Annotated in this window: 55 protein-coding genes and 1 riboswitch; of the genes, 37 read left to right on the top strand and 18 right to left on the bottom strand. The window is 61.5% G+C overall.

Translation table 11 applies throughout. The features are described 5' to 3' along the window. Positions 1-1,444: NAD+ synthase (locus QZ571_RS11265; protein ID WP_295534623.1), on the top strand; the 1,444-nt coding region annotated here is incomplete at its 5' end. A gap of 10 nt (positions 1,445-1,454) precedes the next feature. Here QZ571_RS11265 and parA read toward each other — a convergent pair. The 3 genes from parA to gltX form a co-directional block, all read right to left on the bottom strand. After that, a complete protein-coding gene (gene parA / locus QZ571_RS11260; protein WP_295534621.1) occupies positions 1,455-2,090 on the bottom strand; it encodes a ParA family partition ATPase in 636 nt (211 codons plus the stop codon). A 172-nt stretch (positions 2,091-2,262) separates the two neighbouring features. Next, positions 2,263-2,538, bottom strand: a complete 276-nt coding sequence (locus tag QZ571_RS11255) for a hypothetical protein (RefSeq protein WP_295534618.1) — start codon at positions 2,536-2,538, stop codon at positions 2,263-2,265. A gap of 123 nt (positions 2,539-2,661) precedes the next feature. After that, the gene (gltX, locus tag QZ571_RS11250; protein ID WP_295534616.1) at positions 2,662-3,990 is read right to left on the bottom strand and encodes a glutamate--tRNA ligase; all 1,329 of its coding nucleotides are present in this window, start codon (positions 3,988-3,990) and stop codon (positions 2,662-2,664) included. 99 nt (positions 3,991-4,089) lie between these two features. Between gltX and QZ571_RS11245 the strand changes: the two genes are divergently transcribed. From QZ571_RS11245 to QZ571_RS11195, 11 genes are all read left to right on the top strand, one after another. Then, positions 4,090-4,503: a metallopeptidase family protein gene (locus QZ571_RS11245; RefSeq protein WP_295534626.1), complete on the top strand. Its 414-nt coding sequence runs from the start codon at positions 4,090-4,092 to the stop codon at positions 4,501-4,503. Positions 4,504-4,605: 102 nt separating this feature from the next. Further along, positions 4,606-5,538 (top strand): MBL fold metallo-hydrolase, encoded by a 933-nt coding sequence (locus QZ571_RS11240; protein ID WP_295534613.1) that lies wholly within the window; start codon positions 4,606-4,608, stop codon positions 5,536-5,538. A gap of 173 nt (positions 5,539-5,711) precedes the next feature. Further along, complete coding sequence (locus tag QZ571_RS11235) at positions 5,712-6,659, top strand: 1-phosphofructokinase family hexose kinase (RefSeq protein ID WP_295534610.1); 948 nt, start codon at positions 5,712-5,714, stop codon at positions 6,657-6,659. A gap of 138 nt (positions 6,660-6,797) precedes the next feature. Further along, a riboswitch (glycine riboswitch) is annotated at positions 6,798-6,890 on the top strand. 158 nt (positions 6,891-7,048) lie between these two features. Further along, a complete protein-coding gene (gene gcvT / locus QZ571_RS11230) occupies positions 7,049-8,152 on the top strand; it encodes a glycine cleavage system aminomethyltransferase GcvT (RefSeq protein ID WP_295534608.1) in 1,104 nt (367 codons plus the stop codon). Between the two features lie 24 nt (positions 8,153-8,176). Continuing rightward, positions 8,177-8,536 (top strand): glycine cleavage system protein GcvH, encoded by a 360-nt coding sequence (gene gcvH, locus QZ571_RS11225; RefSeq protein ID WP_295534605.1) that lies wholly within the window; start codon positions 8,177-8,179, stop codon positions 8,534-8,536. A 5-nt stretch (positions 8,537-8,541) separates the two neighbouring features. Then, positions 8,542-11,373, top strand: a complete 2,832-nt coding sequence (gene gcvP / locus QZ571_RS11220; protein WP_295534602.1) for an aminomethyl-transferring glycine dehydrogenase — start codon at positions 8,542-8,544, stop codon at positions 11,371-11,373. Positions 11,374-11,619: 246 nt separating this feature from the next. Beyond that, positions 11,620-12,660 (top strand): TRAP transporter substrate-binding protein, encoded by a 1,041-nt coding sequence (locus QZ571_RS11215; RefSeq protein WP_295534599.1) that lies wholly within the window; start codon positions 11,620-11,622, stop codon positions 12,658-12,660. A gap of 1 nt (position 12,661) precedes the next feature. Continuing rightward, complete coding sequence (locus QZ571_RS11210) at positions 12,662-13,156, top strand: TRAP transporter small permease subunit (RefSeq protein WP_295534597.1); 495 nt, start codon at positions 12,662-12,664, stop codon at positions 13,154-13,156. Continuing rightward, positions 13,153-14,466, top strand: a complete 1,314-nt coding sequence (locus QZ571_RS11205; protein WP_295534595.1) for a TRAP transporter large permease — start codon at positions 13,153-13,155, stop codon at positions 14,464-14,466. The genes QZ571_RS11210 and QZ571_RS11205 overlap by 4 nt, the downstream gene beginning before the upstream one ends. Before the next feature lie 67 nt (positions 14,467-14,533). Further along, complete coding sequence (locus QZ571_RS11200; RefSeq protein ID WP_295534592.1) at positions 14,534-14,851, top strand: antibiotic biosynthesis monooxygenase; 318 nt, start codon at positions 14,534-14,536, stop codon at positions 14,849-14,851. A 72-nt stretch (positions 14,852-14,923) separates the two neighbouring features. Next, positions 14,924-15,196: a GlsB/YeaQ/YmgE family stress response membrane protein gene (locus QZ571_RS11195; protein WP_295534590.1), complete on the top strand. Its 273-nt coding sequence runs from the start codon at positions 14,924-14,926 to the stop codon at positions 15,194-15,196. Here QZ571_RS11195 and QZ571_RS11190 read toward each other — a convergent pair. Then, the gene (locus QZ571_RS11190) at positions 15,193-15,651 is read right to left on the bottom strand and encodes a YdcF family protein (RefSeq protein WP_295534588.1); all 459 of its coding nucleotides are present in this window, start codon (positions 15,649-15,651) and stop codon (positions 15,193-15,195) included. The genes QZ571_RS11195 and QZ571_RS11190 overlap by 4 nt on opposite strands. A gap of 78 nt (positions 15,652-15,729) precedes the next feature. Between QZ571_RS11190 and QZ571_RS11185 the strand changes: the two genes are divergently transcribed. Further along, positions 15,730-16,311: a rhodanese-like domain-containing protein gene (locus QZ571_RS11185; protein ID WP_295534585.1), complete on the top strand. Its 582-nt coding sequence runs from the start codon at positions 15,730-15,732 to the stop codon at positions 16,309-16,311. A gap of 259 nt (positions 16,312-16,570) precedes the next feature. Continuing rightward, on the top strand, positions 16,571-16,816 hold the full coding sequence (locus tag QZ571_RS11180; RefSeq protein WP_295534583.1) for a hypothetical protein: 246 nt from the start codon (positions 16,571-16,573) through the stop codon (positions 16,814-16,816). On the opposite strand, the gene uvrB is transcribed toward QZ571_RS11180, so the two are convergent. Next, on the bottom strand, positions 16,813-18,996 hold the full coding sequence (uvrB, locus tag QZ571_RS11175) for an excinuclease ABC subunit UvrB (protein ID WP_295534580.1): 2,184 nt from the start codon (positions 18,994-18,996) through the stop codon (positions 16,813-16,815). The genes QZ571_RS11180 and uvrB overlap by 4 nt on opposite strands. A gap of 351 nt (positions 18,997-19,347) precedes the next feature. Here uvrB and QZ571_RS11170 point away from each other — a divergent pair, with 351 nt between their 5' ends. From QZ571_RS11170 to QZ571_RS11160, 3 genes are all read left to right on the top strand, one after another. Next, positions 19,348-19,659, top strand: coding sequence for an ETC complex I subunit (locus tag QZ571_RS11170; protein WP_295534577.1), 312 nt, complete (start codon positions 19,348-19,350; stop codon positions 19,657-19,659). Next, a complete protein-coding gene (locus QZ571_RS11165) occupies positions 19,562-20,671 on the top strand; it encodes an MYG1 family protein (RefSeq protein ID WP_366929953.1) in 1,110 nt (369 codons plus the stop codon). The genes QZ571_RS11170 and QZ571_RS11165 overlap by 98 nt, the downstream gene beginning before the upstream one ends. A gap of 148 nt (positions 20,672-20,819) precedes the next feature. Continuing rightward, positions 20,820-22,754, top strand: coding sequence for a DEAD/DEAH box helicase (locus tag QZ571_RS11160; protein ID WP_295534573.1), 1,935 nt, complete (start codon positions 20,820-20,822; stop codon positions 22,752-22,754). Between the two features lie 43 nt (positions 22,755-22,797). Here the strand turns inward: QZ571_RS11160 and QZ571_RS11155 are convergent, their stop codons facing one another. Genes QZ571_RS11155 through QZ571_RS11145 form a run of 3 tightly spaced genes read right to left on the bottom strand, consistent with a single transcriptional unit; the run spans position 22,798 to position 25,680 of the window. After that, positions 22,798-23,742 (bottom strand): phosphoadenosine phosphosulfate reductase, encoded by a 945-nt coding sequence (locus tag QZ571_RS11155; RefSeq protein ID WP_295534571.1) that lies wholly within the window; start codon positions 23,740-23,742, stop codon positions 22,798-22,800. Beyond that, complete coding sequence (locus QZ571_RS11150; RefSeq protein WP_295534569.1) at positions 23,735-24,736, bottom strand: formylglycine-generating enzyme family protein; 1,002 nt, start codon at positions 24,734-24,736, stop codon at positions 23,735-23,737. The genes QZ571_RS11155 and QZ571_RS11150 overlap by 8 nt, the downstream gene beginning before the upstream one ends. Next, positions 24,733-25,680: an alpha/beta fold hydrolase gene (locus QZ571_RS11145; protein ID WP_295534566.1), complete on the bottom strand. Its 948-nt coding sequence runs from the start codon at positions 25,678-25,680 to the stop codon at positions 24,733-24,735. Before QZ571_RS11145 ends, QZ571_RS11150 begins: the two co-directional genes overlap by 4 nt. 161 nt (positions 25,681-25,841) lie before the next feature. Here QZ571_RS11145 and QZ571_RS11140 point away from each other — a divergent pair, with 161 nt between their 5' ends. The 4 genes from QZ571_RS11140 to QZ571_RS11125 all read left to right on the top strand — a co-directional run bounded on the left by QZ571_RS11140 (position 25,842) and on the right by QZ571_RS11125 (position 32,079). Continuing rightward, positions 25,842-28,130 (top strand): hypothetical protein, encoded by a 2,289-nt coding sequence (locus QZ571_RS11140; protein WP_295534563.1) that lies wholly within the window; start codon positions 25,842-25,844, stop codon positions 28,128-28,130. Further along, complete coding sequence (locus tag QZ571_RS11135; RefSeq protein ID WP_295534560.1) at positions 28,127-30,268, top strand: sulfatase-like hydrolase/transferase; 2,142 nt, start codon at positions 28,127-28,129, stop codon at positions 30,266-30,268. The genes QZ571_RS11140 and QZ571_RS11135 overlap by 4 nt, the downstream gene beginning before the upstream one ends. Positions 30,269-30,280: 12 nt before the next feature. Then, positions 30,281-31,027, top strand: a complete 747-nt coding sequence (locus tag QZ571_RS11130) for a hypothetical protein (protein WP_295534556.1) — start codon at positions 30,281-30,283, stop codon at positions 31,025-31,027. 200 nt (positions 31,028-31,227) lie between these two features. Next, positions 31,228-32,079, top strand: coding sequence for a hypothetical protein (locus QZ571_RS11125; RefSeq protein WP_295534553.1), 852 nt, complete (start codon positions 31,228-31,230; stop codon positions 32,077-32,079). Between the two features lie 45 nt (positions 32,080-32,124). Here QZ571_RS11125 and QZ571_RS11120 read toward each other — a convergent pair whose 3' ends face one another. From QZ571_RS11120 to QZ571_RS11090, 7 genes are all read right to left on the bottom strand, one after another. Beyond that, the gene (locus tag QZ571_RS11120; RefSeq protein ID WP_295534550.1) at positions 32,125-32,802 is read right to left on the bottom strand and encodes a type 1 glutamine amidotransferase domain-containing protein; all 678 of its coding nucleotides are present in this window, start codon (positions 32,800-32,802) and stop codon (positions 32,125-32,127) included. Positions 32,803-32,813: 11 nt separating this feature from the next. After that, a complete protein-coding gene (locus QZ571_RS11115) occupies positions 32,814-33,848 on the bottom strand; it encodes an NADP-dependent oxidoreductase (RefSeq protein WP_295534548.1) in 1,035 nt (344 codons plus the stop codon). 11 nt (positions 33,849-33,859) lie between these two features. Next, the gene (locus QZ571_RS11110) at positions 33,860-35,017 is read right to left on the bottom strand and encodes an iron-containing alcohol dehydrogenase (protein WP_295534545.1); all 1,158 of its coding nucleotides are present in this window, start codon (positions 35,015-35,017) and stop codon (positions 33,860-33,862) included. A 215-nt stretch (positions 35,018-35,232) separates the two neighbouring features. Beyond that, complete coding sequence (locus QZ571_RS11105) at positions 35,233-35,823, bottom strand: TetR/AcrR family transcriptional regulator (RefSeq protein ID WP_295534542.1); 591 nt, start codon at positions 35,821-35,823, stop codon at positions 35,233-35,235. Positions 35,824-35,950: 127 nt separating this feature from the next. Next, complete coding sequence (locus QZ571_RS11100; protein ID WP_295534539.1) at positions 35,951-36,628, bottom strand: ABC transporter ATP-binding protein; 678 nt, start codon at positions 36,626-36,628, stop codon at positions 35,951-35,953. Then, complete coding sequence (locus QZ571_RS11095) at positions 36,625-37,830, bottom strand: ABC transporter permease (protein ID WP_295534536.1); 1,206 nt, start codon at positions 37,828-37,830, stop codon at positions 36,625-36,627. Before QZ571_RS11095 ends, QZ571_RS11100 begins: the two co-directional genes overlap by 4 nt. After that, positions 37,830-38,924: an efflux RND transporter periplasmic adaptor subunit gene (locus QZ571_RS11090; RefSeq protein ID WP_295534533.1), complete on the bottom strand. Its 1,095-nt coding sequence runs from the start codon at positions 38,922-38,924 to the stop codon at positions 37,830-37,832. Before QZ571_RS11090 ends, QZ571_RS11095 begins: the two co-directional genes overlap by 1 nt. Before the next feature lie 283 nt (positions 38,925-39,207). Here QZ571_RS11090 and atpD point away from each other — a divergent pair, with 283 nt between their 5' ends. The 11 genes from atpD (at position 39,208) to QZ571_RS11035 (ending at position 46,730) form a co-directional block, all read left to right on the top strand. Next, complete coding sequence (gene atpD, locus QZ571_RS11085) at positions 39,208-40,680, top strand: F0F1 ATP synthase subunit beta (RefSeq protein WP_295534530.1); 1,473 nt, start codon at positions 39,208-39,210, stop codon at positions 40,678-40,680. Then, positions 40,677-41,087 carry a F0F1 ATP synthase subunit epsilon gene (locus tag QZ571_RS11080; RefSeq protein WP_295534525.1) on the top strand — a complete coding sequence of 137 codons (411 nt, stop codon included), beginning with the start codon at positions 40,677-40,679 and terminating at the stop codon, positions 41,085-41,087. The genes atpD and QZ571_RS11080 overlap by 4 nt, the downstream gene beginning before the upstream one ends. Beyond that, complete coding sequence (locus QZ571_RS11075; protein WP_295534522.1) at positions 41,084-41,377, top strand: AtpZ/AtpI family protein; 294 nt, start codon at positions 41,084-41,086, stop codon at positions 41,375-41,377. Before QZ571_RS11080 ends, QZ571_RS11075 begins: the two co-directional genes overlap by 4 nt. Then, a complete protein-coding gene (locus QZ571_RS11070; RefSeq protein ID WP_295534519.1) occupies positions 41,374-41,664 on the top strand; it encodes an ATP synthase subunit I in 291 nt (96 codons plus the stop codon). The genes QZ571_RS11075 and QZ571_RS11070 overlap by 4 nt, the downstream gene beginning before the upstream one ends. Continuing rightward, positions 41,661-42,368, top strand: a complete 708-nt coding sequence (locus tag QZ571_RS11065; RefSeq protein WP_295534517.1) for a F0F1 ATP synthase subunit A — start codon at positions 41,661-41,663, stop codon at positions 42,366-42,368. The genes QZ571_RS11070 and QZ571_RS11065 overlap by 4 nt, the downstream gene beginning before the upstream one ends. After that, complete coding sequence (locus tag QZ571_RS11060) at positions 42,368-42,613, top strand: F0F1 ATP synthase subunit C (RefSeq protein ID WP_295534515.1); 246 nt, start codon at positions 42,368-42,370, stop codon at positions 42,611-42,613. The genes QZ571_RS11065 and QZ571_RS11060 overlap by 1 nt, the downstream gene beginning before the upstream one ends. Before the next feature lie 4 nt (positions 42,614-42,617). After that, the gene (locus QZ571_RS11055; protein ID WP_295534512.1) at positions 42,618-43,355 is read left to right on the top strand and encodes a hypothetical protein; all 738 of its coding nucleotides are present in this window, start codon (positions 42,618-42,620) and stop codon (positions 43,353-43,355) included. After that, complete coding sequence (locus QZ571_RS11050) at positions 43,345-44,868, top strand: F0F1 ATP synthase subunit alpha (protein ID WP_295534509.1); 1,524 nt, start codon at positions 43,345-43,347, stop codon at positions 44,866-44,868. Before QZ571_RS11055 ends, QZ571_RS11050 begins: the two co-directional genes overlap by 11 nt. Then, a complete protein-coding gene (locus QZ571_RS11045; RefSeq protein ID WP_295534506.1) occupies positions 44,865-45,713 on the top strand; it encodes a FoF1 ATP synthase subunit gamma in 849 nt (282 codons plus the stop codon). The genes QZ571_RS11050 and QZ571_RS11045 overlap by 4 nt, the downstream gene beginning before the upstream one ends. 116 nt (positions 45,714-45,829) lie before the next feature. Beyond that, complete coding sequence (locus QZ571_RS11040) at positions 45,830-46,327, top strand: hypothetical protein (RefSeq protein ID WP_295534504.1); 498 nt, start codon at positions 45,830-45,832, stop codon at positions 46,325-46,327. A 55-nt stretch (positions 46,328-46,382) separates the two neighbouring features. Beyond that, positions 46,383-46,730 carry a hypothetical protein gene (locus QZ571_RS11035; RefSeq protein WP_295534501.1) on the top strand — a complete coding sequence of 116 codons (348 nt, stop codon included), beginning with the start codon at positions 46,383-46,385 and terminating at the stop codon, positions 46,728-46,730. Positions 46,731-46,820: 90 nt separating this feature from the next. Here QZ571_RS11035 and QZ571_RS11030 read toward each other — a convergent pair whose 3' ends face one another. Continuing rightward, positions 46,821-47,546, bottom strand: coding sequence for a Crp/Fnr family transcriptional regulator (locus tag QZ571_RS11030; protein WP_295534498.1), 726 nt, complete (start codon positions 47,544-47,546; stop codon positions 46,821-46,823). A gap of 155 nt (positions 47,547-47,701) precedes the next feature. Between QZ571_RS11030 and QZ571_RS11025 the strand changes: the two genes are divergently transcribed. From QZ571_RS11025 to QZ571_RS11005, 5 genes are all read left to right on the top strand, one after another. Further along, positions 47,702-47,965 (top strand): hypothetical protein, encoded by a 264-nt coding sequence (locus QZ571_RS11025; protein WP_295534495.1) that lies wholly within the window; start codon positions 47,702-47,704, stop codon positions 47,963-47,965. Positions 47,966-48,061: 96 nt separating this feature from the next. Further along, entirely contained in the window at positions 48,062-48,613 is a 552-nt protein-coding gene (locus QZ571_RS11020) for a CIA30 family protein (protein WP_295534492.1), read from the top strand. Positions 48,614-48,776: 163 nt separating this feature from the next. Continuing rightward, positions 48,777-50,069 carry a lipoprotein-releasing ABC transporter permease subunit gene (locus tag QZ571_RS11015; protein ID WP_295534489.1) on the top strand — a complete coding sequence of 431 codons (1,293 nt, stop codon included), beginning with the start codon at positions 48,777-48,779 and terminating at the stop codon, positions 50,067-50,069. Then, a complete protein-coding gene (locus QZ571_RS11010; RefSeq protein WP_295534486.1) occupies positions 50,062-50,742 on the top strand; it encodes an ABC transporter ATP-binding protein in 681 nt (226 codons plus the stop codon). The genes QZ571_RS11015 and QZ571_RS11010 overlap by 8 nt, the downstream gene beginning before the upstream one ends. Further along, a complete protein-coding gene (locus QZ571_RS11005; RefSeq protein ID WP_295534483.1) occupies positions 50,743-51,066 on the top strand; it encodes an ArsC/Spx/MgsR family protein in 324 nt (107 codons plus the stop codon). A 58-nt stretch (positions 51,067-51,124) separates the two neighbouring features. On the opposite strand, the gene QZ571_RS11000 is transcribed toward QZ571_RS11005, so the two are convergent. Together QZ571_RS11000 and thrS are read right to left on the bottom strand one after the other, a co-directional pair. Further along, positions 51,125-51,331 carry a cold-shock protein gene (locus QZ571_RS11000; RefSeq protein WP_038129589.1) on the bottom strand — a complete coding sequence of 69 codons (207 nt, stop codon included), beginning with the start codon at positions 51,329-51,331 and terminating at the stop codon, positions 51,125-51,127. 227 nt (positions 51,332-51,558) lie between these two features. Then, positions 51,559-53,508: a threonine--tRNA ligase gene (thrS, locus tag QZ571_RS10995; protein ID WP_295534477.1), complete on the bottom strand. Its 1,950-nt coding sequence runs from the start codon at positions 53,506-53,508 to the stop codon at positions 51,559-51,561. Positions 53,509-53,664: the final 156 nt, after the last annotated feature.

Below are 53,664 nucleotides of genomic sequence, written 5' to 3'. Positions count from 1 at the left end.
TGGCGCGCCGTTCTGGGACGATAGCGGTCATTACAACGCCTATTGGGTCTGGAAAGACGGAAAGCTGCTGGCGCGGATGCTCAAGCATGAGCTGCCCCATAAGGGCATTTTCGACGAATACCGGCTGTTCGATGTCGGCCCGATTTCGGGCCCCTACGCGATCAACGGGGTGCGCATCGGCTCTCCGATCTGCGAAGATGCGTGGCATCCCGACGTGGCCGAGACGCTGGCTGAAACAGGCGCCGAGATTTTGATCGTGCCCAATGGCTCGCCCTACTATCGCGGCAAGCTGGACACGCGGATGAACCACATGGTTGCGCGCGTGACCGAGACCGGGTTGCCGCTGGTGTATCTCAATGCTGTAGGCGGGCAGGACGATCAGGTCTTTGACGGGGCGAGCTTTGTGCTCAACCGTCACGGCGCGTTGGCTGCGCAATTCGCGCCCTTCGATGAAATCGTCGATCACGTCGATTTCGAACGCGGGGCGGATGGCTGGGCCTGTGTGTCGGGCCGCGATGATGCGCAACCCTCCGAGTGGGAGCAGGATTATCGCGCGATGGTGATGGGCACGGCGGATTACCTTGGTAAATCAGGGTTTTCCAAGGTCGTTCTGGGCCTTTCGGGCGGGATCGACTCTGCGCTTGTGGCCACGATTGCCGCCGATGCGCTGGGCGCGGAGAACGTGCATTGCGTGATGCTGCCCTCGGAATATACCTCGCAAGGCTCGCTTGACGATGCTGCCGATCTGGCCACACGTCAGAACATGCGCCTTGATACGGTCAAGATCGACGGCGCGCGCGATGCGGTGAACGATGCGCTGTCGCATCTGATGGCGGGCACGAAGCCCGATGTGACTGAGGAGAATATTCAATCGCGCCTGCGCGGCGTGATGCTGATGGCGATCTCGAACAAGTTTGGCGAGATGCTGCTGACCACCGGCAACAAGTCAGAAATGGCGGTGGGTTATGCCACGATCTATGGCGACATGAATGGCGGCTACAACCCGATCAAGGATCTCTACAAGACCCGCGTGTTCGAGACCTGCCGCTGGCGCAATGCCAATCATCGCGACTGGATGAAGGGCGCGCCGGGCGAGGTGATTCCGCCCAGCATTATCGACAAGCCCCCCTCGGCCGAGCTGCGCCCCGATCAGCGTGACGATGACAGCCTGCCTCCCTATCCGGTGCTGGATGGTATCCTTGAAGGGCTGGTCGAAGATGATGCGTCGGTCGTCGATCTGGTGGCGCGCGGCTTTGAGCACGACACGATCAAGAAGGTCGAGCATCTGCTTTATATCGCGGAATGGAAACGCTTTCAGTCGGCGCCGGGGCCGCGCATCTCGCGCAAGGGGTTCTGGCTGGATCGTCGCTATCCGATGGTCAATCGCTGGCGCGATACCGGCCATGGCCGTGCCCGCCCTGAGCCGCGCGAACCGGAATCCTAAGCGCAGTGGGTTAGTCTTTCGCGGCCAGCAACGCCGAAATCTCGGCGGCAAGGGCGTTCACCTCGGCCGTGGCGGCGGATTTGCCAGCCTCAAGCGCGCTTAGCCCTTGTCCAAGGGTCTCCGCATAGACCACGCGGTGCCCAAGGGTAATGGTGGCGACCTCAGAGGAAATGGCGGCAGCGGCGGCGGCCACATCTTCGGCCAGGCGGGTGCCCGATTTCACGCGGTTCAGCACGATCAGGCAGGTCTTGTCGACGCGTTGCGCCAAATCCACGACGCCATCCGTCGCCCAAAGATCGACCAGCGACGACCCCACAGGCACAAGCACCAGATCGGCCTCGCGCAGAGCAGGTTTCAAATCGCTATCCACCTTGGGCGGCGTATCAATGATCACGATGTCATTGTTAGCGCTCAGTTTTGTGCACTCATAGCCAACGCCCCAAGCCGAGGAGGTGGCAAATTCCACGCCGGGATCGCCAAGCAATTCGCGCCGCGTCATGAACCAGCGACCAAGCGAACCTTGCGGATCGGTATCAAGGATCGCCACGCGTTGATTTTGTTTCGCAAAAGCGATGGCGAGATTGACCGCGAGCGTGGTTTTCCCCGCTCCGCCCTTTTGTTGAGCGATCGTGATGATATGCGCCAACTGATTCCCTCGCTGCTGCGGGGACGTCATATCACGATAGATTTGGGAATTATATGTCGCTCAATCGGGCAAGCGTGGGAAGGCCCCAAACGGTGTGAACGGGCTGCGAGAGGTTGGGCGAAGATGCGCAACAGTGCAGCGACCCAATTTCGAACTTGTCGGGCTTTGACTCTCAGCTTGCTCCGCGGGCCGCTTCTGGATTCTCGGCCAAAAAGGCGCGCAAGACGGCAAATAATTCGCGCGCCTGATCTATGTTGTCCGCGTGCAAAGCAGAGCGGATATCGTCGCAAATCATCTCGTTTACTTTTTGCGGTCCGTGATGGACGTGCATCATGTATTCGCCCAACAGCGTCGCATCGTATGCGCTGATATGTTCATGCGCAGACAGCGCGTCAATTTCTGCACGACTTAGCGCAGACATGTCCTCAACATCTTCCAAAGTGATCATTGCGTCTCTCCCCCAATGAAAGATGATTCTATCAAATTGGAGACACCTCCGCCTTGATGGACCTCAAGGCGGAAATGCGACCGCTTTGGGCATGAAGCGGCCCGTGCAATATGCTTTGGGCCCTCAGCCGCGCGCGCGCACCTTGTGCAAAAGCGGCATCAGGCTGCCCATGTCGGGGCCATGCGCCTGACCGGTCACGGCCTTGCGCAGCGGCATGAACAGGCCCTTGCCCTTGCGCCCTGTGGCGTCCTTGACGGCGCTGGTCCAGTCTTTCCAAGTGGTCTCGGAATAGGGCGCGTCGGGCAGCATCGTCATAGCTTGCGCGATGAAATCGGCATCCTCGGGGTCAATCACCGGCTCGGCGCCGTTCAGGCACAGATCGGCCCAGTGATCGAGATCGCTGAGCGTGTCGATATTTTGCGAGGCCACGGCCCAGAACTGCTCGGCCTGCTCGGCGGGAATGCCGAGGGCGGCGATTTGATCTTTGACCACCGCGAAGGGCAGGTGCTGGTTGCGCGTGCGCGTCAGCGGGATCAGGTCTTCGGCGTCGAATTTGGTGGGGGCCGAGCCGAACTGGCTGAGCTCAAATCCTTCGGCCAGCTCATCCATGCTCATGCGCAGCTCAATCGGCTGGCTGGAGCCCAAGCGCGCCATCATGCTGAGCAGCGCTTCGGGGGCGATCCCCTTGGCGCGCAGATCGCGGATTGAGAGCGCGCCGAGACGCTTGGACAGCTCCTCGCCCTGCGGGCCGGTCAGCAGCGAGTGATGCGCGAAGGCGGGAACCTTGCCGCCAATCGCCTCGATGATCTGGATTTGCGTTGCGGTATTGGTGACGTGATCGCCGCCACGCACGATATGGGTGATGCCCATATCCGCGTCATCGACCGGCGAAGCAAAGGTATAGAGCACCTGACCCGAGGCCTTGATCAGCACCGGGTCCGACACCGACGCCGCATCAATCGACAGATCGCCCAAGATGCCATCGGCCCACTCGATCCGCTCAAGTTCCAGCTTAAAGCGCCAGTAGCCATCCTTGCCAGCGGCGCGCGCGGCATCTTTGTCGGCCTCAGACAGATGCATCGAGGCGCGGTCATAAACCGGCGGCTTGCCCATATTGAGCTGCTTCTTGCGTTTCAAATCCAGCTCGGTCGGGCTTTCGAAACACTCATAAAGCTTGCCCGCAGCTTTTAATTCCTCAGCCACCTCGCGGTAGCGATCAAGGCGCAGCGACTGGCGTTCTTCGCGGTCCCATTCGATGCCCAGCCATTCCAGATCGCCCTTGAGCGCATCGATATATTCCTGCTTCGAGCGCTCTTGATCTGTGTCGTCGAGGCGCAGGATGAACGTGCCGCCCGTCTTGCGCGCGATCAGGTAGTTCATCAGTGCGGTGCGCAGATTGCCGACATGGATATAGCCGGTGGGCGAGGGGGCGAAACGGGTAACGGTGGTCATCGGGGTCAACTCCTAGTTGGCGCCTGCTCTTTCATAGCGCGGGGCGTTTGTCCATATGAAGGGCTATGCGTGGCGGGTATGGCCGCTCTGGAGGGTACGATGGAGCAAAGCGATTGGGCCGATGTGCTGGCCCCCGGTCTGGATGATATTGCGGCTTTGGCAATGGCTGCGCGTGCCAGCTTGCCGCCCGAATTTGCCGCCGCCGCCAAGGATGTGGCGATCCGGGTGGAGGATGTCGCGCCCGATGCGCTGCTGGACGATCTGGGTATCGACAATCCCCTTGCGCTGAGCGGGCTCTATGAAGGGGTGCCGCTGACGCAGAAATCGGTGATGGATCCGGGCGGGCATTCCGATGTGATCTGGCTGTTTCGCCGCGCGATTGTCGATGAATGGGCTGCGCGGGGCGATGTGACGCTGGATGTGCTGGTCACGCATGTCTTCGTGCATGAGTTGGCGCATCATCTGGGCTGGTCGGATGGCGATATCGCGGCAATTGATCGCTGGTGGGAGTGAACCAAGCAGCTCACGGATACGTTACAGTGCTATAATCAGGTCTGCGCCCCGCGCGCAGGCGTGATTCTTGACGTATCGTTTTTCAGCCATTTGGAGAGACAGATGACGAGGACCCTTATCACCCGCCGCACCGCGTTTATGGCCGCCGCAGCCTTGCCCGCCGCCCCCGCTTTGCTCGGGGCAAGCATGGCGCAAGCGCAGACGGTCGCCGCTGCCCCGCCCGCGATCCCGCCCTATCGGCGGGTCACATTGGGCGATATGACGGTGACGACGCTTTTGGCGGGCACCCGTCCGCTGGACAATCCGCAGGGCACCTTTGGCACCAATGCCAGCCCTGAAGATTTCAATGCCCTGTCGGCCGAGGCCTTTATTCCCGCCGACAAGGCGCTGAATTTCTTCACGCCAACGCTGATCGAGGCGGGCGATGAAAAGATCTTGTTCGATACCGGTCTTAGCCCCGAGGGCACCGCTGCTGCCCTGGCGGCCGCCGGTCATGGCACCGATGATATCACCACGGTGGTGATCACCCATATGCATGGCGATCACATTGGCGGCCTGATGGGCGAGGGCGGGGCGACCTTTAGCAAGGCCAGATATATCACCGGCGAGGTCGAGTTCGATCATTGGTCCAAGGCCGGCAATGACACCTTCGAGGCCAAGGTGCGCCCGCTCGAAGATCAGTTCACCTTTATCAAGGGCGGGGAGTCGGTCGTTTCGGGGATCACGGCGGTCGAGGCCTTTGGTCACACGCCGGGCCATATGGCCTATATGGTGGAAAGCGGTGGCAAGTCGCTGGTTCTGGCGGTGGACAGTGCAAACCACTACGTCTGGTCGCTGCAACGCCCCGACTGGGAGGTGCGTTTCGACATGGACAAGGCGCAGGCCGCCGCGACGCGCAAATCGCTGTTTGGCATGGTCGCGGCCGACAGGGTGCCTTTCATCGGCTATCACATGCCCTTTCCCGGCATGGGCTATCTGGAAACCTCCGGGCCGGGCTATCGGTTCGTTCCGGTCAGCTATCAGTTGAGCGTCTGACCCAAGGCGCGTGAAAGCGATCTAAGCACTCAAGAGTGAAACGGGCGGCACTGTGAAAGTGTGGCCCGTTTTGCATTTTCGGGAACGCACGCGGGCGCAACGCCCTTGGATCAGCTGTTGCGAGGTGCCATGATCGCCACCAGGCCCCCGATCCGCCTGCCAAGGAGCGTGCGATGCAGACCATTCTAACGATCACTCTCAATCCGACGGTGGATGTCGCGACCTCAGCCAAAGATATCTTGCCCGAGCGCAAGCTGCGCTGCTCGCGCCCGGTCTTTGATCCCGGCGGTGGCGGGCTGAATGTCAGCCGTGCGATCGCTGCACTCGGGGGGAATTCGACCGCTTTTGTGGCGCTGGGCGGCCCGACCGGGGATAAGGTGATGCGGCTTTTGGCCGAGGCGGGTATCGGCGTCTATCCCTTTCCAGCACCGGGAGAAACGCGTCTCAGCCTGACCGCCACGGACACCACCTCGGGCGAGCAGTTTCGCTTTGTCATGCCCGGTCCCGACTGGTCCGAGCGCGACGTGTCAAAGGCGCTTACCCGGATTGCGCGCGCTGCCCCCGAAGGTGGGATTGTCGTGCTGTCGGGCAGCCAACCCCCCGGCGTTCCCGTGGATTTTCCCGCAAGGCTTGCCGCCAAGATCGCGCGCACGAAAGCGCAGCTGTTTCTGGATACCTCGGGCAAGGCGCTGCACCACCTGCTAGAGAGCAAATGCCAGCCCGCAGATCTGCTGCGGATGGATGAGTTGGAAGCGGTGGAACTGGCCGGGCGCGATTTGCCCACCCGCGCCGACAGCGCCGACTTTGCCCAAGATCTGGTGCGCCGCGGGTTGGCCCATGCGGTGATCGTGGCGCGCGGATCTGAAGGCAATGTGCTGGCCACCCGCGAGGGGCGTTGGTTTGCCAAGGCCGCCAAGGTGACGGTGGTGTCCAAGGTGGGCGCGGGCGACAGTTTCGTGGCCGCCTTCACGCTGGCACTGGCGCGCGGCAAGCCCTTGCCCGAAGCGTTGCGTCACGGCGCGGCGGGGGCGTCGGCGGCGGTCACTTCGCCGGCAACCGAGCTGTGCAGGGCGCGCGATGTCAAAAACCTGCTGAGCCAATGCCCGGTCAGCGAAATTTGAACACGCCGCGCATTCGGGGGATATCTGCGCTTGTTCCTTAAGCGTTTCACGCCCTGCGCCGCGTCGCTTTTTGCCCCAAACTGCCGTATCTGGCGAATTGGGCTTGTCAGGGCTGTGGCGGCTCGGCTATGCGATTGGGTATTGGATACGGGAGACGCTGCGGCAACATCCGCAGGGCCGAAGGAGCAACCGCCCCGGTAAACTCTCAGGCAAAAGGACCGCATTCAATAAAGGACTCTGGAGAGTGGCGCCGCATGCGCCCGCCGAAGGGATAACGATCTCAGGCGCCCGACCCCGTTAGGGTAGGGCAAGGACAGAGGGGGCATCGGGCGGGCCATTTGGCCCATTGGTCGATGCCGGACGATCCGGCTGAACGGGAGAAGGCCGGAATGAGCGATCTGCACAAGACGCCGCTTTACGATTTGCACATGGAACTGGGCGCGAAAATGGTGCCCTTCGCGGGCTATGCGATGCCCGTGCAATACCCGCTGGGTGTGATGGGCGAGCATCTGCACACCCGCGCGCAGGCCGGGCTGTTCGACGTCAGCCATATGGGGCAGGTGATCTTGCCGGGCGCTGGCGCGGCGGAGGCCCTTGAGGCGCTGGTGCCGGTCAGTCTGATGGCGTTGGCTGAAGGCCGTCAGCGCTACGCGATGTTCACCAATGACGCGGGTGGTATTCTGGACGATCTGATGGTCGCCAATCGCGGCGATCACCTGTTTGTCGTGGTCAATGCAGCCTGCAAGACGGCCGATCTGGCCCATCTGCGTGCCCATATCGAGGACGTTCAGGAAATCACCGACCGCGCGCTTTTGGCGCTGCAGGGCCCCGCCGCCGAGGGCGCGCTTGAGGCCTTGGTGCCCGGTGTTGGCGCGATGCGGTTCATGGATGTGGCGACGTTCGGCTGGCAGGGCGTCGATCTGTGGATTTCGCGTTCGGGCTATACGGGCGAGGACGGATTTGAAATCTCGGTGCCTGCGCCGCAGGCCGAGGCGTTTGCCCGCGCGCTGCTGGCGGATGCGGCGGTGGAGCCGATCGGTTTGGGCGCGCGCGACAGTCTGCGCCTTGAGGCGGGGCTGTGCCTTTATGGCCATGACATCGATACCACGACCACCCCGGTCGAGGCCAATCTGGCTTGGGCGATCCAGAAAATCCGCCGCACAGGCGGGGCGCGCGCGGGCGGCTTTCCCGGTGCCGAAGTGATCTTGGCGCAGCTAGACGGCGGGGCTGCGCGCAAGCGCGTCGGGTTGCGCCCCGAAGGCCGTGCGCCGATGCGCGAAGGCGTTCAAATTTTCGCTGATGCCGAGGGGGGCGCGCCGATTGGCTCCGTCACTTCGGGCGGCTTTGGCCCCTCGATTGCGGCGCCGATGGCGATGGCTTATCTGCCCAGCGACCTGACTGAGGGCACAATCGTTTATGGCGAGGTGCGCGGCAAACGTCTGCCCGCTATTATCGCGCCAATGCCCTTCCAACCCACCACCTACAAACGCTGAAAAAGACCACGAGGGAGACCGAGAATGAAATTCACGCAAGACCATGAATGGCTCAAGGTTGAGGGCGATCTTGTGATCGTCGGTATCACCGAACATGCCAGCGAGCAGCTGGGCGATGTTGTTTTCGTCGAATTGCCCGATGCCGGGACCGAAGTGTCGCAAGGCGACGAGATTTGCGTCATCGAAAGCGTCAAGGCGGCCTCTGATATCGCCGCGCCGCTGGATGGCGAGATCGTCGAGATCAACGAGGATCTGGCCGACAATCCGGGCCTCGTGAACGAAGATCCGCTGGGCAAGGCTTGGTTTTTTAAGATGAAACTGGCCGACCAATCCGCACTTGATGGCTTCATGGACGAGGCCGCCTACATCGAATTTATCGGATAATCCTCATGTTTACCCCCACGACCTATGACACCTATGATTTCGCCAATCGCCGCCATATCGGGCCGTCGCCAGACGAGATGACCGAGATGCTCAAGGCCGTGGGGGCGCGCGACCTTGAGGCGCTGATCGATGAGACAGTGCCCAAATCCATCCGTCAGGCGCAGCCGCTTAGCTGGGCGCCGCTCACCGAATATGCGCTGCTGCAAAAGATGGAAGAGGTGGCCAAGAAAAACCGCGTGATGGTCAGCCTGATTGGGCAGGGCTATTACGGCACGGTCACGCCGCCCGCGATCCAGCGGAATATTCTTGAAAACCCGGCTTGGTATACCGCCTACACGCCCTATCAGCCCGAGATCGCGCAGGGGCGTCTTGAGGCGCTGTTGAACTTTCAGACGATGGTGTCGGACCTGACCGGGCTGCCGGTCGCCAATGCCTCACTGCTCGATGAGGCGACGGCGGCGGCCGAGGCGATGGCGATGGCGCAGCGCGTCGCAAAATCCAAGGCGACCGCGTTCTTTGTTGATGAAAACTGTCATCCCCAGACGATTGGCGTGATCCAGACCCGCGCCCAGCCCTTGGGCATCGAGGTGATCGTGGGCGCGGCCGATGATCTGGTCGCCGATCAGGTGTTCGGCGCGATTTTCCAATATCCCGGCACCTATGGCCATGTGCGTGATTTCACCGCCCAGTGCGAGGCGCTGCATGGGGCCAAGGCCGTGGCAATCATGGCCACCGATCTGCTGGCGCTGTGCCTGCTGAAGGAACCCGGCGCGATGGGGGCTGACATCGCGGTCGGCTCGGCGCAGCGTTTTGGTGTGCAGATGGGCTATGGCGGGCCGCATGCTGCCTTTATGGCGTGTCGCGATGATATGAAACGCGCGATGCCGGGCCGGATCGTGGGGGTCTCGGTCGATTCCCATGGCAACCGCGCTTATCGGTTGTCGTTGCAAACCCGCGAGCAGCATATTCGCCGCGAAAAAGCGACTTCGAATGTTTGCACCGCGCAGGCGCTGCTGGCGGTGATGGCCAGCTTTTACGCGGTATTTCACGGGCCGATGGGGCTGCGCGCGATTGCCGAGCGCGTGCATTTCACCACCACGCAGCTTGCGCAGGCGCTGCGCGATGCGGGCGCTGTGGTTGAGCCAGAGGCGTTTTTCGACACGCTCACCGTCAAGGTCGGCGTGGGGCAGCAGGGGATCATGGCCGCGGCCCGTCATCGCGGCATCAACCTGCGCAAGGTCGGGCGTGACCGCGTGGGCATCTCCATCGACGAGACCACCGATGCGGGCATCGTGACGCGGCTTTTGGATGCGTTCGGGATCACCGAGGCCCCCGGTGATCTGGGCGCGCTGGGCGTGCCCGAGGCGATGCTACGCGCCAGCGATTACCTGACCCATCCGGTGTTTCACATGAACCGCGCCGAGTCCGAGATGATGCGCTACATGCGCCGCCTGTCGGATCGCGATCTGGCGCTGGACCGGGCGATGATTCCGCTGGGCTCGTGCACGATGAAATTGAATGCGGCCGCCGAGATGATGCCGCTGACATGGCCGGAATTCGGATCGCTGCACCCGTTCGTGCCTGCCGATCAGGCGGCGGGCTATCACGAGGCCATTTCCGATCTGACCGAGAAGCTGTGCGAAATCACTGGCTATGATGCGTTCTCCATGCAGCCCAATTCGGGCGCGCAGGGCGAATATGCGGGGCTGTTGACGATCTCGGCCTATCATCGTGCCAATGGCGATGATCAGCGCGATATCTGCCTCATTCCGATGTCGGCGCATGGCACCAACCCGGCCTCTGCCCAGATGGCGGGGATGCAGGTGGTCGTAGTCAATTCCGCGCCCAATGGCGACGTGGATCTTGAGGATTTCGAGGCCAAGGCCAAGGCTGCCGGCGCGAAACTTGCGGCCTGCATGATCACCTATCCCTCGACGCATGGCGTGTTTGAGGAAACGGTGAAGCGGGTCTGCGAGATCACCCATGAACACGGCGGTCAGGTCTATATCGACGGGGCCAATATGAACGCGCTGGTGGGGCTGGTGAAACCCGGCGAGATCGGCGGCGATGTGAGCCACCTCAACCTGCACAAGACCTTTGCGATCCCGCATGGCGGCGGTGGTCCCGGCATGGGCCCGATTGGCGTGCGCGCGCATCTGGCCCCCTATCTGCCGGGGCATAGCGAGACGGGTGAGGGCACTGGCGCGGTGAGTGCGGCGCCTTACGGATCGGCCTCGATCTTGCTGATTTCATGGGCTTATTGCCTGATGATGGGCGGGGCGGGGCTGACGCAGGCCACGCGCGTCGCAATCTTGAACGCGAACTATATCGCGGCGCGGCTGAAATCGGCCTATCCGATCTTATTCATGGGCAATCGGGGCCGGGTGGCGCATGAGTGCATTCTGGACACGCGCAAATTTGCCGAGGTGGGCGTGAGCGTTGATGACATCGCCAAGCGCCTGATCGACAACGGGTTTCACGCCCCCACCATGTCATGGCCCGTGGCAGGCACCTTGATGGTAGAGCCGACCGAAAGCGAAACTAAGGCCGAGATCGACCGCTTTATCACCGCCCTTCTGGCGATCCGTGACGAGATCGCGGCGGTGGAGGCAGGAGAGATCGCCGCCGAGGACAGCCCGCTGCGCCACGCCCCCCATACGGTCGAAGATCTCGTGACCGATTGGGATCGGGTCTATTCGCGCGAGGCCGGGTGTTTTCCGGCAGGCGCGTTTCGGGTCGATAAATATTGGCCACCCGTGGGGCGCGTCGATAACGTCTTTGGCGATCGCAACCTGATCTGTATCTGTCCGCCAGTGGAGGCCTACGCGGCGGAGTGACAGGCTGCGGGCCACGCTTGATCGCAGTTTGCTGAACGCCATCGTGCCCAGCATTTGCAAATCCTGTCGTGGCAATCGATGTCGCCCTTTGCAGCGGTCGCTAGGCGGTCTGTCCAGTAAAACAGGGGCGCGGATGGGAGTCCGCGCCCCAGCTTGGCGCAATGGGTGCTCAAGCGAGGCTCCTAATTGCTGGACGCATAAGCGCGCGCAGGCTAAATCGGGAACCAACGCGAGAGGGAGACCCGCATGAGCCGTAATTTCACCCGCCGGGGGAGTCTGGTTTTGGCCGCCGGGGCCGCCGCATTGGCCGCAGCACCCGCACTGGCCGCGCCCGAGGTCACGCTGCGCCTGCATCAGTTTCTTCCCGAGACGAGCTTTGTGCCCGCCCATATCCTGAACCCGTGGATTGCCGCGGTCGAGGCCGCCTCGAACGGGCGCATCAAGATTGAGCATTACCCCTCGATGCAGCTGGGTGGCAAACCCACTGATCTGGTCGATCAATTGACCGATGGCGTGGTTGATATCATTTGGACGCTGCCGGGCTACACGCCGGGGCGCTTCCCGCGCACCGAGGTGATGGAGCTGCCGTTCATGGTGGCAGATGCAGGCCCGGCCTCGGCAGCGCTGTGGGATCTGGCGCAATCGGACATGATCGACACGGATTTTGCCGATCTGCATTTGCTGGGCATTTGGGTGCATGGGCCGGGCGTCATTCATGCCAACAAAGCGGTGCGCGAGATCGCCGATTTCAAAGGGCTGAAATTGCGCGGGCCCTCGCGGGTGACGACCAAGTTGCTCGAACATTTTGGCGCGACGGCGGTCGGCATGCCGGTGCCTGCCGTCCCCGAGGCGCTGTCGCGGGGCACGATTGACGGGGCGCTGCTGCCTTGGGAAGTGTCGGCCTCGCTCAAGATCGGGGAATTGGTGCATCATCACACCGAATTTGCCGGCCCCTCGATTTACACCGCCAGTTTCATCCTTGCGATGAACAAGGATCGTTTCGCCAGCTTGCCGCCCGATCTGCGTCAGGTGATTGAGTCTGTGTCGGGGGCTGCGTTCTCGCGCGCGGCGGGCACGGCGCAACAGGCCGAGGATATCCCCTCGCGCCAAAAAGCGGTCGATCTGGGCAATGAGATCATCACCATTCCCGCCGATGAGACACCCGTTTGGGTGGCCGCCTCGCAGCCCGTGATTGACGATTGGGTCGCTGAGATGGACGGGCGCGGCGTTGATGGCGCGGCGTTGCTGGACAAGGCCCGCGCGTTGATCACAGCGCATTCGGGCTAGCATGCGCGTCGGGATTGAGCGCGCGGTGCAGGGGCTGGCGCTGGCGGGCGGTTTGGTTTTGCTGGCGCTGGTCGCGATGACGGTGTTGTCGAGCCTTGGCGCGCTGGGTTTGAAAGGCGCGCAGGCGGGGTGGCTGCCGCAACCCTTCGCGATTGGCCCTTACAAGGCTGGCTATGAGATCGTCGAACTGGTGCTGCCCGGTATCGTTTTCGCAATGATCCCGCTGGTGCAACTGCGCCATGCCCATGCGCGTGTCGAGTTGCTGCGCGGACGAGGCGCGCACGGGTTCGACGTGTTTTGGCAGGTCGTGGCGGCGGCTATGTTTGCGCTGATCGCGTGGCGGATCGGGCTTGGCATGGCGGGCAAGATGCGCTCTGGCACCGAGACATTTCTGCTGGCTCTGCCGGTGTGGTGGGGCTACGCCGCCTGCCTTCCGGGCGCGTGGGGGGCGGCGATCGTGGCCGTGTATAACGCTGTGCGGCAGGAGCGGGCATGAGTGATTTTGCGCTCGCGCTGGGTTCGTTTCCGCTGCTGTTGCTGTTGATTTTTCTGCGCGCGCCAATTGGTCTGGCGATGCTGGTGATCGGCGCGGGCGGGCTTTGGGCGGTATCGGGTAACCCGCAGCTTTGGCTGGCCAAGATGAAAAACGAGGGGGTCTCGACTTTTTCGCATTACGAATTGTCGGTGATCCCGATGTTCCTGTTGATGGGCCAATTCGCGACCCAAGGGGGCATGAGTCGGGCGCTGTTTCGCGCTGCCGATGCGCTGATCGGGCATCGCCGGGGCGGGCTGGCGATGGCGGCCATCGGGGCCTGCGCGGGGTTTGGCGCGATCTGTGGCAGTTCGCTGGCGACAGCGGCCACGATGGGGCGTGTAGCAATCCCCGAGATGCGCGCGGCGGGTTATTCCGGTGCGCTTTCCACGGCGGCGCTGGCGGCGGGGGGCACCTTGGGTATCCTCATTCCGCCTTCCATCGTGCTGGTGATTTTCGCCATCCTGACCGAGCAGAATATCGCCACGCTGTTTGCCGCCGCCGTGCTGCCGGGGCTGCTGGCGGTGCTTGGCTACGGGCTTGCGGTGCAGGCCTATCTGATGCGCCACCCGCAAGCGGCGGGCGAGGGGCGCGCGCCGATGCCGTGGGTGCAGCGCCGGGCTGCGCTGCTGGCGATCTGGCCTGTGCTTGGGATTTTTGCGCTGGTCGTCGGTGGCATCTATGGCGGCGTTTTCTCGCCCACCGAGGGCGCGGCGATTGGTGCGGCGCTGACGGGGATTGCGGCTTGGGCCGGGGGAGGATTGCGCGCGGGCGGCTTTATCCGCGCGCTGCTGGCGACCGCCGAAACCACAGGCATGGTATTTTTCATCATCCTCGGCGCGGCCGTTTATAACGGGTTTCTGGGCTTTGCGCGGATGCCGCAGGAGCTGGCGCAAATGGTGGCGGGGCAGGGGCTTAGCGCGTGGCTGGTGCTGATCGCGATGCTGCTACTTTTTCTGATCTTGGGCTGTTTCATGGACAGCCTGTCGATGATCTTGCTAACACTGCCGACATTCTGGCCAATCATCTCTGGGCTCGATTTCGGGATGGACGCGCAGGCCCTGGCGCTTTGGTTCGGCGTTTTGGTGTTGATCACCGTCGAGGTCGGGCTGATTACGCCGCCGGTTGGGCTCAATCTGTTCGTCATCGGCGCGATTGAGGGGCGCACTCCCGCGCCGCAGACTTGGCGCGCGGTGATCTGGTTCGTGGGGGCCGATCTGACCCGGATCGCGTTGATTTTGGCGGTTCCTGCGATTGCCTTGCTGCCACTATAGATGGCGATGAAATAGGGCGATGATTTTTGCGCCGATCTGTGCAATTCTACCCTAAGGAGGATCGTTCATGACAGAAATTACCAGTGATTTCAGCGGCCAAACTGTGATTTGCACCTTCGAGATGACGCCGGCGACGGCCTCGGAATTGATGGAAAAACTGCAATCGGCCTATAGCGAGGTGATCTCGAAAGCGCCCGGTTTCATCGGTGCGGGGCTGCATATGAATGATGCCCAGACCCGGATTGCGACCTATTCGAAATGGCGCGAGCGGGGCGATTATCAGGCGATGCTGCGCAGCCCGGAAATGATAGCGCGCAACCGCTACATCAATACGCTGTGCCGCAGCTTTGAGCCGGTGATGTATGAGGTGGCCGCCAATTACTGATCGCGCTTGAGCCGACGGAACCTGCGCCGCACGCTCAGCGTTAATATGTCAAAAGACAACCCGGAGAGAGACATGGAAGACGTTCTTCAAACCATCGGCGTGATCGGCTTTATCCTTTTGGTGCTCGCAGGGCTTTTGGCGGGTTGGTTGGCCAGCCTTGTTGCGGGCGGGCGTCATCGCGGTGCCTATTTGGCGATTGGCGTGCTGGGCGCGCTTGTTACGCCGTTCATCGTTGCGATTTTGGGCGGTGCGGTGCTTGCAGCAGGTGGCTTGCTGGCAATTATCGCGATGGCTTTGGTTGGGGCTGCTGTCGTTTTGGTGATCGGAAAGCTGATCCTTGATTAACGTCTAAACCCCCGCCACCAAAGAAATTTCAGCCAAGCTCCGCCCTCGCGCAACCATGTGCGGGGGCTTGTTTTATGCGCCGGGCAGGATGAGCGCGCGTTGACCCCAAGGGCGCGCGCCACCGCGCGGGCGCGCGGGGCGTGATAGCAATCGGTGACCAGCACAATCGTGCCCTGCGCGCCGCTTACCTCCAAGCCAAAGGCGATGTTCTCGCGTGTCGAGGTCGAGCGATCCTCGCGCAAAAGCGCGGTCTCAGGCACGCCCTGCGCGCGCAAGAGCTGCACCATCGCCTCGGCCTCGCTGGGCGGGTGTTTTCCAAGTCCGCCACAGCAGATAAGCCGCTGGACCGCGCCTGCGTGATACAGCTCAGCCCCGTGGCGCACTCGTCGTTTCAGCGTGGGCGAGGGCTGCCCGCCGGGCCAAACGGCGGCCCCAAGGATGAAAGCGTCGGTCATACTGCCATGGCTAGCCGCCCGCGCATCGCGCGACAAGAGGTGCAAATCTATGCTATGATGTAGAAAAGGGAGAAAACAATGCGTGCCATTTTGTTTGCGGCGTTGGTCTGCGCCACACCTGCGTTTGCCGATCCGGTCAATATTCGCCCCGACGTGATGTCTGTCACGGTGCAGACGGCGTCTGGCCCGGTCGAGATTTCGCGCAATCAGGACAATGCCAATATGCTGTCGGGTGAATGGGCGCGCACCTCACGTCCTTGCCCGAGTTTCTGCATTCAACCGATGGTGCCCGCGCCCGGTGTGACACCGATTGGCGAGTTGGAAATCATGCAATTTCTCAATGATCCCAATGTGGTGGTGGTCGACGGTCGGGTGCGTCGTGACTTTGAAGGCGGCGCGATTCCCGGTGCGATCAACGTGCCCTATACCGAGGCTGCAGATCGTTTGGGAGAGCTGGGATGCGAACCCGACTTCGACGGTTTCGACTGTTCGGGCGAGGCGGTGAAATCAGTCGCGCTTTATTGTAATGGCGCGTGGTGCGGCCAATCCCCCACCGCCGCGCGCCGCATGATCGAGGCGGGTTATCCGGCGGAGAAAATCTACTATTATCGCGGTGGGATGCAGGCCTGGCGGATGTTGGGGCTGACGGTGACGGAGTGAAGCATCAAAACTTTGCCAGATTTTCCGTCTAGCCAGTCTGGACGAAATTTCTGATGAGGTGAATTTTGTCTGCGCTTTTTTCCAGTCCAATTACGTTGGCCGCAATGGGTGTGGCGCTGATCGCTCTTGTCGTTGTTCTGTGAATTGCCACGGGCAGGGGTGGGGCGCAGCGATACGTTTTGATAGATGGCTCAAACGTGCTGTATTAGCGCACCGAGACGCCCGACCTGTCTCCGCTCAGGGCGCTGGTGGTGCAGGGGTGACGCCTCTGGTCTGGTTTGATGCAAATGCAGGCTATCTGATTTCGCAAAAATATCGCAGAGAGCAGAGTTTTTCAAAGGCGCTTGGCCTTCCCGCGCGCATTGTCACCAATGACCGCTACCGGGACTGGGTCGAGACCTATCCCATCCTCAAGACACGCGATCTGCTGATCAAGGGGTGCTGGCGCGATGGCGATGTCATTCTTTCCGCCTCGCTTCAGGAGCCGCTGAAAGAAGCGGCTTAACGCCCCTTCCGCCGCTTCACACCCCCACGCTGCCCCGGTCGCCCGGCCGTGGACCGACCGCTGGCCTTCACCGCCGCTTCGCTCGCGGCTTCGACGGCGGATTGGCGCGCCAGCGGGTCGTCGTGAATCGCGAGGTCCACCGCCTCCAAACGCTTGACCTCGTCGCGCAACCGGGCTGCTTCCTCGAATTCGAGGTTCTCGGCGGCCTTGCGCATTTTCAACCTGAGATCGTGCAAATGGGCATCAAGATTGGCCCCAATTTTCACATTTTCAACTTTTGCGGTGACGCGCGACATATCCGTGTCGCCCTGATAGAGGCCCGCCAGAACGTCCTCGACATTCTTCTTGATGGTCTCGGGCGTGATGCCGTGTTCGATGTTATACGCGACCTGTTTGGCGCGGCGGCGATCGGTTTCATCCATTGCACGCTGCATGCTGCCGGTGATCCGGTCGGCATACATGATCACCCGGCCCTCCGAGTTGCGCGCCGCCCGACCGATCGTCTGAATGAGCGACGTTTCCGAGCGCAGGAACCCTTCTTTATCGGCATCCAAGATCGCGACCAATCCGCATTCGGGAATGTCCAAACCCTCGCGCAGCAGGTTGATCCCGATCAGCACGTCAAACGCCCCGAGTCGCAGATCGCGCAAAATCTCGATACGTTCGATTGTGTCAATATCGGAGTGCATATAGCGCACCCGCACCCCCTGTTCATGTAGATATTCTGTAAGATCTTCGGCCATGCGTTTGGTCAATGTGGTGACCAGAGTGCGGAACCCCTTGGCCGAAACCTTGCGGATTTCGTCGAGCACATCATCGACCTGCGTCTCGACCGGACGGATCTCGATCATCGGGTCAATCAGGCCGGTCGGGCGGATCACCTGCTCGGTAAAGACGCCGCCCGTTTGCTCCAGCTCCCATTTCGACGGGGTGGCCGAAACAAAGACCGATTGCGAGCGCATCGCATCCCATTCCTCGAACTTCAGCGGGCGGTTATCCATGCAGGACGGCAGGCGGAACCCATGTTCGGCCAGCGTGAATTTGCGCCGATAGTCGCCGCGATACATGCCCCCGATCTGGGGCACGGTGACATGAGATTCATCCGTAAAAACAATAGCATTGTCGGGGATGAACTCAAACAGGGTCGGCGGCGGCTCGCCGGGGGCGCGCCCTGTGAGATAGCGCGAATAGTTCTCAATCCCGTTGCACACGCCGGTCGCTTCCAGCATTTCGATGTCGAAATTCGTGCGCTGCTCCAGCCGCTGCGCTTCCAGCAATTTGCCCTCGTCATTGAGCTGTTTGAGGCGTTGCGTCAGCTCCACGCGGATGCTTTTGGTGGCTTGCTGCAAGGTCGGGCGGGGCGTCACATAGTGGCTGTTGGCATAGATCCGGATCTGCTCAAAGCTGTTGGTTTTCTGACCCGTAAGCGGGTCGAATTCCGTAATCGATTCAAGTTCTTCACCGAAAAAGCTAAAGCGCCATGCGCGATCTTCGAGGTGGGCGGGCCACAGATCGACCGTGTCGCCCTTGACGCGAAACGCGCCGCGCTGAAACGCAGCATCAAGACGCTTATATTGCTGGGTCACCAATTCGCCGATGAATTGGCGCTGCTCGATCAGATCGCCGATCTTCATATCCTGGGTCATTGCCGAATAGGTCTCGACCGAGCCGATCCCGTAAATGCAACTCACCGAGGCCACGATAATCACATCGTCGCGTTCCAGCAGCGCCCGCGTGGCCGAGTGGCGCATCCGGTCGATCTGTTCGTTGATCTGGCTTTCTTTTTCAATGTAGGTGTCCGAGCGCGCGACATAGGCTTCGGGTTGGTAATAGTCATAGAAAGATACGAAATATTCGACCGAGTTCTCGGGAAAGAAGCTTTTGAATTCGCCATATAATTGCGCCGCCAAGGTCTTGTTCGGGGCGAGAATGATGGCAGGGCGCTGGGTCTGTTCGATCACCTTGGCCATGGTAAAGGTCTTGCCCGTGCCCGTTGCGCCCAGCAACACCTGATCACGCTCGCCCTCTTGCACGCCTTTTGCGAGTTCGGCGATCGCGGTGGGCTGGTCGCCAGCGGCCGAAAATGCCGTATGCAATACGAACCGCTTGCCGCCCTCAAGCTTGGGGCGAGTCAGCACCTCGGGGCGCGGCTTGGGTTGATCGGTGGTATTGTGGGGCATCGCGGCATCCTTTGGCTGTCCCTAAAGTTGTCCTCTTTTCGTTCGCATTCAAGGGGTTGTGGAATGTGTAAACACAAGGTTAAGAGTTTCGATATAATTGTATCATTAAACCAATGCCTTAGGTGGATATTTTCCTTGCTGAATCGATGGGGTGTTCGCATTATGTTCAGGCAAGCAGCATAGATCTGTCGGCCGACGCATCACCCCACCCCTCGCTCCCCAAGTCGGCCGACAGACACCCTTCTGCTTTGAAATACCCGGTTCCGATCCGGGGTTGGCCTGCGATCCGGGGCTTGCGATTTCGCTTGGATGCACTAAGACGGTGGGAAAGCATCGCACAGGAGTTTGCCCATGCGCGCACGCATTTATCAGCCCGCCCGCAACGCCATGCAATCGGGCATTGGCAAGACCAAAAAATGGGTTCTCGATTATGTGCCCGTTGACTCGCGTGAGATTGACCCTCTGATGGGCTGGACCTCGTCGGATGACACGCAATCACAGGTGCGCTTGCGCTTTGAGACCCGTGAGGCGGCGGAAGATTACGCCAAGGAGAACGGTCTCGACTATGTCGTCACCGAACCCCATGGACGCGCCGCCAATATCCGCCCGCGTGGCTATGGCGAGAATTTCGCCTCGGATCGCCGCGCGAACTGGACGCATTGAACGCACCACGCTTCTTGCGATATCGCCAAACTTTCAACGCTTTCAAGGGCGGCCCAGCGGTCGCCCCTTTCCTTTGAGGCCGCCTATGACCATCTCCCATCTTGTGACCCATTCCGGCGGCTTTCATGCGGATGAACTTTTGTCCTCGGTCGTTCTGACGCGGCTTTTCCCGAAGGCTGAGATCGTGCGCAGTCGCGACGTGGCGTGGATCACACCTGCGAAAGATCGCATTATCTATGATGTGGGCGGTCAGTTTGATGCCGCATTGCAGATTTTCGACCATCATCAGCGCCCCAATCCGCTGCGCGAAGACGGCCAGCCCTATAGCTCGTTCGGCCTGATCTGGGCGCAATATGGTCAGGACTATTTGCGCGCGATGGATGTGCCCGAGCGCGATATTGAGGCGACCCACGCCTCGTTTGATCGCGGCTTCGTACTGCCGGTCGATCTGCTTGATAATGGTGCTGTGAATGCGGCTGAGGCGGGGCCACTCTTTGCGGGACTGACGCTGCCGGTGCTGCTGGAAAGCCTTAAACCGGTGTTTGATGATCGTGAGGAGGGTGCGGATGATCGCGCCTTTAGCGCTGCGCTGTCGGTGGCGCGTGCCTTCGTCGAGGCCCAGATCAAGCGCAAAGCCGCTAAATTCCGCGCTGAGTCGATGGTCATGGCGGCAATCGACGCCGCCGGGGCAGGGCGCATTCTGGAATTGCCGATGGGCATGCCGTTTCGCTCTGGCGTGGAGCAGGCGGGGGCCGATCATCTGCTGTTCGTGGTCCATCCGCGCGGCACCGATTGGGCGCTGGGCACGATCCGCACGGGCGAAGACACGTTTGTCACCCGCGCCGACCTGCCCGCCGCATGGGCGGGACTGACGGACGCAGCGCTTGAGGCTGCCAGTGGCGTAAGCGGTGCGAAGTTCTGCCATAATGGCCGTTTCATCGCGGTGGCAAACAGCCGTGACGCGATTGTGCAAATGGCGGAACTGGCGGTTCAAGAGGCCTTGGCGCAGTAAAATTGGCGTAAAAAACCGCCGAGTTTGCCATTGTGCGGCGAATTGGCTGTATACATTTGCGCCTGCAGCCTATATTGGACCTGATCTTGCGCGGCTTCGGCGGTGCATCTGACGCGCCCTTGCCGCAATTCCACGGACCCCACCTATCATGATCTCTCCCCTTACCGAAGCGCTCGCCGAGCGTGGCTATGACAAATTGACCCCTGTGCAGGAAGCGGTGACTGACCCCGCTCTGACGCAGTCTGACCTGCTGGTTTCGGCGCAGACCGGATCGGGGAAAACCGTGGGCTTTGGCCTTGCGATTGCGCCCACCTTGATGGGCGATGAGATGCGGATGGGGCCGGCGGCGTTGCCGTTGGCGCTGGTCGTCGCTCCGACGCGCGAGCTGGCCTTTCAGGTCATGCGCGAGCTGAGTTGGCTTTACGCCAAGACCGGTGCGCGGGTGACCTCCTGCGTTGGCGGCATGGATATGCGCGACGAACGCCGTGCGCTGGAGCGTGGCGCCCATATCGTCGTGGGCACGCCGGGCCGTCTGAGCGATCACATCCGTCGTGGCTCGCTTGATCTGAGCGATGCGCGGGCTGTGGTGCTGGATGAGGCCGACGAGATGCTGGATCTGGGCTTTCGCGAGGATCTGGAATTCATCCTTGCCGATGCCCCGGAAGAACGTCGCACGCTGCTGTTTTCTGCGACCGTCTCGCCGCCGATTGCCAAGCTGGCCGAAAAATTCCAGCGCAACGCCAAGCGCATCAACACGCTGGGCGGCGCAAGTCAGCACGCCGATATTGCCTATCAGGCGATCCGCGTCGGCCCGACCGATAGCGAACATGCGATCATCAATCTGCTGCGCTATCACGACGGAGAAAGCGCGATTGTTTTCGCCAATACCCGTGCGGCGGTGAACCATTTGACGGCGCGTTTGGGCAACCGGGGCTTGGCCGTGGTGACCCTGTCGGGTGAACTAAGTCAGACCGAGCGCACCCATGCTTTGCAGGCGATGCGCGACGGGCGTGCGCGTGTTTGTGTGGCCACCGATGTGGCTGCACGCGGGATCGATCTGCCGAATTTGAACCTCGTGATCCATGCCGATCTGCCGGTCAACACCGAAGGCTTGCTGCACCGTTCGGGCCGCACGGGCCGTGCAGGGCGCAAGGGGATTTCGGCGCTGATCGTGCCGCCGCGCGCGACCAAAAAAGCCGAGCGCCTGTTGCAATTTGCCAAGATCAAAGCCGAATGGACCACCGCGCCGCGCGCCGAAGATATTTTGCGCCGCGATGAGGATAATCTGTTGGCCGATCCGGCTTGGGATGCGGTGCCTTCTGCCGATCAGGCCGATTTCGCCGAGCGTTTGCTGGCTCAGCATTCGCCCATCGAGATCGCCGCCGCCTGTCTGCGCCTGTATCGCGCGCAGAAATGCGCCCCCGAAGAGCTGATGGCGCCCGATGCCAAGGCCCCGGCCCGCGATCGCAAGCCCTTTGGCCCGAGCACATGGTTTGCTCTGTCGGTCGGTCATGATGACCGTGCCGAGGCGCGCTGGCTGCTGCCGCTTTTGTGCCGCGCGGGCAATATCGAAAAGGACGGCATCGGCGCGATCCGCGTGCAGAAAACCGAGACCTTTGTCGAGCTGTCGCAAGCCTATGTGGCGGGTTTCAATGCGGCCCTTGGGTCGAATGGCGAACTGGAAGAGGGCGTGAAGGCGCGCCAGTTGGATGCGCCGCCGCAACTGGCCCCAGCAGGCCGGGGTGGCCCGCCGCAGGGCGGACGCAGTTTTGATGACTCCAATGCGCCGCGCAAACCGCGCACCGGCCCGAAGCCAAAATTCAACGCGCCCCGCGATGGGGACGCCGCGGGCAAGCCTGCGCGTGAAAAACGCGCGCCTTGGCAGCCCGAAACCGCGCCTGAACCGAAGTTCGACAAAGCTGCTGGCGGCGATCCGGCGGGCAAAGGCAAATTCGGCAAGCCGAAAGCGGCCAAGGGCAAACCCGATGGGAAACCAGCGGGCAAACCCAAGGCGAAATATAGCGCCAAGCCTAAGGGTAAGCCGTCAGGCCCGCGCAAGCCTCATCGTGGGGCCGCGAAATAAGCAGGCTCTCAACCGTTAATACTGAACGATCCTAGCGGGTCGTTCAGTTTTCGGGTGGGGCGTAGGGCGCCAGATCAAGCTGCTTGGCGATGGTGTTGACCTGACGCAGGAAATGCGGGCGTGCCTTGGGATATGAATTGTCCAGCACCGCACGCGCATAGTGATAAGTCAGCAAGGGGCGCTTTTTCGCGGTGATCTGCTGCAAGATCTGTTTTTGGTAAAGCGGCAGGTGGCGGCGCGCGCGCAACAACTTGTAGATACCGGCCTCATCCAGATCGTCCGTCACACAGCCTTGGGTGATCGGCTTGAGCGCGCCCATCAAATTCATCACCGACCCCATATTATGGCCGAAATGACGGCAGCGAATTCGGGTCACGTTGGGGCTGCGAAACAGCGCGGCATGCACCGCATCTTCGCGGCTGAGCGGGTCGTAGAATAACCACATTTTTTGGGCGGTACGCACCTCATTGGGGGCATAGCCATAGCGGCTGTTGAAATCGCGCCGCCATGCCAGCCGAAAGCGATTTTCCCAGCCCCCCGTGAGATCGCGATCCAGCGTCGCTTGTGGAGAGAGCGCGATCACTTTGGCACCGGGTGCGGCGGATGAAAACGCCGCCGCCGCATAGCCTGCCATTGATGCGCCGTAGAAAACCACCTGTTTGAAGCGGTCGAAAAACCGCTCGGCCTTGAGCTGGTCAAAGAAGTCATGCACCGCCTCGGCGCGATACCAAGTCCAGCCATGCGCGGCCACGCCAAGCGCCGACCAGCCCTGCGAATTGATGAATTTCACCCCCCAAGGCAGGCGATCCTCGACCTTCTGGCGGGCATCGTCGAGATTGTCGAAGGTGACCACAAGCGTGTCATCGCCTTTGACGAACAGCGCTTTGTGCTCGGGGTCGAGGGCGCGATAAAACCCATGCTCGTCACCGATCTCTTCGAGCTGGCTGGCCCAGGCAATCTGATGGGCGTTGAGAGTGGATTCAGTCATGCAAAAAACCTTCGTTGGCGGCAACGCGAAAGCCGATATGGCCGGTAGAGCTGTCGGGGGTGTTATGGGTGCGCGAATGTACGAAATAGCGCTCGCAATAGGAAGCGTGGCACAGATGAGAGCCGCCGCGCATCACCCGGCCGGGGCCAGAGGCGGCGCCTTTGGGGTCGCGCAAGGGCGGCATCCGGGCATGGGGTAGCGGGCCAAACCAGTCCGCGCACCACTCCCAAGTATTGCCCGTCATGTTGAATAACCCATAGCCATTTGGCGCGAAGGCGTTGGCGGGAGCAGTGCCGATATAGCCGTCAAGCGCGGTGTTCTCGCCGGGGAAATGCCCCTGCCAGACATTGTGACGATGCGCGCCCTCGGGCAGCATCTCATCGCCCCAAGGGAAGCGCGCGCGATCCAGCCCGCCGCGCGCGGCACATTCCCATTCGGCCTCGCTGGGCAGGCGAGTGGCGGTATGGGTGCAAAAGGCAACGGCATCGTCCCAGCTGACATGGGTTACGGGATGATCCCCGCGCGCCGCGATATCGGACTTTGGCCCGTCTGGGTGGCGCCAGTCGGCCCCGGGCACGGCGCGCCACCAAGGCGCTTCAATCGGGCCGCGCAAGCCTTTGCCCTGACCCGGTGCGAAAGTGTGAAACACGAAAGACCATCCCTCGCGCTCGGCCACGGTGACATAGCCGGTCTCGGCCACGAACTGGGCGAACAGATCATTGGTGACCGCTTGCGCGCCGATCACGAAGGGCGAAACCCGGACCTGACGCGCCGGGCCATCCAGATCCGCCGGGTAGCGCCCGTGATCGGTGCCCATTTCAAACAGCCCGCCGGGGATCGCGCGCATGCCTTGGGTGATTTGGGCGCGCAAATCAGCAGAGGCAGCCTGTGGGGCGATGGTTTGAGGCGCAACGCTTTTGGGCTGCGACCGGGCGTTGGACTGCGTACGTGCGGTGCCACCGCAGCAGCCCGTGTGTTGCTGCGTCTCGCTCATGATTTGATCAGCCGTATTGCGCGCGGCCCAAGGGCGGCAAGCGCCTCGCTGCGCGCCTTCACAAAGACCGGGCCCCGGCGTTCACGCATCACCGCATCCGCCCAGCGCACCACCCAAGCATGGCGGCCTTTCTTTTGCAGATAGCTGAGAACCGCGCGTTTATAGGCCAGCGAGCTGTGTCGGTTGCGCATCAGTTGCGCAATGCTTTCGCGCGTCGCACGTCCCTCGATACAGGAGGAAACGATGGGTTTCAAAATGCCCATATCGCGCCAGACCGACAGCATCCCATGCCCCATGAACGGGCATTTGATCTTTTCGATTTGCGCGCCGCTGAACAGGGCGACATGGGCGGCGTCCCCGGCGATGCGGCTGTCATAAAACAGCCAGACCTTCTTGGCATTGGCGACCATGTCGGGCGCAAAGCCATAGCGCCCCGAGAAATTGCGATGCCAGACCGGGCGAAAGCGATGCTCCCAAGCGGCATCTTCACGCGCCAATGTGGATTGCGGGTTGATCGCCACCACGGTCGCACCGGGCACGGCGGCTGAGAAGGCGCAGGCCGCATAGCCCCCCATCGAGGTGCCATAAAACACTACGCGTTTGAATTTCTTGAAGAAGCCTTGCGCCTGCAATCGGTCGAAGTAATCCAGCACCGCATCGTCGCGATACCAGGTTGGGCCATGCGCCATGAAGCCCAGCGATGACCAGCCCTGCGAGGAGATGAAATCCACTGCCCAAGGCAAGCGATCTGTCTTTTGGCGCACGTCATCAAGGTTATCAAACACCACCACAAGCGTTTTGGCTGCCGCGCCCTCTGCCGGGATGAAGATCGCCTTGTGCATGTCCCCGACGTCTTCGAAAAAGCCCTTTTCGCGGGCAGCTGCCAAAAGTGTCTCGCGCCAAGCCTCTGCCCGGTTTTGTTTTTCGGTCTCTGCTGCGGTCATTCTGGGCCTTAAGGCTAAGCGTTTGTTTTGAACCTCATACAGCGGTCAAACTAACACTATAAGTCGGTTATGTAATTCCGAAATCGTGGCAAAATAATTGCCTAGAGTCGCAAAAAATGCCAGACCTCAATCGGCAGCAGCAAAAACAAGAGGCTCAGTGAATGGCCGACGATTTCGAGGAAGACAGCGTCCCCGATGCGACCCCCTCGCAGGATGGTGCCCCCGACGCCGAGCGGGATCTTCTACCGGAATGGTATCGCGAAATTTTTCCAGCCGGACCGCGCGACGGGTTTTACGAAAAGCTTGGCGCTCATGCGCTTATTCATATCGCGCGCGCGCCTGATTGTCTGGTTGTCACCTTTGATAATCTCTCGGATGCGGGCTATCCGGGCTATGATATCCGCCCCTGGGCCGAAAAATTCATCCGCGAGCAGGGCTGGAGCCATCTGGGCATCGTCGCTCAGGGTCCGACTTGGTATCGCGATGCGCAGTTGATTGCGCGGATGGAAGCGTTGCGCGATGCGGGATTTTTCGCGCGCTATTCCCGCGTTGTCATGGCCGGGGCGTCGATGGGGGGCTTTGGCGCGCTGGCCTTTGCCGATCTGGCGCCGGGCTGTGATGTGATCGCCTTCAGCCCGCAATCGACGCTCAACGCTGATCTTGTCCCGTGGGAGCGCCGTTTTGACAAGGGGCGCGCGCAGGATTGGAGCTTGCCGCGCTCGGATAGTGCGCTAACCGTGGGGCAGGCGGGGCGTGTCTGGGTGGTCTATGATCCGTTCTTGAAACCCGATCTGGACCAGATCGCACGACTTCCTCAAGACAAGACCGTGCATCTCAAGGCCTTTGGGCAGGGTCATAAAACCGCGCTGGTGTTGCGCCGGATGGATCTGCTGAAATCGGTGATGCTTGAGGCGGTCGAGGGGCGTCTGACCCCGCAGTGGTTTTACAAAGCCACGCGGGCGCGCAAGGACATTTATCTCTATCGCAAGGTGATGGAAGAGCATCTGGTGGCGCGCGGCAAAGCCCATCGTGTCGAGCGGATGGTGCAGGCGTTTCGCGCCCGCCGCCAAAGCCAAGCGGCGCAAGCGCCCCAGCCCGCCACCGAACCCCCGCCACCCGAACCTGACCGCCCCCGAGAGAGTACCCCCTTGCGCCTGAGTGACGCGCAACGACGCGCAGCGCCCATCGCGTCGGCCTCCCTCGGGTCGGGGCGCAAGCCGCGCACGTTGGGCAATGTCTGGCAGTTGGAACAGCATGGCGAGAGCCTGCGCTACCTGTCAGATCAATATGGCGATCGGGTCATGGGGTTTGAGGAACGCGCGGGCGTCACGCTGGCGCAAACCCCGCAAGTGGCGCTGGGCATGGTGTCGTTTGGGGGCGCAACCGCGATCCCGCGCCCCTTGCCCGAACGCTTTAACTATCACCTGCGTGATGAGTTGCTGGGTCAGGATATCGCACCGTTCGGGGCCGAGGCGCAGGGCGTTTGTGCGCTGAGCATGGCGCGCAATATGCGCCATGCCTTGCGCAGCGTGATTGCGTTTTCGCATGGCCAACCGGGCATCGTGGCTGCGGAATCCGCGCCGGGGTCAGATTTGATCCATGCGCTGATGGATCGCATCACGACCGCGCGCGATACGCTGTTGGATTGGGGCAAGATCCTGTTTGTTGATCGCATCTCGCTTGATCTGCTGACGGGCAGTCCCGATCTGTCGGAACTGGAGGCCGCGCGCCACTATCTTGCGGCGATCACCGCGCTCAAACGCGAAGTTGCGCTGGCGGCGGGTCAAGACAGCCTGCCCATCGCGGTGATCTCGCAAAAGCCGGGCGGGCGCTGGGATGGGCGCTCAGAGGTGATCTTGGCCGAGGGGCGGCTGGATATTCACGAGCCCGCTCTGGGCCTGCGGGTCGCCACGCCGACCTACATGCTGCGTTTCATGCCCGAGACCGCCGCGACGCTGGCCCCGCAAGACCGCCTTTGGGTCGATGAAATGGAGGCGCTGGCGGTGGATGCGGCGCTGAACGGACAGCCGTGGTTCTGCCCGTCGCTGCGGCAGGTCTTTATGCAAGGCTCTGAGCTGGTTGCGGAATTTGCAACGATGGGGCCGCTGGAATTTGACTCAAGCATGCCTGCGGGGCGTCACGGTTTTGCTTTGCACGGCTGTGAAAATGCGGTGAAGATCACCGGGCTGCGTCTGGACGCACCACGTTCCGGAAGCCAGCGGGTGATCTTGACGCTTGATGGCCTGCGCGAAGGGGGCGCGCCGACGCTGAGCTATGCTTGGGGGGCCACGCGCCGCAACGCGCAAGACGAAGCGCCAGCAAATCACGGTGCACTGCGCGAGCGCTGGCATCGCGACAGCCTGTTGCAGCCCGGGCGCAGCCTGCATCGCTATGCGCTGTCTGGACGGCTGCCGATCATGCCCAGCGATCTGTCGGAGGCCGCCGCGTGACTCAACTCGAGCGCCCCAATATCTTGCTGATCAGCATGGATGATGCTTTCGCGTTCTGGCGCTTTCGCAACGCCTTTGGGGTGCAGTTGCAAACCCCCAATCTCGACCGGATCTGCGCCCGCGCAACTGCCTTTCACGCCGCCTATTGTCAGGTGCCGGTCTGTGGCCCGTCGCGATCCAGCTTTCTGTCGGGGCTGGCTCCGCATCAGACCGGCATCTTTGACAATTACAGCGAAATTTTCGAGATGCTGCGCCCCGATCAGATGTGGTCTTACCGGCTGAAAGAGGCGGGGTATTACTGCTCGACGGCGGGCAAGGTGCATCACGGCTATCGTCCGCGCCCGCCCGAAATTCACGACGCGCTGTATTCCCATGAAAGCCGCAAATGCTATTTCGGCCCGAAATCAGGGGCGCCTGCGCAGAATTTTGGGGGCGCGCTGGTGGGGCTGGGCACCACCGATCCCAAGGATGACCGCAAATATTACGATCACTTCTCGTCCGAAGATGCGCTGAGATTCTTGTCCAGCTATGACGGGGAGGCGCCCTTTTATCGCGAGGTCGGGTTTCACAACCCCCATCCGCCCTTCAAGACACCCGCGCGTTTCAAGGAAATGTATGCCGAGGAAGACTTTGTCATGCCGCCCGAATGGCGTGATGGCAAAGACCCTGATGCTTTTGCCGATCAGGCGTTTCCGGCCAATCTGGATCTGTCCAACGACAAGTTTTGGCGCAAGACGGTGCGCAATTACTTCTCGGGCTATAGCCATGCCGATTGGCATGTCGGGCGGGTCTGGGACGCGTTGCAGGCCTCAAAGCATGCCAAGAACACGATCGTCATCATTACCGCTGATCATGGCTATCACATGGGCGATAAGGGGCGATTTCGCAAATATACCCTGTGGGAAGAAGCGGCTGGCGTGCCGCTGATCATCTATGATCCTTCCCAAGATGAGGGTCGTGTCGTTGAGGATCCGGTGGCGCTGCTGGATGTCGGTCAGACGGTGCTGGATTATGTCGGGCTGGAGGCGATGCAGTGCAGTCCGGGGCGCTCTCTGCGGGCGCAGGTTGAGGGGGTATCCGCGCCCGAGCGAGCCGTTCCCACCTTCTGGTTCGGCTCGGCTGCAATCCGACAGGGCGATTATCGCTACATCGCCTATCAAGATGGTAGCGAGCAGCTTTTCGATTTGAAATCCGACCCTTGGCAGTTGCGCGATATCGCGCCCAATCACCCCGAGCGCGCCAATCTGCGCCGCGCCCTTGCCGCGAGTGCGGCGGAATATGGCATGAGCCTGTGTGACGGTGAGAACTGCCGCCCCGGCCCCTCGCTGTATGTGTCGATCACCGAAGGGGGGGCGCAGCCTGCCACGCCGCCGACTTTGGGTCAGATCGCCTTTGAGCCGCCCGATCCCGACATGCCCGATTTTCCCGGCTATCGGCGCTATTTCCTGCGGCCGCGTCAGAACATGACGGTCAAGATGCCCAATGCCTATCGTGAGCTGTTTTATGCAGGCGATATCGGTGACGGGGCCGACAGCCTGCACGTGCATTGCAACGATCTGGGCACGCATCTGGACTTTATGGGCGGGCATAAGCGGTTCCACCTGACCGTTTATGGCGGGCGCGGCGATGACCGTATCGAGACCGCGCAGGAAACCATGACGGTCTTTCTTCAGGCGGGCGATAACGTCATTGATGCAGGCTTTAGCGATACCACGATCTATGGTGGTTCGGGCTATGATGTCATCGATTGTCAGCGCGCCGAAAACGACGTCTATGGCGGCACGGGCGATGCGCTGATCCGCTGTGGCACGGGGCGCGACACGGTGCACACGGGCGATGGCACCAACCAGATTTTCGGCGGCAAAGGCGCAGCCGAGATCATCGTCAACGGCGGCTGCAACCGCATCGAGATTGACTCCGATGGCACGGTGTCGCTGCGGCTTTTGCGCACCGGTTTGCCCCAAGAGGTGATCGGTTTCACCGGCGGGGCGGTCGATATTTCGGATTGGCAGGTTTTGGGCGAAACCCGCCTGATCACGCAAGGCGAAGACGCGTTGATCATGTGTGGAACCGAGCGCGTTCGCTTTGTTCAGACGGATGAGGCTGTGTTGCGGCACGCGCTTGGCCACGCGCTGTGAAAGGAGGAAAGGATGCTGTTCTCGGATCCGCCAGACGCACCGCTGACCACCTTTAAGATTTATGGTGAGCGCTGTTCTGGTACTAATTTTGTTGAAACCCTGATCACCTCGAATTTTCCGAAATTCAGGCGGGGGCGGCGCTATAATTGGGAAAAGCATAACTTTGTGAACCCGCCCTACGCGCTGGATGGCACCTTGGCGGTGGTCGTGGTGCGCGATGTGTTTGACTGGCTCAAAAGCCTGCATCGCAGCCCCCATCAGGTTGGCTATTGGTATCGCGATGTCGATTTCTCGGGTTTTTTGCGCCATGAATGGTCGGGCGTTATCAATGGCGCATTGCTCCCCAACCAGCAAAATCTGCCGGTGCGCTTTCAAGAGCTGATGTATGAGCGTCATCCCGTAACCGGGGCCCCGATCGAGAATGTGGTCGAGCTGCGCAATCTGAAGCTGGCCAGCCAGTTGAAGGTGCGCAACCTGTATCGCAACTGGATGTTCGTACGCTTTGAGGAGGCGCGCGCCAATCCCGAGGCCATCGTCGATCAGATCGCCAAGCATTTTCGGCGCAGAAAAGCGCGTATGTTCCGCCCCGTCGACAAAGATGTGTCGAATTTCTCACTGCCCGGCGATGTCGAGGGCAAGGGGCGGCTGCGCGGCTATGCCGAGCTTATGCCGGAGGACCGCCAATTCGTGCTGGATCGACTCAATATGGAGAATGAGCGCCTGATTGGATATCGCTATGCGCTTGATGATGCGGCCTGAGCCTTTGCGGCTGACGCGCGTTAGGGGGCGGCTGCGAAGATGTTGAAAAAGAAGCACGCTTATAGTGTTCCGCGCGGCAGTGCTGGACTGGTCTGACATTCCGGCTATGCTCGGGGCGGCGCGCGCGGGGTTGACCTTTTTCAGCTCTGCGCCGCGCAGAAATTGAACCATAATCAAGACCCAAAATCATTGAGGCGCCCATGTCCAAATTGCCCACTATCGCCAGCTTGTGGATCGGGGATCGCCTGTCTTGGCTTGAACAGCTTAGTCTTAAATCCTTTGTTGATGCCGGGCATGAGACGCTGCTGTATTGCTATAATCTGATCCCGAATGCGCCTGCGGGCGTGACGCTGCGCGATGCGCGCGACATCTTCCCCGGCGATGACATCATCCGTCACAAGCGCACCGGCAGCCCGGCCATTCATGCCGATCTGTGGCGCATGCATTTGATGCAAAAGACAGATTTCATCTGGGTGGATGCGGATGTCTTATGTGTGCGCGCCTTTGATTTCGCGCAGCCCTCGGTGTTTGGTCTCGAAAAGCCGCATCTGGTGTGCAATGCGGTGATGCGTCTGCCCAACGAGTCAGAGACGCTTAAGGGATTACTGGATTTCGTGGCCGATCCTTATGCGATTGGTCCGTGGCTGAAATCCGAGCAACAAGACGAGTTGCGCGCCGCGCGCGATCGCGGCGAGCCGGTGCATTTTTCCGAGCAGGAATGGGGGCTGACCGGACCGGCGGCGCTGACCTATTTTCTGAAGGAAACCGGGGAATGGTCGCAGGCATTGCCGCAACAGGCGTTTTATCCGATCTCGTTCAAAGACCGCAACAAGATGATCATGTCGCGCTTTGATGTTGAGGCAGATTTTCTGACCGACGACACCTATGCGGTGCATATGTGGGCGCGCCGGATGAAGCCGCGTCTGCAAGAAGCCGAGAATAACCGTCCGCGCCGGGGCAGCTATATGCACAAGGCCTTGATCAAGCACGGGATTGACCCGGCTGAGGCGCCGATCCCGCCCAAACACAAACCCGCAGACACCGCCCTCTGAGAGAGGTGGCCGGGCTGAGGGTTGCCCCAGCCCGACCTGTCGATATCAGCCGAGCAATTCAAGAATTTGCTTGGCAGCGGCAGCGGAGGAGGCCGGGTTTTGCCCCGTCACCAGCTTGCCATCGCGCAGAACGAAACTTGTCCAATCCGCACCCTTTTCGTAGGTGCCGCCATTGGATTTGAGCATGTCTTCCACGAGGAACGGCACGATCTTGGTCAGGCCCACGGCTTCTTCTTCGGTATTGGTAAAGCCCGTGACGCGCTTGCCCGAAACCAGTGGCTTGCCATCTTGCCCAAGCGTATGGCGGAACACGGCAGGCGCATGACAGACCGCACCGATGGGCTGATCTGCGGCGGCGAAGGCCTCGATCAGGCGCTTGCTGTCGCCGTTCTCGGACAGATCCCACAACGGGCCATGCCCGCCGGGATAGAAGATCGCGTCGAACCCTTCTGCCGTCACATCCGCCAGCTTGAGCGTGTTGGCGAGATGTTTTTGCGCCTCGGGATCGGCCTTGAAGCGGCGCGTGTCGTCGGTCTGTGCGTCCTCCGCATCGCTTGACGGATCAAGCGGCGGCTGCCCTCCCTTGGGCGAGGCCAGCGTGATCTCGGCCCCGGCATCCTTGAAAACGTAATAGGGGGCTGCGAATTCTTCCAGCCAGAACCCGGTTTTCTTGCCGGTATCGCCCAACTGGTCGTGTGATGTGAGTACCATCAGGATTTTCATAGTGTGTCCTTTCAGTTCTGGCCGACGCGGATCACGCGCTTGCCAAAGTTTTCGCCCTTGAGCAGGCCGATAAAGGCCTTGGGCGCCTTCTCGAGACCGTCGATGATCTCTTCGCGATATTTGATCTTGCCGGCTTCGACCCAAGCGCCCATCTCGGCGGCGAATTCCGGGTAGAGATGTCCGAAATCGTCAAAGATGATAAAGCCCTGCACCTTGATCTTCTTGCGCAGGATTTGCCCCATCAGCCAGTTCATCCGATCCGGGCCTTCGGGCAGCGCGGTCGCGTTATATTGCGAGACAAGGCCGCAAACCGGCATGCGCGCATTGGGGTTCAGCAGCGGGATCACCGCGTCCAGAACCTTGCCGCCGACATTCTCGAAATAAACATCGATGCCATCGGGGCTGGCCTTGGCGAGCTGGTCTGCAAAATCGGCGGCCTTGTGATCGATGCAGGCGTCAAAGCCCAGCTCATTGACCGCATAGGCACATTTTTCTGCGCCCCCCGCGATGCCGACCACGCGACAACCAAGGATCTTGCCGATCTGGCCCACCGTCGCCCCGACCGGCCCAGTTGCTGCGGCCACGGCAATCGTCTCGCCCGCTTTGGGTTCGCCGATCCGGGTCAGCCCCGCCCAGGCGGTAAAGCCAGGCATGCCCATAATGCCAAGCGCCCAAGACGGATGGGCGGGCGATTTGCCCAAGTTGGTCACGCCCTTGCCATCCGAGAGCGCGTAATCTTGCCAGCCATTGAAGCTGAGCACGAAATCCCCGGCCTCAAAGCCTTTGACATCCGAGGACACGACCTGCGCCACCGTGCCGCCCACCATGACGCCACCGATCTCAACCGGGGCGGCGTAAGAGGGCGCATCGCTCATCCGGCCCCGCATATAGGGGTCGAGCGAGAGATATTCGGTGCGCAGCAGTATCTGGCCCTTGCCGGGGGTGGGTATCTCCCCCTCAACAAGGTGCAGCGTGTCTGCGGTGGGTTCGCCTTTGGGGCGCTCGGCCAGAACATGCTGGCGGTTGATTTTATTGCTTTGTGTCATCTCAGTTTCCTTCATGCAGCGGCTTGCAGGATGCGGCGGGCATCCTCGGGGGTGATGGCGCTGTGTTCGCCAAGCGCGGTCATGCCGTGATCCTTGAGCGCCGCGACGATGTGATCGATTTCGGGGCTGGCGAGGTTGTAATCGCCGAGCCGGGTTTTGATGCCCATCGACTCAAAGAAGTCGCGCGTCGCCTTGATGGCCGCGTCGATCCGCGCATCCTCATCGCCCTCGCGGATGTCCCAGACATTGGCGCCGTATTGCAGCAGTTTCTCGCGTTTCGGGCCGCGCTGGTCATGCATCAGCGCGGGCAGAACCACGGCCAGCGTGCGCGCGTGGTCGGTATCGTTGAGCGCGGTGATTTCGTGGCCGATCATGTGGCTCGACCAGTCTTGGGGCACACCCGCGCCGATCAAACCGTTCAGCGCCAGCGTCGCGGTCCACATCAGATTGGCGCGAATGTCGTAATCTTCAGGCGTTTCCAACGCCTTCGGGCCGAGGTCAATCAGCGTGCGCAGCAGGGTTTCGGCAAACCCGTCCTGTACGCGCGCGTCGGCCGGATAGGTCAGATATTGCTCGATGATGTGCACGTAGGCATCCGCGACGCCGTTGGCGATCTGGCGCGGGGGCAGCGTGTAGGTGAGTTCGGGGTCAAGGATTGAGAAGACCGGGTAGCAATGGGGGCTGCGGAACGGCAATTTCGCGCCCTTCTCGGCATGGGTAATCACCGAGCCAGAGTTCATCTCGGAGGCTGTCGCGGGCAGCGTCAGCACGGTGCCAAAGGGCAAAGCGGCTTTGATGACCGCGCCGCCAGAGGTCAGGATATCCCAAGCGTCGCCGTCATATTTCGCCGCAGCCGCGATGAATTTCGTGGCATCAATGACCGAGCCACCGCCGACCGCCAGCAAGAAGGTTACGTCATTCTTTTCGATTAGTTCGACAGCCTTGATTGCGGTTGCGAAACGCGGATTGGGTTCGATCCCGCCAAATTCCACCAGTTCGTGACCTGACAGCGCATTACGCACTTGGCCCAAGACCCCGGTGCGTTCGGCACTGCCGCCGCCATATAAAATCATGATTTTCGCGCCGCTCGGGACTTGATTGGCCAGATCGGCAATCCGGCCTTTGCCAAACAGGATATGGGTCGGGTTGTGGAAATCAAAGTTGTTCATGTCGCAGTTTCCTTCAAGTTTGATGGGCATAGGCAAACCGGGGTATTTGCCTGCAATATGGGATGACAGCGGGTCTCTTCCTGCGCTTTGAGCGGGTTCAGTTGCGAGGGACAACACCGCAAGACCGGCAAAGGTCCACAGATAACCCTTTCGTGAATAGACCGGTCGGCTAGTCAATGGCTTCGGGGTGAGTGGCGCGGGTCAGCGCTTGCGTTTCAAGGCGGTGGGATCAGCGCCTGCGTCGCGCGCATCGCCGCTTTGAACGGCGCATCTTCATGCGAGATGCTCGCCACAAGGCTGGCGCCGAGCCATTGGTGATAGATCAACTCCGCCATCGCCTCGGGGTTGTCCAGCGCGGCGATCGACCCTTCGGCTATGCCTTGGCGCAGGGTATCCGCCAAGGCGGCGATGATCTCATTCACGCCGCTTTGCAAGATCGTGCTCATATCGACCGAAAGGTCCGCAACCTCTGCGGAAAGCCTTACAACAAGGCAGCGATCTTCAGGCACGGCGCTGATTTGTTTGCGATGCCATTCGGCAAAATAGGCAAGGAACCGGCTGCGGGCATCCAAGGTCGGATGCGCCAAAGTCGCACTCAGTTTGTCGCGATACTCTGTGACGAACTCGGTCAGTAGGGCGCAGCCATAGGCCTCTTTCGAGGGGAAGTAGTGATAGAACGAGCCTTTGGGGACGCCCGCTTCTTTGAGCAGCTCTGACAGCCCGACGCCGCTATAGCCCCACCGTGCGGTGAGACCCCGGCCAACGCTCAGGATGTGGCTGCGTGTATCTTGTCTATTCTCTTTCATACCCCCGAGATAGTCTGAATAGACCAGTCGTCTAGGGTGGGGTCGATATTTTTTCAAAACGTCGCAATGATGGTCCTCGATCGCGCTGTATAACGTCTGTCGCCAGTCCATCGGGCAGGGCCATCCGCTAGCCCGTAACCAGCCCATCCGCGACCACGATCTGGCGCTGACAGGCGGCGGCGATCTTTTCGTCATGGGTCGAGATCAGAAAGGTCGTGCCTTCGTCGCGGTTGATCTGTCCGATCAACTCCATCACCTGCAACGCCGAGGCACGATCCAGATTGCCCGTGGGCTCATCCGCCAACACCAGTTCAGGGCTGTTCATCAGCGCACGCGCCACCGCCACGCGCTGTTTCTGTCCGCCCGACAGGTTGGCGGTCGGGAAATCAATGCGATCAGCCAGCCCCATGCGCACCAGCAGGTCGCGCCCGCGTGCGCGTGCAGTCGCTGTTTCGCGCCCCTCGCGCACGGCGGTGGGGAAAATGACATTTTCCAGCGCCGTGAAATCGGGCAGCAGATTGTGGAACTGAAACACAAAGCCGATATGGCGGTTGCGAAAGACCGTCAGTTCACGGTCATCCGCGGCGATCAGGTCATGGCCCAGCATCTGATAGCGCCCTGATGTCGGCTTCATCAAAGTGCCAAGGATCGTGAGCAAGGTGCTTTTGCCAGACCCTGAGGGGCCAAGCAGCGCCGCCATTTCTCCGGTGCTCAGCCTCAGATTAAGGCCGCGCAGCACCCGCGTTGCGGTGTCGCCCGCCCCAAATGTCTTGACCAGCTCGCTGGTTTCAAGAAGCGCGCTCATTGCCCGATCGCCGTAACTGGATCGACCCGCGCGGCCGAGCGTGCGGGCAAGATCGAGGCGAGGATCGCGCCGATCACGGTCAGCGTAATCGCCAGCCCGTAAGAACCCTGCGTGATATCAAGCGGCAAGGTGCCCGGGCGAAACGCCTCGCGCGAGGGGAAGGGGAGCAGTGCGAGATAACCAAGGACCGCCCCCGTGACCCCGCCCAACAGTCCCACGAGCGCGCCTTGGGTGACGAAAACAAAGACGACAAAGCCACGCCCGGCCCCCATCGCGCGCATGATCCCGATCTCGGGGCGGCGGCGATAGGTTGACAGCAGCAGCGCCGAGGCCACCCCGATCACGATGGTCAGCAGCGCAAAGCCCTTGAGGAAATATCCGGTCTGGGCTTGCGCGTTCAGCGCCTCCATCAATTGCGCGGCCCCCTCGGTCCAAGACACGGCATCCAGCCCGGTCAGCGCCCGGATTCGCAGCGCGGTGGCATCGGCCGCGTTGAGATCATCGAGTTTGATCTCGATCCGCGTCACGCCTTGGGGCATCGCAAACAGGGTGCGCGCGCTAGAGAGGCTGACGAATGCGCGCGCCTGATCCATGCCGCGACTTCCGGTCTGATAAATGCCGCTCAGCGTTAGCACCATTGTGCTTCCGGTGGTGCTTTGCACCCGCACGCTTTGGCCCAATGACAGCGCCAGATCATCCGCCAGTTCGCGCCCCAGCACGATCAGCCCGGACCCTAGCCGCGCCGAGCCCTCGACCATATACCCATCCAGATCGAGGATCGCGGATTCACGCCCCGGCTCGACCCCGGTGATACTGACTTGGCTGACCTGTGCGCCCCGCGTCAGAAAGCCCGCGCCAGTGATCTGGGGCGAGACCGCCTTGACGCCGGGCACGGCAGCGATCAGAGGCAGCCAAGTCGCCGCCTCGGCCAGCGTGGCGGTGCGAATGCGTCCCGGTTCGGCGACAAATAGCACCTGTCCTTTTGGAGAGATCAGCAGGGCGGGATCGGCAGATTCGGCCTCGATCGTGATATGGGCCATGTCGCCTACGGTGCGCGCCAAGATGAATTCGGCGAGCCCGCCGATCAACGCCGACATGAAGATGAAGATGAACACGCCCACCGCAACGCCTGTGACCAGCAATGCCGTTTGCGCCAAGTTTGCCGTCAGGTAGCGCGCCGCGATTTTGAGGGCATATAGCATCAGGGTTGCTCTGCTTTCACGGCTTGGCCGTCCGTCACGCCCTGCGCGTCGGTGATGATCAAATCGCCCTCAGCCAGCCCCTGCGTCACGATCAAGCGGGCGGCGGGCCAGTCCACGATCTGGATCGGGCGCAGATGCGCGCTGCCATCGACGACCACAAATACCGAAGTCTCCGCCCCGTTCGTAACGAGGGCGCTGCGCGGCACGGTGAGGGCGGCGTCGCGTTGATCCACGATGATATTGGTGGCAACGGTCAGACCGACCGGTGCGGTGACGGGCGTGTCAAAGGCGATCTTGACGCCCAAGCCCCCCGTGGCGACATTCACCCGCGTCGAGACGTAGCTGACATGGCCCGTCCGGGTTGCGGTCTCGCCGACCAGTTGCAGCACGGCAGGCTGGTCGCGCGTGATTTGGCGGGCATAGGCCTCGTCGATATCGGTCTCAACGACAAGATCACGCAGATCCGCAAGACTGAGCAGAAGGGTTGTCGGATCAACGATTTGGCCCGGATCGACATTCAAAGTCACAACGCTGCCCGCGATTGGCGCGCGGATCGTGTGGTTTTGCAAGACGATCTGGGCCTGATCGAGCAGTGCGGTCATGCGCGCAACCTCTTGCTCGGCGGATTGCAGGGCGCGGGCCTCGTTTTCCAGCACGCTGCGCGCGACATTGGCGCCAAGGGCCTTCGAGCGTTCATAGGACACGCGCGCCTGCTCTTGCGCGACAAGGGCAGCATCGAGCCCCGCCATCGCTTGGCGGATCACGGCGTTTTGGGTCTTGCTGTCAATGCGCGCCAAGACCTGCCCGGCGGTGACGCTATCGCCCTCTTGCACCAGCAGCATTTCCAGCGTGCCGCCCACGATCGGGCGGATGTCGACAGAATGCACCGGGGCGATACGGCCATTGACGGCCAGCACACGCGTCACCGGCGCGCGCGTGATTGGCTCTACACTGACGACGGGCACGCGCGCGCCCCAAGGCTGCAGATAAGCCGCCCCAGCGATCACGAGGCTGACAAGCGCGAGCCCCGCCCAAAGCCAGCGCCGACTGCGTCTGGGGTTGGGGGGCACGCTGAGAGGGCGCAAGGCTGGCACGGCCGCATCCGGGGGGGCGCCGTGCGGGGCGGTGTCTGCTTTTAAGCGAGAGCGATCTGCATTTTCGACCACTTTGGCGGCACTCCTGATCTGCGAAACATCGTAACAGGCAGGGCAAAGGGCCCATACCGTCCGGTACCAGAATAGATCATGCCACATTCGGCGCGTTGATGTGGATCAGGATGGGCGCTATCATACTGATGCAAATCAAGTGCGCGCTTGGATTGCTGGAGTAGTCTCGGGCGAGCGCAGACACGAATCGTTCCAGAAAGGCGTCGCAGGCATGGTTGAAAAATGCGACCATCCCAACGCAAACACCTTGCCCGAGGGGCGTGTTCATGCGGTGCGCGGTGCTGTCGTGGATGTGGTCTTTGACACGGACGAACTGCCCGCGATCAACGCGGCGCTGATAGTCGAGTGGGATCGCGACACGCCGCTGATTCTAGAAGTTCACAGTCATCTTGATCTGCACAGCCTGCGCGCGGTGGCGTTTCAGTCCACTGCCGGGCTTGCGCGCGGTGTGGCTGTGCGCGCGACAGGCGGGCCGGTTAAGGTGCCCGTGGGGCAGGCGATCCTTGGGCGGCTTATTGATGTGGTGGGCCAGCCGCAGGATAACGGCCCCGCTTTGCCTGCGGACACGCCGCGTCGGTCCATTCATGCGCGCCCGCCGCTGTTGAAATCCCAGACCGGCAGCACCGATGTGTTTGAGACCGGTATCAAGGTGATCGATCTGCTGACGCCGATGGCGCAGGGCGGCAAGGCTGCGATGTTTGGCGGGGCAGGCGTTGGCAAGACCGTTCTGGTGATGGAGCTGATCCGCGCCATGGTCGAGAAATACGAGGGGATCTCGGTTTTTGCGGGCATCGGTGAGCGTTCGCGCGAGGGCCATGAATTGCTGACCGAGATGCGTGGCTCGGGTGTCTTGGAACGCACGGTGCTGGTCTATGGCCAGATGAACGAACCCCCCGGCGCGCGCTGGCGGGCGCCTTTGACCGCGCTGGCCGTGTCGGAATATTTCCGCGACCACAAGCATCGCAACGTGTTGCTTTTGATGGATAATGTGTTTCGCTTTGTGCAGGCGGGTGCGGAAGTGTCCAGCCTGCTGGGCCGTCTGCCGTCGCGGGTGGGCTATCAGCCGACTTTGGCCAGCGAGGTGGCGGGGCTGCAAGAACGCATCGCCTCGGTGGCGGGCTCGGCTGTGACGGCGATTCAAGCGGTTTATGTGCCTGCGGACGACTTCACTGACCCGGCCGTGACGACGATTTCCAGTCATATGGATTGCGTGATCGTGCTGTCGCGTGCGCAGGCCGCCGAGGGGTTCTATCCGGCGATTGACCCGCTTGGGTCGTCCTCGATGTTGCTGGATCCGTTGGTGGTGGGGCAGGCGCATTACGAGATCGCCGAGGCCGTGCGCCGGACCTTGGCGCGGTTTCGCGAGTTGAGCGATATCATCTCGCTTCTGGGCGTCGAGGAACTGGGTGCCGCTGACCGCCAGATCGTGAAGCGCGCGCGCCGCTTGCAGCGTTTCCTGACCCAGCCCTTCATGGTGACCGAGGCCTTCACCGGCACGCCGGGCGCGAGCGTCGCGCTGGCTGACACGCTGGCGGGTTGCCGCGCCATTCTGGACGGCGAAACCGACGATTGGTCGGAAGGCTCGCTATACATGGTGGGCACGATTGAGGATGCGCGGCGCAAAGAGGCCGGGGCACAGGCGACGCAACCCCCAAGGCCCGCGCAAGCCGAGGCGACGCCATGAGGGTGCGCATCGTCACCCCGCTTTCAGTCGTCGTCGATCAGGACATCGACAGCCTGCGCGCTGAGGATGCCAGCGGCAGCTTCGGCATTCTTCCCGGCCATGCGCCGTTCCTGAGCGCACTGGCGGTCTCGATTGTCAGTTGGCGCAAGGGCGAGACCGAGGGGTTCTGTGCCTTGCGCGGCGGGGTGCTGACCGTCTCGGGCGGGGACAGCATCGCCATCGCCACCCGCGAGGCGGTTATCGGCACCGATCTGGCCACGCTGGACCGCGAGGTTCTGGCCCGCTTTCGCGCCGATATCGACGTTGAGCGTACTGAACATGTCGAAGGGATGCGGCTGCAACTCAACGCGCTGCGCCACATGATCAGCCGCTTGCAGCCGCGCCCCGATGGCGGAGAATTCCGATGACCCCGCCCGATCAGAAAGACCCCGAAGACGACCCGCTCGTCATCGAGAGCCGCCGCCGTCGTGATCGCCGCGACCGCTGGCTGCGCGAGGGCGATCTGTCGGTGGGGCGACGTCTTGCGCAGATCGGGGTGCTGGGCTGGATTTTCGTAGTGCCGACATTGGCGGGGCTGTTCCTCGGGCGCTGGCTGGATGCGCATTTTGGAACGGGCATTTTCTGGAGCGCGCCTTGCATGGTGGTCGGGCTCTGCATCGGGTTCTGGACCGCTTGGAAATGGATGAATGCCAAATGAGTGAGTTGTCAGCCCTGCCCATGCCGATCCTGCTAAGCCTGAGTTTTCTCGCGGGTTTGGCGTTGGGCTATGGCTATTTCCGCGCGTTGCGCGTCACGGCGGATATGATCGTGCGCGGTTCCAGCGCGTGGCTGGCGCTGGCGCTGACGGTAGGGCGTCTGGCGTTACTGGGGGCGGGGTTTTATCTGGCGGTTCTGGCAGGCGGGCTGGCCTTGCTGGCGGCGCTGGGCGGCGTGCTGGTGGCCAAGACGCTGATGGTGCGCCAAGCTCGGAGGGCCGCGCCATGAACTCGCCGCTAGAATCCGCTGCCCTGTTTCAGATTGGCCCCGTTCCAATCACGCAAGCGATTGTGACGACTTGGGTGATTATGGCCGTGCTGGTCGTTGGGGCGTATCTGCTGACACGGCGGCTTTCGCTGCGCCCAAGTAAGCGACAGGTTGCGCTGGAGTTGTTGGTAGACACGCTTGATACGCAAATTCGCGAAACGAGCGGGGCGCAGCCCGCGCCCTATCGCGGCTTTATCGGCACGCTGTTTGTGTTCATCCTCGCAGCGAACTGGAGCTCGTTGATACCGGGGGTCGAGCCGCCCACGGCAAAGCTGGAAACCGATGCCGCGCTGGCGGTGCTCGTGTTTATCTCGGTGATCTGGTTTGGCGTGCGCGGCAATGGGGTGGGGGGCTATCTCAAATCCTTTGCCGCACCCAATCCGGTGATGATCCCGCTCAATATGCTGGCAAGCGTGACGCGGGTGTTTTCGATGTTCGTGCGCCTGTTTGGCAACGTCATGAGCGGGGTGTTCGTGATCGCTATCGTCGCCTCGCTGGCGGGGCTGTTGGTGCCGATCCCGCTGATGGCGCTCGATCTGCTGACCGGGCTGGTGCAGGCCTATATCTTTGCCGTGCTGGCGATGGTCTTCATCAGCTCCACGGTCGAGGATGGCGCGCACACCCCCGCCGACCTGGAAACCTCCGCTAAGAAAAAGGATAGCTGATGGATTATATTTCTATTACCAGTATCGTCTGCGCCGCGTTTGCCGTGTCGTTTGGCGCCATTGGTCCGGCATTGGCCGAGGGCCGCGCCGTGGCAGCCGCGATGGATGCGATTGCGCGTCAGCCCGAGGCGGCCAACACGATCTCGCGCACGCTTTTTGTCGGGCTTGCGATGATTGAAACGACAGCGATTTACTGTCTTGTGATCTCGTTGTTGCTGCTCTTTGCCAACCCGTTGCTGGCGTGATCGTATGACAATTGACTTCTGGGGACTTGGGCTGCAGGCGATCAATGTCGTCATCCTGGTCTGGCTGCTCACGCGGGTGTTCTGGCGCCCGGTTGCGGCAGCGATCGCCAAACGTCATGAGGCGGCGCAGGCCATCTTGGGGGATGCGGCCGCTACCAAGACCAAGGCGGAGGCCGCGCTGGCAGAGCTGAGCGAGGCCCGCGACGGGATCGCGAGTGAACGGACGCGCGTTCTGGCGCAAGCCACGGCAAGCGCCGAGGCCGCCAAGGCCGCCGCCTTGGCCGAGGCGAAAACGCAGGCAGCGGCCCTGATGACCAGCGCGCGCGCCACCATCGCGCATGAAACCGATGCGGTGCGTGCAAAACGTGTGGCGCAATCGGGCGCGCTGGCCGTCGAGATCGCGCAAAAGCTGCTGGGCCGTCTGCCGGATGAGGCCATTCAGGTGCGCTTTCTTGATCTACTTGTTGAGGCGATTGCGGCCTTGCCAGCGTCCGATCGCGCAGCACTTGCCAAAACCAAAGGTGGGCTTGATTTGCTCAGCCCCGCTGATCTGAGCGCCAGCGCCAAGGTCAAGATTACCAAAGCCGTGCAGCAGGCTTTGGAGGCCGTGCCCGAGCTGAATTTCGTCACCGACCCCGACCTGATCGCCGGGTTTGAATTGCGCAGCGCCCATTTCGTTTTGCGCAACAGCTGGCAGGCGGATTTGGCCGCGATCCTCAAGGAGTTGCAGCATGTCTCCTGATGGGCCCGATTGGCTGAGTGCCGCGCGCGAGACGCTGGAGCGCGCCACGCTTGGTCCGCGCGTCGAACACCGCGGCCGGGTCGAGGAAATCGGGGATGGCGTGGCGCTGATCTCGGGGCTCAGCGATGTGCGCCTTGACGAGGTGTTGCATTTTGCAGGCGGGCAGGTCGGGTTCGCGCGGGTGCTGGACCCCGACCGGATCGGCTGCGTGATGCTCGATAGCGGAACCGATGTCGAGGCGGGCGATGTGGTTTTTGGCACGGGTGAGGTGGTCAACGTGCCCGTGGGCGAGGCGTTGCTGGGGCGCGTCATTGATCCGCTGGGCCGCCCGCTCGATGGCAAGGGCGCGATTGCGCCTGAGGCCCGATGGCCGATCGAGCGCCCCGCGCCTTCGATCATCGAGCGCGATCTGGTCACCGAACCGGTGCAGACGGGAATCGTGGTGGTGGATACGCTGTTTGCGCTGGGACGTGGCCAGCGCGAGTTGATCGTGGGTGATCATTCGACGGGTAAAACCACGCTGGCGGTGGACGCGCTGATTGCGCAGCGCGACAGCGATATGATCTGTATCTACGTTGCCGTGGGGCAGAAAACCTCCAGCGTGCGCCGCGCCATTGATGCGTTGCAGGCGCAGGGAAATTTCGAGCGCTGTATCGTGCTGGTGGCGGGCTCGGCAAGTGCGCCGGGGCTGCAATGGATCGCGCCCTATGCGGGCATGACGATGGCGGAATATTTCCGCGACAAGGGCCAGCATGCGATCATCGTGATCGACGATCTGTCCAAACATGCCGCCACCCATCGCGAGATCGCGCTGCTGACGCGCCAATCTCCGGGGCGCGAGGCCTATCCGGGCGATGTGTTCTACATCCACGCGCGACTGCTGGAACGCGCCGCGAAACTCTCGCCGGAACGGGGCGGCGGATCGCTGACGGCGCTGCCGATTGCGGAAACCGATCAGGGCAACCTGTCGGCCTATATCCCGACCAACCTGATCTCGATCACCGACGGCCAGATCGTGCTGGATCAGACGCTGTTCCATCAGGGTCAGAAACCCGCCGTGGATGTCGGCCTTAGCGTCAGCCGGGTTGGCGGTAAGACGCAAGCGCCCGTGCTGCGCGCGGCGGCGGGAACGCTGCGCCTTGATTACGCGCAGTTTCTGGAACTCGAAGTCTTTACCCGCTTTGGCGGTATGCCCGACGGTCGGGTGCGCCAGCAACTCACGCGTGGGGCGCGCATCCGCGAGGCGCTGCGCCAACCGCAGCACCAGCCCATCCGCCTTGTCGATGAGGTCGCCTTGATGCTGGCGGTGCAGACGGGGTTGCTGGATGATCTGGATGAACCCCTCGTGGCGGGGTTTCGTGCGGGCCTGCCCGCTGCGCTCGATCGCGACGCCGCGTCGGCGGTGGATGCGATTGCCAGTCAAGGCCGTCTGAATGATAGCACCAAGGCCGCTTTGCTGGGCGCGATGACCCGCCTGATCGATAAGCTCAGCGCAGATGAGCCCACGCCATGACCGAACGCCTCGCCGATGTCAGCGCGCGCATTGACGGGGTGCGTCAACTCGGGGCGGTGGTGAACGCGATGAAGGGCATTGCCGCAGCGCGCGCCCGCAGCGCGCGTGCGCAACTCGGGGCGGTGGACAGCTACGCGGCCACGATTTCCGCCGCGATGGCGCGTCTTGTGCCGGCTGATGGGGGCGCTCCGGTTTCACGCGCGCCAACCGATACCAGCCGCACCGGGCTTTTGGTGTTTTTGGCCGAACAGGGCTTTGCCGGGGCGTTCAGCGAGCGCGTGCTTGATAGCATAAGTGCCGAATTGGGGAGCTCTGTGTTGCTTGTCGTGGGAACGCGCGGTCTCTCGATTGCCGCGTCGCGCGATCTTGAGCCCTTTTGGAGCGCGCCGATGCCCTCGCATTCGCCCGGTATCCCAAAGCTGGCCGATGCGATTACGCAGGCGATCTATCGTGCGCTTGACGGGGCGCATTTTGAGCATCTTGACGTGATCCATGCGCGTTGGAAGGCGGGGCGCACCGAGATCGCCCGGCGCAGCTTGTTTCCGATTGATCTGTCAGACCTGCACGCCCCCGCCGGCCCCCGCCCCCTGACGCAATTGCCGCCCGAGGCGCTGCTGGCCAGTTTCGGTGCGGATTATGTGCATGCGCAGGTCTGCAAGGCAGCACTGCACGCATTTGCCGCCGAAAACGAGGCGCGGATGGAGGCGATGACCTCGGCAGCCAGTCAGATCGCGCGCGAACTCGAGACGTTTCAGGCGACGTTGCGCCGGGTCCGCCAAGAGGCGATCACCGCCGAGATCATCGAACTTGGCACCGGTGCCACCATCTCGCGCGAGGCGGATTGATTGGCCCGGTCAGAGCCCGGCCAAAGCCCGGCCAGAGACCGGATAGCGGCCGAGCGGTGCTGATCTGTGTCAGCATGGCCGCGTTGATTTGGCGCTAAACTGGTCGTGACCGAAACTTGGAACGCGCATCTGTCGCGGCCCAAGACGCGCGCTTTTGCGGCTATTTGAACGCGCTCGGCACGCGCAGCGAGGATTTCACGATGGCACAGTCCCATGTTTCTCTTGGCCAAGACCCCGCCTTTGATACGTTTCTGGGGGCTACGATTGGCACAGATGCCAAGGGCAAAGCGGTGACCGTCTTGTCGATGCTGTCGCGGCTTGATCTCGATCCTTGGCTTGAAGCCTCGCAACTTAGCGCGATGGCAAATGCTGCGGCGCGACAGCGTCTTGGCGCCCTTGTGTCGCGCTTTACCGACGTGCCCTCTCCTGCGGCGGAGCGCGGCGATACGGTCGCGCGGCTTGTGTCGTTGTTGCCCAAAGGGGCGGCTGGAATTGCATCGGTCGCGATGCCTGCGGGGCGCTCGCTGCCCGTTATTGGGCGCCAACAATCCTATTGGATATTCGCCGCGCTCATGGTGCTTTGCTATGTTGCATTCCGCGCCTTCGGGGCGTGATATTGGGCCAGCCCATTCCGCCCGGCATGACATCATTTATAGTAAGGACGAAGCGATGAGCGACGAAGATACCCTTTGGGAGATGGAAGAGCGGTTTTGGACTCAAGGCGCAGATGGTGCGCGTCAGATGACCGCCAAGAACGCCATTTTTGTCTTTCCCTATCCTGCGGGAATCCTGCAAGGCGATGCGCTTTGGCGTGAGGGTGAGGTGGCGCAGCGTTGGCGCAGCATCGAGATGAGCGAGCGGGTCTTTTCCAGCAAAGATGACATTGCCGTGCTTGCCTATCGGGTGTCTGGCGAACGCCGCGATGAGCCGATCTATGAGGCGCTGTGCAGTTCGACCTATCTGCGCGATGACGGGTCGTGGCTGCGCCTGAGCCATCAGCAAACCCCAGTCAGTTGAGTCTGGCGGGCTGAGGCTGGCGGCGCAGTAACGACGCGTGCTTTCGAACCCTTCCTGAACGGGCGCTTGCAACCGATTGACCTTGCTACACTATTTGAGCAGCGGTCCGTGTTGATCAAGATAGGTCGGGTCAAACTGGGTAAAGGCGCAGGCCTTTTCGTAATTGTCGAAGGTGACACGCCCGTCGCGAAACGTGACCATGCCTGCTTCGCGCAATTGTCGCAGCACGCGGTTGATATGCACCGCACTCAGCCCCAGCGCATCGGCCAGATGATATTGCGTCAATGGACAGGCGAACGAGGCCTTTTCGCCCATCCCCACAAGCGACAGCCGGGCCCCGAGTTCCAGCAGGAAATGCGCCATGCGTTCGGCTGCGTTGCGCCGCCCGACATCCACCAGATGCTCGACCACCATCGCCTCATCGCGCGAGGCGGCCCATAACACGGCCGTGGCCAGACGCGGCGTGTGCGCAAACGCATCCAGCAGATCAGAGGCCAGAATTTCGGTCACCTCAATGTCGGTGACGGGTTCAATGCTGTGATCGGAGATATGCAGCAGCACGCTGCGCAGGCCCAGAAAATCGCCCGGAATCTGGAAATCGACGATCTGTCTTTGCCCATCCTGAAGCAGCTTATACGAACAGGCCCAGCCCGAGCACAGGATATAGGCCGCCTGTTCGGTCTGCCCCTGCAGCACCAGATCGCGCCCAGCGACAAAGATGCGGCGGCGTTTGTGCAAACTGTCCAAGACCGCCAACTCGGTGTCCGATAGCGCAACGAATGTAGCAAGTTTTCGGCTCAGAGGTGAGTCGGTCAATGGGGCATCCCTCTCAGAGTCAGCCGAACGTCTAGCACGGCAATTGTGCCGATGACTGATCTCAATCAGCACAGTGTAGCAGGTTTGTTGAGACTCTGCGCCATGCGCCGCGCAAAGCCCTGTGCCGACGCGATAGCCAGGAAAGGCCCCGCGCGATGCAAGACCAAGATATCTATGCCGGACAAGCGGCACTTTCGATTTGCGAGGCGTTGTTGCTTGCGCTCAACGACGCGAAAATCCTGCCCGAAACTGAAATCATCGGCATTCTGAGCGATGCGGCGCAAACCCATGAGAATGCCTTTGGCCCCGAGTGCGACCGCGATATGCACATCGCGGCAGCGCTGTTGATCAATCGCATCATTTCGGGGGGCAATTCTATGCGTCGCGGCGCTCTGCGCCCTCCGGCTGCATCGCTGTAACCGGTGGGGTGGCACGCATTTTGGGCGCAAGGTTTGGCCCTTTCTTTCCAGCGTCGCCTCCCCATATCAAAGGAGGAAATCACTTGGAGATTGCCTGTGCCGTATAAGAGCGTGGCGCTGATACTGGCTTTGATTGGCGCGCCTGTAGCGGCACAAGCGGGCGATAGCATGTTGGAAACCTTTGATAACCACCCCCAGACACGTTGGCGCTTCTTTGCCGATACCGTGATGGGGGGCGTTTCAAGCGGGCAGGTCGTGTTCAAAACCGACGGCGGGCAGGCCTATGCGCATCTCAGCGGCACGGTCAGCACTCAAAACAACGGCGGTTTCATTCAGATTCGCCATCAGTTGGACGAAGCGGTCCCGAGCGATGCCGTGGGCGTGCGTCTGATCGTGCGCGGCAATGATCAGGATTATTTCGTGCATCTGCGCACCCGCGGCACGGTGCTGCCTTGGCAATATTACCAAGGGCAGTTTCATGTCACTGCGGAGTGGCGTGAAATTCGCCTGCCTTTCACGCAGTTCAAAGCATCGGGGAAATTATTGCGCACGACGCCACGCCCCCAAGACCTGAAATCGGTCGCGATCGTCGCCTTTGGGCGCAATTATGAGGCGGCGATTGATGTGAAAGAGGTTGGGTTTTACTGAAAGCTGCGGGGCGTTTCGGGAGCGGCTGGTTTTGGACGCCGTCCGTCTTGCGCACAGCCGACCCGGCGAGAATTGATTGCGCAACAGGGGGTAAGGTTTGGGCTACCCTTGACCTTTGCCCCCTCTCAGGCCAGCTTGCGCCGAATTTGAGTGGATGGAGCCTATGGCCGCACGCACTGCACCGTTTTCCCGTTTCGAATTCATGATCGCGTGGCGCTACTTGCGCGCGCGGCGCGCCGAGGGCGGCGTGTCGGTAATGACATGGATCAGCCTGATCGGCATCACCTTGGGGGTTGCGGCCCTGATCGCCACGCTCGCCGTGCGCGCCGGGTTTCGCGCTGAATTCGTCAGCACGATTGTCGGATCAAACCCGCAAATCACCGTCTATTCCGCGCCGATGGAAGTGGTTGAGGGATCGGGCGTCTATTCCAAGCTGATCCGCGATTACGCCGAGCGCACGACGCGCATCAAGGCGATCCCCGGCGTGGTCACTGCCGCCCCGGCAGTGCGCGGTCAGGCGATGGTGAGCTTTGCCGATCGCTCCAACGTGGCCGATGTCTACGGGCTGGCGCTGTCGGATCTCAAGAACATCCCCCGCATCGCCCATTCCGATGAGGCGCAGGGCAATATCGACGATTTCGATCAGGGCATCGCGATGGGCATCGGTATGGCCCGCGATCTGGGCGTAACGGTGGGCGATACGGTCAAGCTGATCTCGCCCAACGGGGCAAAAACGCCCTTTGGCACCAGCCCGCGGGTGAATGCCTATAAGATCGAATATATCTTCTCAGCCGGGCGCTATGACATTGATCAGACACGGCTTTATATGCCCTTTGCCGAGGCGCAGAGCTTTTTCAATCGCGAAGGCGGGGCCGATGAGATCGACGTCGATGTCACCGATCCCGAGCGCGTTGATGAATGGGCCACGGCGATCAGCGATGCCAGCGGGCGGGGCACATTGCTGTGGACGTGGAAAGATGCTTCGGGCAGCTTCCTGCGCGCGCTGGGCATCGAGGACAACGTGATGTTCATCATCCTGTCGATCCTCGTGCTGATTGCCTCAATGAACATCACCTCGGGGCTGATCATGCTGGTCAAGAACAAGGGCCGTGACATTGGCATCCTGCGCACGATGGGGCTGTCGCAGGGTTCGATCCTGCGGGTGTTCTTTATCTGCGGCGCGTTTATTGGGGTGATTGGCACGCTGGCAGGGCTGACCATCGGAGTGCTGTTTGCGGATAATATTGACCATGTGATGAGCTTCGTGAACTGGCTCAATGGCGGCGATGCTTGGGACCCTTCGATCCGCGGGATCTATCATCTGCCCGCGAAATTGCAGCCTTGGGATGTGGTCAAGGCGGTGGCGCTGTCGCTGTCGCTATCCTTCGTCGTGACGATTTTCCCCGCGCGCAGGGCCGCGCGCATGAACCCGGTGGAGGCGTTACGCTATGAGTGATGTGCTGGTTCTGGAAAAGTTGGAAAAGTGCTATAATCGGGGCAAGCCGAACGAGATTACGGTGCTCAAAGGTGTCAATTTGGCAATCCCCAAGGGTCAAGTGACGGCGCTGGTCGCGCCCTCGGGGGCGGGGAAATCGACGCTTCTGCACATTGCCGGGTTGCTCGATACGCCTGATAGCGGGCGCGTTGTGCTGGAGGGCGAGGATCTCAGCCAAGCGCGCGACGCCAAACGCACGGCGGCGCGGCGCGAGAAACTGGGCTTTGTTTATCAGTTCCACCATTTGCTGCCGGAATTCTCGGCGACGGAAAACATCGTTCTGCCGCAGCTCGCCAATGGCGTTGCGCGTGCGGAGGCGCAAGCACGCGCGGCTGATTTGCTAGGGCGCGTCGGGCTGACCTCGCGCGCCGATCACCGCCCCTCTGAACTGTCGGGCGGCGAGCAGCAGCGGGTTGCGTTTTGTCGCGCGCTCGCCAATGGGCCAAGCCTGTTGCTGGCCGATGAGCCCACAGGCAATCTCGATCCGGCGACCTCGGACACGGTGTTTGATGTGTTGATGGATCTGGTGCGCGAGACTGGGCTGTCGGCACTGATCGCGACGCATAACATGGCGCTGGCGGCGAAAATGGACCGGGTTTTGCGGCTGGATGGCGGCGCACTGACGGAGGGTTAGATGATTATTTACGGAATTTCGACCTGCGACACGGTGCGCAAAGCTCGCAAAGCGTTGGAGGCGGCAGGCCATGCGCCCGAGTTTCGCGATGTGCGCGCAGCCCCGCTGAACGTCTCGGAAATCACAGAGTTTGAGGCGGCCTTCGGCGACAAGATCGTCAACCGTGCCTCGACCACTTGGCGTGGGCTGTCCGAGGCTGAACGTGCCGCCCCGGTGACCGATCTTCTGGGCGCGCATCCCGCGCTGATGAAACGTCCGGTGATCCGCGAGGGCGAAAAGCTGACGCTGGGCTGGACGCCCGCAGTGCAGGCGCAGTGGCTGTAGCGCAAATGAAAACGGCCCGCGCATGAAGCACGGGCCGTTGATCAGAACTCTCTGATGTTCAGAGCAGTTTCAGATCAGAGGCCGAGTCGCGGCCATCACGACCCGACTGCAGTTCGAACTCGACTTTTTGGTTGTCGTCGAGGCCCTGAAGCCCCGCACGTTCGACCGCCGAGATATGCACGAACACATCTTTGCCGCCGTTATCGGGCGCGATGAAGCCGTAGCCTTTGGTGGAATTAAACCATTTCACGGTGCCAGTGGCCATTACCGTACTCTCCTTCAATCTTTCCCGGATGCGGAATTGCATCGGGACCGTGCAGCCAGTGTCTTTCGGGTCTCCAGCTGCCTTATCGAGAAGAGAGCGGTAGAAAGTCTGCGAAACACGCAGGGCTAATTTTGGATCAGATATGCGAAAATGCAATGACAATTCGTGAGGGGGCTAACCCCCTCACAGGTCTGTGAAAATCCCGCTAGCGACTGATTTTACGGCAATTATCCGCGCAGGTCGGGCGGTGTCGATTCGGATTTCAACTCGGCCACGATATCGTCCAATGCGGCCATGCGGGTGCGCGTGTCGCCAAGTTGACGCACCGAAACCGTGCGCTCCTCGACCTCTTTCATGCCGATGGCGAAGATATAGGGCACCTTGCCGAGGCTGTGTTCTCGCACCTTGTAGTTGATTTTCTCGTTGCGGGTATCGGCCTCGGCGCGAATGCCGGCGGCGATGAGTTTCTCGGTCACTTCGCGCACATAGTCATCCGCATCCGAGACAATCGCGGCCACCACAACCTGACGCGGCGCAAGCCACAGCGGCAGCTTGCCGGCATGGGATTCGATCAAGATGCCGATGAAGCGCTCGAAAGAGCCCAAAACAGCGCGGTGCAGCATGATCGGGCGGTGACGCTCGCCATCCGAGCCGACATAATCGGCATCAAGCCGCTCGGGCAGGTTCGGATCGACCTGAAGCGTGCCGCACTGCCAGTCGCGACCGATAGCATCGGTGAGGACGAATTCCAGCTTCGGCCCGTAGAACGCGCCTTCGCCTTCCTGAATTTCGAACTCATAGCCCGCTTTGCGGCAAGCATTGCCAAGGCTTTCCTCGGCGTAGTCCCAGCTTTCCTCGGACCCGATGCGCTTTTCGGGGCGGGTCGAAAGTTTGACCTTCCAGTTGTCAAAGCCCAGATCGGCGTAGATCCCGGCGAGAAACTCGATGAATTTCTTGGTTTCGGGTTCGATCTGCTCTGCGGTGCAGAAGATATGCGCATCATCTTGCGTAAAGCCGCGCACCCGCATGATGCCATGCAGCGCGCCCGAGGGTTCGTAGCGGTTACACGAGCCGAACTCGGCCATGCGCAGTGGCAGATCGCGGTAGCTTTTGGTGCCGACGTTGAAGATCTGCACATGGCAGGGGCAGTTCATCGGTTTCAGCGCGTTGACGGTTTTTTCGCGCGCGTGTTCCTCGTCCACTTCAACGATGAACATGTTTTCCTGATAGTTTTCCCAATGCCCCGAGGCTTCCCAGAGCTTGCGGTTTACCACTTGGGGCGTGTTCACCTCGACATAGCCATCGGCGCGCTGTTTGCGGCGCATGTAGTCCTGCAGGCTGGTGTAGATCGACCAGCCATTGGGGTGCCAGAAGATCTGCCCCGGTGCCTCTTCCTGCATGTGGAACAGGTTCATTTCGCGGCCCAGCTTGCGGTGGTCGCGCTTGGCGGCCTCTTCCAGCATGGTCATATGCGCGGCGAGGTCTTTCTTGGATTTGAACGCCACGCCGTAGATGCGTTGCAGCATCGGGCGGGTGTTGTCGCCCAGCCAATAGGCGCCCGCCACATGGGTCAGCTTGAACGCATCCGCGGGCACTTGGCCGGTATGTTGCAGGTGCGGGCCACGGCACAGATCTTGCCAATGGCCATGCCAATACATCCGAATGTCTTCGCCCGCAGGGATGCGGTTGATCAGCTCGACCTTATAGGGTTCGTCGGTGGCGAGATAATGGTCAATCGCGTGCTTGCGGCTCCAGGTCTCGGTCTTGACCGGTTCGCGGGAATTGATGATATCGCGCATCTTTTTTTCGATCGCGCCAAGGTCTTCGGGGGTGAAGGGCTCGTCTCGGTCGAAGTCATAAAACCAGCCGTAATCGCGCACCGGGCCAATCGTGACCTTCACGCCGGGATATAGCTCTTGCACAGCGCGCGCCATGATATGGGCGAGGTCGTGACGGATCAGTTCCAGCGCGGGGGCGTCATCGGCCAGCGTGTTGATCGCGATTTTCGCGTCTTCGGCGATCGGCCATTGCAGATCCCAATGCGCGCCGTTCATCTGCGCCGAGATTGCCTTTTTGGCCAGCGAAGGCGCGATGGACGCTGCCACTTCAGCAGGCGTGACGCCGCTGTCATAGGAACGTTGCGAGCCATCGGGAAAGGTGAGGGAGATTTGGGACATGTCTGTCCTCCTCGTCGGTTTGGCGCCCACGGAGCGCCCGGTTGCGGGACTATATTTCGCGGCTGTTTTGCGCGCCCGGGGCAGGGGTGTCAAGCGCCGCACATGCAAAACGCGCCCGAAACGGGCGCGCTGCGTCAATTCGACCAATCGTGCGGC

This window comes from uncultured Thioclava sp., assembly GCF_913064665.1.
GTDB classification, from domain to species: domain Bacteria; phylum Pseudomonadota; class Alphaproteobacteria; order Rhodobacterales; family Rhodobacteraceae; genus Thioclava; species Thioclava arctica.
The sequence above is the reverse complement of the archived record's forward strand: the minus strand, read 5'-3'. Positions and strand labels throughout refer to the sequence as shown.

Bases quoted from the DNA above. Each gene is read 5' to 3' on its own strand.
- atpD (WP_295534530.1), top strand. From the start codon at position 39,208: ATGGTTGAAAAATGCGACCATCCCAACGCAAACACCTTGCCCGAGGGG.
- QZ571_RS11105 (WP_295534542.1), bottom strand. From the start codon at position 35,823: ATGAAAGAGAATAGACAAGATACACGCAGCCACATCCTGAGCGTTGGC.
- QZ571_RS11160 (WP_295534573.1), top strand. From the start codon at position 20,820: ATGATCTCTCCCCTTACCGAAGCGCTCGCCGAGCGTGGCTATGACAAA.
- QZ571_RS11155 (WP_295534571.1), bottom strand. From the start codon at position 23,742: ATGACTGAATCCACTCTCAACGCCCATCAGATTGCCTGGGCCAGCCAG.
- QZ571_RS11065 (WP_295534517.1), top strand. From the start codon at position 41,661: ATGAACTCGCCGCTAGAATCCGCTGCCCTGTTTCAGATTGGCCCCGTT.
- QZ571_RS11070 (WP_295534519.1), top strand. From the start codon at position 41,374: ATGAGTGAGTTGTCAGCCCTGCCCATGCCGATCCTGCTAAGCCTGAGT.
- QZ571_RS11195 (WP_295534590.1), top strand. From the start codon at position 14,924: ATGGAAGACGTTCTTCAAACCATCGGCGTGATCGGCTTTATCCTTTTG.
- QZ571_RS11205 (WP_295534595.1), top strand. From the start codon at position 13,153: ATGAGTGATTTTGCGCTCGCGCTGGGTTCGTTTCCGCTGCTGTTGCTG.
- QZ571_RS11125 (WP_295534553.1), top strand. From the start codon at position 31,228: ATGTCCAAATTGCCCACTATCGCCAGCTTGTGGATCGGGGATCGCCTG.
- QZ571_RS11035 (WP_295534501.1), top strand. From the start codon at position 46,383: ATGAGCGACGAAGATACCCTTTGGGAGATGGAAGAGCGGTTTTGGACT.
- QZ571_RS11150 (WP_295534569.1), bottom strand. From the start codon at position 24,736: ATGAGCGAGACGCAGCAACACACGGGCTGCTGCGGTGGCACCGCACGT.
- QZ571_RS11015 (WP_295534489.1), top strand. From the start codon at position 48,777: ATGGCCGCACGCACTGCACCGTTTTCCCGTTTCGAATTCATGATCGCG.
- QZ571_RS11095 (WP_295534536.1), bottom strand. From the start codon at position 37,830: ATGCTATATGCCCTCAAAATCGCGGCGCGCTACCTGACGGCAAACTTG.
- uvrB (WP_295534580.1), bottom strand. From the start codon at position 18,996: ATGCCCCACAATACCACCGATCAACCCAAGCCGCGCCCCGAGGTGCTG.
- QZ571_RS11050 (WP_295534509.1), top strand. From the start codon at position 43,345: ATGTCTCCTGATGGGCCCGATTGGCTGAGTGCCGCGCGCGAGACGCTG.
- QZ571_RS11100 (WP_295534539.1), bottom strand. From the start codon at position 36,628: ATGAGCGCGCTTCTTGAAACCAGCGAGCTGGTCAAGACATTTGGGGCG.
- QZ571_RS11145 (WP_295534566.1), bottom strand. From the start codon at position 25,680: ATGACCGCAGCAGAGACCGAAAAACAAAACCGGGCAGAGGCTTGGCGC.
- QZ571_RS11010 (WP_295534486.1), top strand. From the start codon at position 50,062: ATGAGTGATGTGCTGGTTCTGGAAAAGTTGGAAAAGTGCTATAATCGG.
- thrS (WP_295534477.1), bottom strand. From the start codon at position 53,508: ATGTCCCAAATCTCCCTCACCTTTCCCGATGGCTCGCAACGTTCCTAT.
- QZ571_RS11005 (WP_295534483.1), top strand. From the start codon at position 50,743: ATGATTATTTACGGAATTTCGACCTGCGACACGGTGCGCAAAGCTCGC.
- QZ571_RS11025 (WP_295534495.1), top strand. From the start codon at position 47,702: ATGCAAGACCAAGATATCTATGCCGGACAAGCGGCACTTTCGATTTGC.
- QZ571_RS11060 (WP_295534515.1), top strand. From the start codon at position 42,368: ATGGATTATATTTCTATTACCAGTATCGTCTGCGCCGCGTTTGCCGTG.
- QZ571_RS11185 (WP_295534585.1), top strand. From the start codon at position 15,730: ATGCGTGCCATTTTGTTTGCGGCGTTGGTCTGCGCCACACCTGCGTTT.
- QZ571_RS11200 (WP_295534592.1), top strand. From the start codon at position 14,534: ATGACAGAAATTACCAGTGATTTCAGCGGCCAAACTGTGATTTGCACC.
- QZ571_RS11130 (WP_295534556.1), top strand. From the start codon at position 30,281: ATGCTGTTCTCGGATCCGCCAGACGCACCGCTGACCACCTTTAAGATT.
- gcvP (WP_295534602.1), top strand. From the start codon at position 8,542: ATGTTTACCCCCACGACCTATGACACCTATGATTTCGCCAATCGCCGC.
- QZ571_RS11055 (WP_295534512.1), top strand. From the start codon at position 42,618: ATGACAATTGACTTCTGGGGACTTGGGCTGCAGGCGATCAATGTCGTC.
- QZ571_RS11170 (WP_295534577.1), top strand. From the start codon at position 19,348: ATGCGCGCACGCATTTATCAGCCCGCCCGCAACGCCATGCAATCGGGC.
- QZ571_RS11235 (WP_295534610.1), top strand. From the start codon at position 5,712: ATGCAGACCATTCTAACGATCACTCTCAATCCGACGGTGGATGTCGCG.
- QZ571_RS11045 (WP_295534506.1), top strand. From the start codon at position 44,865: ATGACCGAACGCCTCGCCGATGTCAGCGCGCGCATTGACGGGGTGCGT.
- QZ571_RS11115 (WP_295534548.1), bottom strand. From the start codon at position 33,848: ATGACACAAAGCAATAAAATCAACCGCCAGCATGTTCTGGCCGAGCGC.
- QZ571_RS11165 (WP_366929953.1), top strand. From the start codon at position 19,562: ATGTCGTCACCGAACCCCATGGACGCGCCGCCAATATCCGCCCGCGTG.
- QZ571_RS11000 (WP_038129589.1), bottom strand. From the start codon at position 51,331: ATGGCCACTGGCACCGTGAAATGGTTTAATTCCACCAAAGGCTACGGC.
- QZ571_RS11140 (WP_295534563.1), top strand. From the start codon at position 25,842: ATGGCCGACGATTTCGAGGAAGACAGCGTCCCCGATGCGACCCCCTCG.
- QZ571_RS11120 (WP_295534550.1), bottom strand. From the start codon at position 32,802: ATGAAAATCCTGATGGTACTCACATCACACGACCAGTTGGGCGATACC.
- QZ571_RS11190 (WP_295534588.1), bottom strand. From the start codon at position 15,651: ATGACCGACGCTTTCATCCTTGGGGCCGCCGTTTGGCCCGGCGGGCAG.
- gcvH (WP_295534605.1), top strand. From the start codon at position 8,177: ATGAAATTCACGCAAGACCATGAATGGCTCAAGGTTGAGGGCGATCTT.
- QZ571_RS11075 (WP_295534522.1), top strand. From the start codon at position 41,084: ATGACCCCGCCCGATCAGAAAGACCCCGAAGACGACCCGCTCGTCATC.
- QZ571_RS11255 (WP_295534618.1), bottom strand. From the start codon at position 2,538: ATGATCACTTTGGAAGATGTTGAGGACATGTCTGCGCTAAGTCGTGCA.
- gltX (WP_295534616.1), bottom strand. From the start codon at position 3,990: ATGACCACCGTTACCCGTTTCGCCCCCTCGCCCACCGGCTATATCCAT.
- QZ571_RS11110 (WP_295534545.1), bottom strand. From the start codon at position 35,017: ATGAACAACTTTGATTTCCACAACCCGACCCATATCCTGTTTGGCAAA.
- QZ571_RS11240 (WP_295534613.1), top strand. From the start codon at position 4,606: ATGACGAGGACCCTTATCACCCGCCGCACCGCGTTTATGGCCGCCGCA.
- QZ571_RS11210 (WP_295534597.1), top strand. From the start codon at position 12,662: ATGCGCGTCGGGATTGAGCGCGCGGTGCAGGGGCTGGCGCTGGCGGGC.
- QZ571_RS11080 (WP_295534525.1), top strand. From the start codon at position 40,677: ATGAGGGTGCGCATCGTCACCCCGCTTTCAGTCGTCGTCGATCAGGAC.
- QZ571_RS11245 (WP_295534626.1), top strand. From the start codon at position 4,090: ATGGAGCAAAGCGATTGGGCCGATGTGCTGGCCCCCGGTCTGGATGAT.
- QZ571_RS11215 (WP_295534599.1), top strand. From the start codon at position 11,620: ATGAGCCGTAATTTCACCCGCCGGGGGAGTCTGGTTTTGGCCGCCGGG.
- gcvT (WP_295534608.1), top strand. From the start codon at position 7,049: ATGAGCGATCTGCACAAGACGCCGCTTTACGATTTGCACATGGAACTG.